This window comes from Coleofasciculus sp. F4-SAH-05 (assembly GCF_040222985.1).
Taxonomy (GTDB): Bacteria; Cyanobacteriota; Cyanobacteriia; order Cyanobacteriales; family Coleofasciculaceae; genus Coleofasciculus; species Coleofasciculus chthonoplastes.
Genome location: NZ_JAVKBY010000023.1, coordinates 1 through 48,432, shown reverse-complemented (window position 1 = coordinate 48,432; position 48,432 = coordinate 1). Strand labels below are relative to the sequence as shown.

The 48,432-nt window shown below is 46.3% G+C and carries 35 protein-coding genes, 1 pseudogene and 1 riboswitch; of the genes and pseudogenes, 18 read left to right on the top strand and 18 right to left on the bottom strand.

What is annotated here, in order from left to right; translation table 11 throughout:
- The first annotated feature begins 369 nt into the window (after positions 1-369).
- Positions 370-1,890 carry a C-3',4' desaturase CrtD gene (gene crtD, locus RIG27_RS02705; RefSeq protein ID WP_446342179.1) on the top strand — a complete coding sequence of 507 codons (1,521 nt, stop codon included), beginning with the start codon at positions 370-372 and terminating at the stop codon, positions 1,888-1,890.
- Positions 1,891-2,005: 115 nt separating this feature from the next.
- Entirely contained in the window at positions 2,006-2,950 is a 945-nt protein-coding gene (locus RIG27_RS02700) for an Hpt domain-containing protein (protein WP_446342185.1), read from the top strand.
- 144 nt (positions 2,951-3,094) lie between these two features.
- Here RIG27_RS02700 and RIG27_RS02695 read toward each other — a convergent pair whose 3' ends face one another.
- The gene (locus RIG27_RS02695; protein WP_446342177.1) at positions 3,095-4,531 is read right to left on the bottom strand and encodes an efflux RND transporter periplasmic adaptor subunit; all 1,437 of its coding nucleotides are present in this window, start codon (positions 4,529-4,531) and stop codon (positions 3,095-3,097) included.
- Between the two features lie 52 nt (positions 4,532-4,583).
- Here RIG27_RS02695 and tadA point away from each other — a divergent pair, with 52 nt between their 5' ends.
- Both tadA and RIG27_RS02685 read left to right on the top strand, forming a co-directional pair.
- On the top strand, positions 4,584-5,144 hold the full coding sequence (gene tadA / locus RIG27_RS02690; protein WP_446342175.1) for a tRNA adenosine(34) deaminase TadA: 561 nt from the start codon (positions 4,584-4,586) through the stop codon (positions 5,142-5,144).
- A 46-nt stretch (positions 5,145-5,190) separates the two neighbouring features.
- Positions 5,191-5,952: a lysophospholipid acyltransferase family protein gene (locus RIG27_RS02685; protein ID WP_446342183.1), complete on the top strand. Its 762-nt coding sequence runs from the start codon at positions 5,191-5,193 to the stop codon at positions 5,950-5,952.
- 179 nt (positions 5,953-6,131) lie between these two features.
- Here the strand turns inward: RIG27_RS02685 and RIG27_RS02680 are convergent, their stop codons facing one another.
- Complete coding sequence (locus RIG27_RS02680; RefSeq protein ID WP_446342173.1) at positions 6,132-6,386, bottom strand: CHASE2 domain-containing protein; 255 nt, start codon at positions 6,384-6,386, stop codon at positions 6,132-6,134.
- Between the two features lie 239 nt (positions 6,387-6,625).
- Here RIG27_RS02680 and RIG27_RS02675 point away from each other — a divergent pair, with 239 nt between their 5' ends.
- Complete coding sequence (locus tag RIG27_RS02675; RefSeq protein ID WP_446342171.1) at positions 6,626-8,086, top strand: RecQ family ATP-dependent DNA helicase; 1,461 nt, start codon at positions 6,626-6,628, stop codon at positions 8,084-8,086.
- 289 nt (positions 8,087-8,375) lie between these two features.
- Positions 8,376-10,070, top strand: coding sequence for a tetratricopeptide repeat protein (locus RIG27_RS02670; protein WP_446342169.1), 1,695 nt, complete (start codon positions 8,376-8,378; stop codon positions 10,068-10,070).
- 285 nt (positions 10,071-10,355) lie between these two features.
- Here the strand turns inward: RIG27_RS02670 and RIG27_RS02665 are convergent, their stop codons facing one another.
- Positions 10,356-11,501, bottom strand: a complete 1,146-nt coding sequence (locus RIG27_RS02665; protein ID WP_446342167.1) for a sodium-dependent bicarbonate transport family permease — start codon at positions 11,499-11,501, stop codon at positions 10,356-10,358.
- Between the two features lie 1,246 nt (positions 11,502-12,747).
- Here RIG27_RS02665 and RIG27_RS02660 point away from each other — a divergent pair.
- The 3 genes from RIG27_RS02660 (at position 12,748) to RIG27_RS02650 (ending at position 14,078) form a co-directional block, all read left to right on the top strand.
- Positions 12,748-13,065 carry a P-II family nitrogen regulator gene (locus RIG27_RS02660; protein WP_446342165.1) on the top strand — a complete coding sequence of 106 codons (318 nt, stop codon included), beginning with the start codon at positions 12,748-12,750 and terminating at the stop codon, positions 13,063-13,065.
- A 305-nt stretch (positions 13,066-13,370) separates the two neighbouring features.
- The gene (clpS, locus tag RIG27_RS02655) at positions 13,371-13,697 is read left to right on the top strand and encodes an ATP-dependent Clp protease adapter ClpS (RefSeq protein ID WP_446342164.1); all 327 of its coding nucleotides are present in this window, start codon (positions 13,371-13,373) and stop codon (positions 13,695-13,697) included.
- Between the two features lie 81 nt (positions 13,698-13,778).
- Positions 13,779-14,078 carry a DUF2103 domain-containing protein gene (locus tag RIG27_RS02650; protein ID WP_446342162.1) on the top strand — a complete coding sequence of 100 codons (300 nt, stop codon included), beginning with the start codon at positions 13,779-13,781 and terminating at the stop codon, positions 14,076-14,078.
- Positions 14,079-14,382: 304 nt separating this feature from the next.
- Here the strand turns inward: RIG27_RS02650 and RIG27_RS02645 are convergent, their stop codons facing one another.
- Positions 14,383-20,040 (bottom strand): CHAT domain-containing protein, encoded by a 5,658-nt coding sequence (locus RIG27_RS02645; RefSeq protein WP_446342160.1) that lies wholly within the window; start codon positions 20,038-20,040, stop codon positions 14,383-14,385.
- Between the two features lie 260 nt (positions 20,041-20,300).
- The gene (locus RIG27_RS02640; protein ID WP_446342158.1) at positions 20,301-20,636 is read right to left on the bottom strand and encodes a hypothetical protein; all 336 of its coding nucleotides are present in this window, start codon (positions 20,634-20,636) and stop codon (positions 20,301-20,303) included.
- A gap of 49 nt (positions 20,637-20,685) precedes the next feature.
- Here RIG27_RS02640 and RIG27_RS02635 point away from each other — a divergent pair, with 49 nt between their 5' ends.
- On the top strand, positions 20,686-22,902 hold the full coding sequence (locus RIG27_RS02635; protein ID WP_446342156.1) for a hypothetical protein: 2,217 nt from the start codon (positions 20,686-20,688) through the stop codon (positions 22,900-22,902).
- 85 nt (positions 22,903-22,987) lie between these two features.
- Complete coding sequence (locus RIG27_RS02630) at positions 22,988-23,161, top strand: hypothetical protein (protein WP_446342154.1); 174 nt, start codon at positions 22,988-22,990, stop codon at positions 23,159-23,161.
- Between the two features lie 311 nt (positions 23,162-23,472).
- Here RIG27_RS02630 and dndD read toward each other — a convergent pair whose 3' ends face one another.
- The 3 genes from dndD to dndC all read right to left on the bottom strand — a co-directional run bounded on the left by dndD (position 23,473) and on the right by dndC (position 27,700).
- Positions 23,473-25,458 carry a DNA sulfur modification protein DndD gene (gene dndD / locus RIG27_RS02625; RefSeq protein WP_446342152.1) on the bottom strand — a complete coding sequence of 662 codons (1,986 nt, stop codon included), beginning with the start codon at positions 25,456-25,458 and terminating at the stop codon, positions 23,473-23,475.
- Positions 25,459-25,547: 89 nt separating this feature from the next.
- Positions 25,548-26,057: a restriction endonuclease subunit R gene (locus RIG27_RS02620; protein ID WP_446342150.1), complete on the bottom strand. Its 510-nt coding sequence runs from the start codon at positions 26,055-26,057 to the stop codon at positions 25,548-25,550.
- Between the two features lie 23 nt (positions 26,058-26,080).
- Positions 26,081-27,700: a DNA phosphorothioation system sulfurtransferase DndC gene (gene dndC, locus RIG27_RS02615; protein ID WP_446342148.1), complete on the bottom strand. Its 1,620-nt coding sequence runs from the start codon at positions 27,698-27,700 to the stop codon at positions 26,081-26,083.
- An 89-nt stretch (positions 27,701-27,789) separates the two neighbouring features.
- Here dndC and RIG27_RS02610 point away from each other — a divergent pair, with 89 nt between their 5' ends.
- Positions 27,790-28,965, top strand: a complete 1,176-nt coding sequence (locus RIG27_RS02610) for a DNA sulfur modification protein DndB (protein WP_446342146.1) — start codon at positions 27,790-27,792, stop codon at positions 28,963-28,965.
- Positions 28,966-28,975: 10 nt separating this feature from the next.
- On the opposite strand, the gene RIG27_RS02605 is transcribed toward RIG27_RS02610, so the two are convergent.
- From RIG27_RS02605 to RIG27_RS02595, 3 genes are all read right to left on the bottom strand, one after another.
- Positions 28,976-29,230, bottom strand: coding sequence for a DNA sulfur modification protein DndB (locus RIG27_RS02605; protein ID WP_446342144.1), 255 nt, complete (start codon positions 29,228-29,230; stop codon positions 28,976-28,978).
- Positions 29,223-30,065, bottom strand: coding sequence for a DNA sulfur modification protein DndB (gene dndB, locus RIG27_RS02600; protein WP_446342142.1), 843 nt, complete (start codon positions 30,063-30,065; stop codon positions 29,223-29,225). The genes RIG27_RS02605 and dndB overlap by 8 nt, the downstream gene beginning before the upstream one ends.
- Before the next feature lie 78 nt (positions 30,066-30,143).
- The gene (locus RIG27_RS02595) at positions 30,144-30,335 is read right to left on the bottom strand and encodes a hypothetical protein (RefSeq protein WP_446342140.1); all 192 of its coding nucleotides are present in this window, start codon (positions 30,333-30,335) and stop codon (positions 30,144-30,146) included.
- 316 nt (positions 30,336-30,651) lie between these two features.
- Between RIG27_RS02595 and RIG27_RS02590 the strand changes: the two genes are divergently transcribed.
- The 4 genes from RIG27_RS02590 to RIG27_RS02575 all read left to right on the top strand — a co-directional run bounded on the left by RIG27_RS02590 (position 30,652) and on the right by RIG27_RS02575 (position 37,902).
- On the top strand, positions 30,652-32,250 hold the full coding sequence (locus RIG27_RS02590) for a DGQHR domain-containing protein (RefSeq protein WP_446342138.1): 1,599 nt from the start codon (positions 30,652-30,654) through the stop codon (positions 32,248-32,250).
- A gap of 255 nt (positions 32,251-32,505) precedes the next feature.
- Positions 32,506-34,338, top strand: coding sequence for a DUF7453 family protein (locus RIG27_RS02585; protein WP_446342136.1), 1,833 nt, complete (start codon positions 32,506-32,508; stop codon positions 34,336-34,338).
- A 568-nt stretch (positions 34,339-34,906) separates the two neighbouring features.
- Entirely contained in the window at positions 34,907-36,694 is a 1,788-nt protein-coding gene (locus tag RIG27_RS02580; RefSeq protein ID WP_446342134.1) for a DUF7453 family protein, read from the top strand.
- 614 nt (positions 36,695-37,308) lie between these two features.
- Positions 37,309-37,902 (top strand): Uma2 family endonuclease, encoded by a 594-nt coding sequence (locus tag RIG27_RS02575; protein ID WP_446342181.1) that lies wholly within the window; start codon positions 37,309-37,311, stop codon positions 37,900-37,902.
- Between the two features lie 115 nt (positions 37,903-38,017).
- Here RIG27_RS02575 and RIG27_RS02570 read toward each other — a convergent pair whose 3' ends face one another.
- The 5 genes from RIG27_RS02570 to RIG27_RS02550 form a co-directional block, all read right to left on the bottom strand.
- The gene (locus RIG27_RS02570) at positions 38,018-38,485 is read right to left on the bottom strand and encodes a DNA phosphorothioation-associated protein 4 (protein WP_446342132.1); all 468 of its coding nucleotides are present in this window, start codon (positions 38,483-38,485) and stop codon (positions 38,018-38,020) included.
- 97 nt (positions 38,486-38,582) lie between these two features.
- Positions 38,583-38,741, bottom strand: a complete 159-nt coding sequence (locus tag RIG27_RS02565) for a hypothetical protein (RefSeq protein WP_446342130.1) — start codon at positions 38,739-38,741, stop codon at positions 38,583-38,585.
- Between the two features lie 33 nt (positions 38,742-38,774).
- Entirely contained in the window at positions 38,775-40,616 is a 1,842-nt protein-coding gene (locus RIG27_RS02560; RefSeq protein ID WP_446342128.1) for an N-acetylmuramoyl-L-alanine amidase, read from the bottom strand.
- A 24-nt stretch (positions 40,617-40,640) separates the two neighbouring features.
- Positions 40,641-41,675: a cobalamin biosynthesis protein CobW gene (gene cobW, locus RIG27_RS02555; protein WP_446342126.1), complete on the bottom strand. Its 1,035-nt coding sequence runs from the start codon at positions 41,673-41,675 to the stop codon at positions 40,641-40,643.
- Positions 41,676-41,687: 12 nt separating this feature from the next.
- Positions 41,688-42,080, bottom strand: coding sequence for a DUF1636 domain-containing protein (locus RIG27_RS02550; RefSeq protein WP_446342124.1), 393 nt, complete (start codon positions 42,078-42,080; stop codon positions 41,688-41,690).
- A gap of 354 nt (positions 42,081-42,434) precedes the next feature.
- A riboswitch (cobalamin riboswitch) is annotated at positions 42,435-42,581 on the bottom strand.
- A 166-nt stretch (positions 42,582-42,747) separates the two neighbouring features.
- Here RIG27_RS02550 and RIG27_RS02545 point away from each other — a divergent pair.
- Positions 42,748-43,221 carry a TspO/MBR family protein gene (locus RIG27_RS02545; protein ID WP_446342122.1) on the top strand — a complete coding sequence of 158 codons (474 nt, stop codon included), beginning with the start codon at positions 42,748-42,750 and terminating at the stop codon, positions 43,219-43,221.
- 864 nt (positions 43,222-44,085) lie between these two features.
- Positions 44,086-47,361: an efflux RND transporter permease subunit gene (locus tag RIG27_RS02540; protein ID WP_446342120.1), complete on the top strand. Its 3,276-nt coding sequence runs from the start codon at positions 44,086-44,088 to the stop codon at positions 47,359-47,361.
- 114 nt (positions 47,362-47,475) lie between these two features.
- Here RIG27_RS02540 and RIG27_RS02535 read toward each other — a convergent pair whose 3' ends face one another.
- Both RIG27_RS02535 and RIG27_RS02530 read right to left on the bottom strand, forming a co-directional pair.
- On the bottom strand, positions 47,476-48,117 hold the full coding sequence (locus RIG27_RS02535; RefSeq protein WP_446342118.1) for a hypothetical protein: 642 nt from the start codon (positions 48,115-48,117) through the stop codon (positions 47,476-47,478).
- Positions 48,117-48,290 (bottom strand): annotated as a pseudogene (locus tag RIG27_RS02530) (ParA family protein); the annotation flags it as partial. The pseudogene RIG27_RS02530 and the gene RIG27_RS02535, both read right to left, overlap by 1 nt.
- Positions 48,291-48,432 lie beyond the last annotated feature (142 nt).

The following is a 48,432-nucleotide window of genomic DNA, read 5'->3' as shown; positions in this document are numbered from 1 at the left end:
TTTTTGGTCATGACACCCAAGAATGAACGCTAGTTTTTGGCACTGTCGGAACTATCAACGAAAGGCGAGACATCGAAGAGAAGCCCTCTGATACTCCATAACAAGCCTGAGAAGCATTGTCGAAGCTAACATTACTTTACTTTGGACTGGTCAAACAAAGAAGTAAAAGAACTTAAAGTAGCTTACTCTAAGCCACCGATTGTGATACTCAACTCGACTTTGCCCATACAGCAACGGTAGAGGTGAGATCTATCCGACAACTGGCAAAAAACGGATTGGCATCAAACTCGAATATGTCGAAAAACCAATTCATCGAAAGGATGGCTACAGCTATGGGTGAAAAGTACCCAAACGGGAAGAAATGTCTAGATGTGTCCAGAAATTAACAAACAGCTTCTAACCCATCGCGTCGTTGTCATTGGTGCAGGAATTGGGGGGCTAACGGCTGGCGCACTTCTTGCCCGTCGAGGTTACTCAGTGTTAGTCCTCGACCAAGCGTTTGTCCCTGGCGGATGTGCCTCCACGTTCAAGCGTCGCGGCTTTACCTTTGATGTGGGTGCAACCCAAGTGGCAGGTTTAGAACTAGGTGGCATTCATCAGCGAATTTTTGAGGAGTTAGAAGTTGACTTACCCGCCGCGACTCCCTGTGATCCCGGTTGTGCCGTATTTCTCCCTGGCGAAACTAAACCGATTAACGTTTGGCGTGACCCAGAAAAATGGGCAAAAGAACGGCAACGGCAATTTCCGGGGAGTGAACCCTTCTGGCAACTGATGACCACTCTATTCAATGCCAGTTGGAGATTTCAATCCCGTGATCCCGTATTACCCCCACGAAATCTCTGGGATTTGTGGCAATTAATCTCAGCGGTGCGTCCAGATACCCTGATTACGCTACCGTTTACATTTATGACGGTGGGAGATGCGTTGCGCGGCTATCGACTCTATGACAATCAGCGTTTGAGGACATTTCTGGATTTACAACTGAAGCTGTATTCCCAAGTCGATGCCGATGAAACCGCTTTACTGTATGCTGCAACTGCCCTCGGCGTTTCCCAAGAACCTCAAGGATTGTTTCACCTGAACGGGAGTATGCAAGTGTTGAGCGATCGCCTAGTCGCCGCCTTGGAGAAATGGGGTGGTAAACTGCTGATGCGTCATACTGTGGAACAGATTCAGGTTTCCGGGGGCAAGGTTACAGGCGTAACGGTGAGAAATCAGAAAACTGGACAGGTTTGGACAGAATCAGCCGATGAAGTGGTGGCAAATGTGACGGCACAAAACCTGGTCAAGTTACTGGGAAATCACGCGCCCAAGGGTTATCAGCGTCGCATCGATAAATTACCGTCTGCATCAGGTGCCTTTGTCATTTATCTGGGTGTTGACCAAGCATCTATTCCAGCAGGTTGTCCGCCTCACCTGCAATTTCTCTACGATTACAACGGTGAGATTGGCGAAAATAACTCTTTATTTGTCTCGGTTAGTAAACCCGGTGATGGTCGCGCCCCAGAGGGAAAAGCCACGATTATTGCCTCCTCGTTTACCGATACCCGAAGGTGGTGGCAAGGTTCTCAGCAGGAGTATGACCAGTTAAAAAAAGATTATACCCAAGACGCGATCGCACGGCTATGTCAATACTTTAACTTAACTCCAGAAACCATTATCCACCAAGAAACAGCAACACCCCGAACCTTTGCCTATTACACCGGACGCCATCAAGGAATCGTCGGCGGAATTGGTCAGCGAGTGCCAACATTCGGTCCCTTTGGCTTTGCTACTCGCACCCCCATTAATCACCTATGGTTGGTGGGAGATTCTACCCATCCTGGTGAAGGGACAGCTGGAGTCAGCTACTCAGCATTTACGGCTGTACGGCAAATTCAGGTAATCTAAAGAAAGAGTTTTGTTGGTAGACTGCAATGGGATTAAACCTGTTGGCAATAGAATAGAGACCATAACCTTTGTCGGTCTTGTGTATACATAGTTGTTTGGATTAGGGAAAACTGCCGTGGATGGGGGGAATCAGCAACGAATCTTAGGTTATTTCATCGAAGAGGCGAAAGAACACCTTGACACTCTCGAACAAGGGTTATTGAATGTGCAGGAAAGTGTTCAAGACCCAGAGATGGTCAATGAGATGTTCCGTGCGGCTCATTCGGTCAAAGGCGGGGCGGCAATGCTAGGCTTTAGCAGTCTACAAAAAGTTGCCCACCGCTTAGAGGATTGTTTGAAGATTCTCAAAGAACATCCCGTTAACCTTGATCGCCATGTCGAGAGTTTATTCTTACAAGGCTACGACACTCTCAAAGACCTGATCGAACAACTTCAAGGACCCTTTGGTCTCCGGGATGATGAAGCCGATAAAATGGTGCAAGCCGCCGAACCGACGTTCAAGGAATTGCAGACGTACCTGGAACGGTTGATTAGTGGTGGGGAACCAGCAACCGCCGCTCCGGCAAAATCAGCAAAGGGTGGAGCTAAAGCGACGGGTCAAGCATCTGAGAACTTTTCTGCTCAGGTGACAGGTATCCTCAAGCAAATGTTGCAATTGTTCAAACAATCAGAAACACCCGCCAATCGTAAAAAGCTGCAAGAGAATTGTCATAAGCTAGCGAAACTCGCCCAAACGGTTGAACCCTGGCAAGTCTTGGTAAAAAATGCCTCTGATGCGATCGCGAATTCCCAAAATTCGTTCCACACTCTAGCACCTGTGATTATTAAAGAACTTAAACAAGCTAGCGATCAAGTCCAACAAGGAAAAGAGAGTACTCTCAAGGCAAGTCCAGCGTTACAGAAGTTGGCAAAAGCTACCCCCAGCCAAGGCGGTGGTAAACAGATTACGATTACCGTGGAACCCAAAGCGGCAGCTAAAGCGATTATCAAAGCGTTTGACAAACGACAACTCACTCAACTGACCAAATTACTGGTTCAAGCCTCTCGCGCTTCTTCGTAGGTGATATCAAATGCTGCTTGCACCCAATTAAGGTTTGAAAGCTATGCACGGGTAAGTAAGTTATCGGCTGTCCGCTTCTTTTGGGTTACTCTCCGAGAAGGCGAGAGCCTACGTTCCAAGGACCCAACCGACAAAGAGCCTTCTCTAGCTTGCAGATAAAATACTCAAACGCACTTTATCCCCATCCTTTAACGGCGCATCACTGCGAACGACAAACCGTTCCCCAGGCTTTAAACCAGATACAATAGCCACTCTACCCTTGGCGCGATCGCTAATTTCTACTTGACGTGTCTTAACTGTAGATTCAGCACCATTTTCAACCACGACAAACACCGTTGATTTCTCTGATGTTTGAGTCGGCTGATTCGTTTTTGCCATCTGAGTATTGCCACGCCCTGACTCTGTGCCAACCTCTAACGCCGTTTGCGGAACCACCACTTGGGCTTGGGTATTTGGGGTGAAGCTAACTCGGGCTAAAAGTCCACTCCCAATTTGACGATTTGGGTTGGGAATCGTCACTTCTACAGGGATTTGTAGGGCTTCACTATCTGCTGCTGGAGAAATTCGGGTCACTTTTCCGGAAAACGATTCATTGGCAAGGGCGTCTAAATGCACCGTTACTGATTGTCCCACCTGAATATTCGCCAATTCTCGATCTGAAACTTGGACTTCTACTTTTACCTGAGAGAAATCCCCTAACTTCAGCAGTTCACTTCCCGGTGTCACCAGATTCCCCGATTCAGTGACTCGTTCTAATACCACACCATTAATCGGGGAGGCGAGTAACGAATAGGATTGACGTTCCTTATTTTGAGCTAAAATAGCTTGCTGCGCCTTAACTCGTTCTTGTGCAGCAGCGACAGCTTGTTGTTCCGTGCGAATTTGCTTGAGGGTGGCTTGCAGGTTTTGTTGGGCGGTGGCGGCGGCGGTTTGGGCTAATTCGGCTTCTTGTCGAGAAATAGCGCCTTCTTGCGCCAGGTTTTGTAACCGTGTCGCATCAACTTTAGCTTGCTGCAATTCTAAGCGGGCTTGTTCTGCCCTGGCTTGGGCATTCCCCACCTGAGTTTGGGCGCGGGCGACTTCTGAATTGAGGGCGGCGAGTTCAGCTTGGGCTTCAGTTACAGCCGTTTGTAATAAGGCGTCGTCAACTTGAGCTAAAATTTGTCCTTGTTTAACCCGATCGCCAATATCAACCGCTAGATTCAACACTCGCCCTTCAATTTGAGATCGTAGCGAGACATCCCGTAGGGGTTGAGTGTTACCTTTATACTCTATGGGTTCGACCACCCATCCCGTTTCTGCGATCGCGACGTTTACGGCTGTACTGGTTTTCTCTTCTGCACCAGGGGGTTTGGGTTGCGCCCCTGCTTCTGTCTTGGGACTATTCCCACATCCCGTGAGAGATGGTACGAGTAAAATAATCCACAGCACCAGAAAAACCCAATAGTTAGGGCTGGCTGAATCAGTATTGTGGTGAGGGGGAGCATGTAGAGACGCGCCATGGCGCGTCTGGGAAGCTAGGGGAGCCGCAGACGCTGAATGACTCAATTGATTCTGAGAGTACACGCTTTTAGTTCCCATTAGAGTAAATTCGTCAAGAGTTGTTTAAAGTTTCTTCATATATCTAGTCTAAATGTTACCGCCTATTAATCACGTTGCCTATCAAAAGCATCGCCACTGGATGAACAGGTCCCTCGCGATCGCACAATCGGCGGGTGAAGCGGGAGAAGTCCCCGTTGGTGCAGTGATTATTGATAATCAGGATAACCTGATCGCCACCGGAGAAAATCGGCGAGAACGCGATCGCGATCCCACCGCCCACGCGGAAATCCTCGCCCTACGTGCAGCCGGTCAAACCTTAAACACCTGGCATTTAAACACCTGCACCCTTTATGTCACCTTAGAACCCTGCGCCATGTGTGCTGGGGCGATTATCTTGGCGCGGCTGGGTTTACTGGTGTATGGTGCAGATGACCCCAAAACCGGCACAATCCGCACCGTTGCCAATAGTCCTGATAGCGCTTACTCCAACCACCGCTTACCCGTCTTAGCTGGGATTCTGGAAACCGAATGTCGAGAATATCTGAAATCCTGGTTTGCCCAACGACGCCAGCGCGATCTACAATCAACGCTTAACCATGACATTACTAGAACTGTCCCTTCAGTAGACGACAGGGGCTGTCAGACCTCATAAGGTAAGAGTGAAGAGTCGAAACACACAAAAAACCGAATCCCTTATGATGCAACTCCAATCCCGTGAACAGAACCAAACTCCCTCAACCTTGGACAAGCCTGATTCAAAGACGGTCAATTCCGCCAAAATAGTTCCCGTTAACTCCAGTGTTTCCCATTGGTTAACATCAATCCTCTATCCGTTGGGGCGTCGTATCCTCATGCCCCTTTATTTTGGGCGGCTGCAAGTGACGGGACAAGACAATATTCCCAAAACAGGTCCAGTTATTTTAGCACCCACCCATCGATCGCGTTGGGATGGGTTAACCATGGCTTATGCGGCTGGGAAACCTGTCACAGGACGGGATTTGCGGTTTATGGTGTCGCAAGATGAAATGAAAGGATTACAAGGCTGGTTTATCCGCCGCCTGGGTGGGTTTCCGGTGAATACGAAACACCCGGGAATCAGCAGTATCCGGCATAGTGTCGAACTCCTGCGTCGTGGCGAAGCCCTGGTGATGTTTCCCGAAGGGAATATTTTTCGTCTTGGTGAGGTTAATCCACTTAAACCTGGTATGGCACGAATTGCCCTGCAAGCGGAATCTAATCAACCAGGTTTGGGATTAAAAATTGTACCCGTTAGCATCCGTTACAGCGAACCTGTTCCTCAGCGAGGTTCTGATATTGACATTCAGATTGGATCGGCTTTAGATGTCGCCAAGTATTGCAACCAGTCGGCTAAAAAAGGCGCTCAACAGCTAACCACTGATTTGGAAATGGCACTGAAACAGATCGATCAAAAGCTGGAAGTAATCAAAGAAGCTGTTTAAGTGCGATCGCAATGATCTTAATCTATCCCTATTTCTCGCTTAATAGCTTCAGACTACTCAAAGAATTCCATGGCTATTCCGACAACGGTGGTGCAGGTGATTACGAATTGGATTGAATCAGGGCGGGTTTTGTTGATAGGTTATTGGTGAGTGGCTAGGTTTAGTGGCTAAACCCGCCCCTACAAGTCCACCAGAAGACGTTCCAACGGAACGTCTCTACGAGTTTCCCCATAATTCACCGGAACATCCCGAAACAAACTTAACCCCACCACTACGGGATTAAGAGCCAGAATCTGACTCAGTACCTGTGCCAAAACGCGATCGCTTATCGGATAATGGTCTAAGTCCTGGATATCCGCCTCGGTTATCCCTACAATCACTATATAATCGCTATAGGCGGCGAGAAACGCTTCCGGACTAACCTTTATTGACATACAAAACAACCATTAACCTTAAAAAATAATTAAGCTTTATTGCTCTTATTTTTAGAAGAGTTTTAACAAAAACTTTAAGCCAACTTGATAAGATTAGCTGGAAACAGGCTTATGCTAAAGTAGTGACTGACTATGGAATCCTCAACTATTGTTCCCTTAGTCAGTAAAAATTAACGTTTAAAGACAAACAAGTATCAGGTTCAGATATCTACACCTGTCCCTAACCTATCTGCATACCCATGAGCATGACCGAAACCACATCCTGGAACGATGTCCGCATCGCCTTTAAAAAAATATGGGGATATGATAATTTCCGTCCGCCTCAAGGTGAGATTATTCGGAGTATTTTGGAGGGGCGAGATGCACTGATTGTCTTACCCACAGGTGGGGGAAAATCGATTTGTTTTCAACTTCCCGCCCTCTTACAAACCGGATTAACCTTGGTGATTTCCCCATTAGTGGCTCTAATGGAAAATCAGGTACAAGAATTACGCGATCGCAACTTACCCGCCGCCCTGTTACATAGTCAATTAACCCCGCAACAACGCCGAAAAACCCTGCAAGCCCTAGAAAACCAGCAACTCCGATTACTCTACCTCTCTCCAGAAACCCTATTAAGTGCGCCCGTTTGGGAACGACTCTCTCAGCCTGATCTAAAAATTAATGGATTAATTCTCGATGAGGCACATTGTCTGGTTCAATGGGGGGATACCTTTCGACCCGCGTATCGACGCCTAGGCGCAGTACGACCCACCCTACTCAAATCTAAACCACCCGGCAGCCAAATCCCGATCGCAGCATTTACGGCGACGGCTGATCCTAGCGCCCAAGACACCATCAGTAAGGTGTTGCAATTAGAACACCCCCAAGCCTTTTTAATCAGTCCCTATCGCCACAATCTTAACCTAGATGTGCAAATCGTCTGGACACCACGGGGACGCCGCCAGAAGATGTTACAGTTCATTCAAGCCAGAAATCGGCAATCGGGGTTAGTTTATGTCCGTTCCCGGCGAGATGGCGAGGAATTAGCCCAATGGTTTGGGGAACGGGGATATGCGACAGCCGCCTATCACGCCGGATTAAGTTCTCAACAACGGCGAGAGATTGAACAGAGTTGGCTGAGTGGCAAAACTCAATTTGTTGTGTGTACTTGCGCCTTTGGGATGGGAATCAATAAGCCCAATGTACGGTGGGTGGTACATTTTCAGCCCCCCCAATTATTATCAGAATATATCCAAGAAGTCGGTCGTGGTGGACGCGATGGTAAACCCGCAGACGCCCTGACGTTGATCAGTGAGCCAACAGGGTGGTTAAATTCAGAGGATAAGCAAAAGCGTCAGTTTTTTGTCGATCAGATGCGATCGCAATACCAACAGGCACAACGCTTAGTCAAAAAGCTACCTGAACAGGGGAATGTCGCCGCCGTCTCCCAGGAATTTCGCCAGGGTGAAGTCGCATTAGCCCTGCTCCACAGTGCGGAACAATTGGAATGGCAAGATCCCTTTCACTATCACAAACACCCATCCCCCGATTCCCGCGCTTTGGCTCAATTAAGTTCTCACCAAGTTCAGGTACAGAAACTGATGACACAATACCTGACAACTCGCCAATGTCGTTGGCAGTTTTTACTCAAGGCGTTTGGGTTTAAAAAGGAGGCGATGGGATTAAAATGTGGACATTGTGATAATTGTCGGAAATAAGGTGATGGGGAAGCGGGGGGAGCTGGGGGAGCTGGGGAAGCGGGGGGAGCAGAGGGAGCGGGGGGAGCTGGGGAAGCTGGGGTTGTAGAGACGTTCCGGTGGAACGTCTGGGAGAAGAGGGAGATGAGGGAGGTGAATGATCAATGACTAGAAAAGAGTTTTATGTGTAGGGGCGGGTTTCACTACTATCATTTTTTTGTTCACCCTAATGTCACTAAACCCGCCCTGTCTAAATGACCAATAACGAATGGCGAATGACAAATGACAAATGACAAATGACAAATGACGAATGACAAATAACAAAATTATTTCTATTTTTCTAAGTACCTTTTTATGGGTAACTGTATCCTCCCCCCAGAGTTTAAACGCTCAAGGTGAAGAGGGATTACAGTTACAAGATTTTAGTTACTGGGCTAACCTCTGTGCAACCCAAAAAGAGGCTAAAAATTATGAAGAAGCCCTAGAAGCCTGTGATCAAGCGATCGCGTTAAATCCTAATGAACCTCAAGCCTGGATTGATCGAGGTGATATTCAACGGGCATTAAATAATTATGCCGAAGCCGCCGCCTCTTATGGGCAGGTGATTCGCCTAGAACCGAGACATTCTGAAGCCTGGGCAAAGCGATGCGCGGCAAATATCCAGTTGACAAACTATGAAGCCGCGATAACTGACTGTGAAACGGCGTTGCAAATTGATGAAACTTGGAATCAGGTGACACGGGCTTATGCGTTGTATCATCAAGGGTTAGCCCTTTGGGGACAAGCGAGACGAGAAAAGGCGCTATTTTCCTTTGATTTAGCGGTTCAAAGTAATCCAGATTATTCCCTGGCTTGGGCGCAACGCTGTCTGTTATTATCCCAATTTGATCAGACGTATGATGCTCTTAATTCCTGTGAACGGGCGTTACAGGTGAATGGGGATTGGGGAAATCGGACTCCCGCGATCGCGTGGACGAATCGTGGTAAAATTCTGGCTCAGTTGAGACGGTATGACGCCGCTCTAGAGTCTTATGATCAAGCCCTGGCGATTGACCCCAAGGATGCAACCGCTTGGACGGAACAAGGTAAAGTTTTACTCATTATTGGTCAACCGGGTGAAGCCTTAACCTCTCAGGAATGGGCGCTGAAAATTCGTCCCGATTATGCTTTAGCCTTAGCCAATCAATGTGCCACTTTGAATCAACTGAGTCAATATGAAGATGCTTTAGCCGCCTGTGATCAAGCGATTCAAGAGGGAGATGGGCGCTGGGGAGAAGAAGGGGCGGCGTATGCGTGGAGTCATCGGGCGGATGCGCTGACGGGTAATGGTCGATTTCAAGAGGCGTTAGCATCGGCGAATCGGGCGGTAGCACTGAATCCTGACTATGCTGATCCCTGGAGTAGTCGGGGGGCGACGCTGTGGTTTATGGGGCGGTTTGAAGAGGCGCTAGGGGCAACAGGACAAGCGATTACGATTAACCCCAATTCCTCGAAGGCTTGGTTTAACTATGCCCGAATTCTCACCACATTGGGACAGTATAATGAAGCCCATGCTGCTTATCAACGGGCGCTGTTAGGGGATGCGAATGTGGGCAATATTCTGACTCTGGCAGAGATTTGGGTGAATCTGAGTGGCTTAGATTTCCGTCTGCAACGCTATCAAGAGGCGATCACCGCAGCCGAACGAGCAATTGGCATTAATCCGGATTCGGCAGCAGCCTGGTATAATAGGGGGTTATCATTAATGGCATTAAATCAATACCGTAATGCAGTGGAGACTTATGATCGTGCGATCGCGATCGATGCCGAGAATGCTGATTTTTGGGCAGGGAAAGGCATTGCGCTGCGATTTTTAGAGCAATATCCTCAAGCCTTGGAAGCCTTGCAAACCGCATTAGAATTGAATCCATCTCATCCGCAAGCATTAGTCAATCAAGAGTTTGTCATGCAAAAGTTACAAACTCCCAATGGGATGGAGGCTTTACCAAATTCAGGGGTTAGGTAATAGGGAACAGGGAAAGTGACAGCAATTCTCATTTTGGCGAAAAACTCGCCCAAACATATCTTTCCTGTGGCTGATCAAACCAAAAAAGCCGGGGCATGACCCCGGCTTGTTGGTGGCCGTGTTTCTTTTCTGCGGGACGTTGACGCCGGCGAAGAAGTTATTGGTCCAGACCAGACCGATGGGCCGCGCGACTGTTGAATGGAGACGACGCAGACCTTGCTTGACATAGCCGCCGCGTTGGTCGCCGGGCTAGGGAGGCACCTACAGACCGCGACCCGTCTGGAATCAGCCGCCCATCAGCGCCTGGGCGAGTCCGATGTAGAGCGGTATTCCTATGGCAAGCGCAACCGGCGTGCCGACGGCTGTGGACGAGCCGATGTAGGCGGAGGGATTGGCTGACGGGATACCGGCTCGTAAAGTGGGCGGTCCTGAGATGTCTGAACTGGAGGCGGCGATGACGGCCAGGAGCACAACGCCGCCAGGGCTGAATCCCGTGGCGACGTGGGCAATCCAGCCGAGACCGAAGGCTATGAACCCATGCAGCAGCGGCGCAACAAAGGCATATAGGGCGTACCACTGACCCACCTTGCGCAGCTCGCCAAGCCTTGCTGTGGCCTCCATACCCATTACCAGCATCAGGATCGAAAGCAGGCCCCGGAAGGGGGGATCGAAGAAGCCATTATAGACACTTTCCGGCTGGGTTAGCAGGCCTAGAGCGATGCCGAGCAGCAGTGCCGATAGGGCAGATCCTTGGAGGCTTTCCTGCACGATGGGCCATATTTTGACTCGATTACTGGTATCGTCCGGCTCGCTGGGATATCCGCTTGCGGTAATGCGCTGCTGGCTGAGATACTCCTGCCTGGTGGTGGGATACTCCTGCTCGCTGGGATACCCGCCTGCGGTAACGCTCTGCTTGCTGAGAGACTCCTGCTTGCTGAGAGACTTTTGCTTGCTAACATAAATACTGGCCAGGACGATCGCAGTCACGAGCGCTGGGATATCCATGAAGGGATAGAGTGCGGCTGCCCAGGGCTCGTATTGGATGCCTTCCGATTCCAGTACCGTTATGCCGGCGGCGAGGGTAGAGCCACTCACAGCACCGAACAAGCCAGCGGTCGCAATGGCATCCACAGTTTTGACTTTCGGCAGCTTGGCTAAGGTATAACGCCCGATGAACACGATAAGAATCCCTATGATCACGGCGAACGATGCGGGCAACAGCATCTCCAGCAGATTGGAATTGCGGATCGCAATGCCGCCGCTCAGACCCACTTTGATGAGCAGCATGAAGACGATGAACTTATAAACCGCATCTGGAACTTGCAGTTGGCTATTGACGGCGGCAACGACCATACCACCAATCAGAAATCCGAGTGTCGGGGACTGCAACTTCGCCAGGAAGAGCGTAAAAAAATCGGTCAAAAAATCCACTTTGTAATTCCTCCTTAATCAGATCTTAAAGATAGAGTCATTCCAATTTATTTCCATAAATCTTTAGAGTCCGTGAAGACGGACTTCGTTGTGTTAGCCCCGGATTTCCAATCAGCGGGCAGTTGTTGCTGTTGGTTTCTACTTGGAACTACAATGGAGCCTGCTGCGGAAGTGCCGACAGTGTACAGAAAGTTCTGACGAGACATGCGAGAGAAATTTGCCATGAATACCTCCTTCCGCCTCCCCTAGCTGGGGGAGTGGTGATTGTGATCAGTGAAATTGGTTAAAAGTTAAAGAAAGCGGGGGTGCAGCGCTACACCCCTACAGCACAGGTATTACGCGAATACCTGTCCCGCAGTACATCCTATAGATTAAGATCTATGTAAGACCCGAATCACTATGTGCTTAAGTTTATCTTAAAATCTGCACCAACTTGCATGGAAATGCCCAATTCAAATCATAAGTTTTCCTTTTAGTCTCAGAAAACCCCGATATCTCTGGTCAATCTTTAGTATGGTACTGTAAACGGCAGAGCCCTCGTCCTGAGGGGGTGACAAGGAACTTGAAGGTACTACCGGGTGTCGGGTGTCGGGTGTCGGGTGTCGGGAAAAATTGAACTTTACTCAGGGAGTCACCAAAAACTCTATTGTTTATTCGTTGGCTCGCCTGGAGAGCGCTCGCTCCTTACCCTATCTCCTCTTATGGGCTTTTGTGTTCCTCTAAGATTTACCCCACACCCCATACCCCACACCCCATACCCCACACCTTGCCTACCTTTGACGCCAGCTTGTCACCCCTTCAGGCCCTCGTCCCTAGAACACCGGTCCAGTAATCCCAGCTATAGCCTTACCAAAGCAGGTTAGGACATTTTTACTGTTGCCTGTTGCCTGTTGCCTGTTGCCTGTTGCCTGTTGGGATAAACTGATGTCCTAACGTGTGTGCGTAGTGCTATATAACGCAAAACGGTCATTCTGGCGCTCATCCTGAACGGAAAATCAGGCTCTTTACTAAACTATTAGTGGTCCGGCGCTCTAGTGCCCCCTGCAATCTGATGTTGAATGGTGGTCATAGCGCCAAAAGGATAAGTGTTTTTTATAAAATGCTTCCGCTAATCTGAGTCAATCTTTCTCAACAGAGGGTATTGGATTCGCCGATCTTTGGCATAATCTTAAAGATATGGTTCAAGGCAAGACTTTATGGTTTTGCCTTGAATTGTCGTAACAGAATGCATCAAGAGGTAAACCACATGACCCAGAAAGCCAGCAAGCTCGTCATCGTCACGGAAAAGGTGCTACTGAAAAAGGTCGGCAAGATCATCGACGAAGCCGGAGCTACCGGTTATACGGTGGTGGACGCTGGCGGTAAAGGCAGTCGCAACGTGCGCTCGTCAGGACAACCCAGCATTGGCGACAACTACTCGAATGTCAAGTTCGAGGTGCTCACCCCCAATCGAGATATGGCCGTGAAGATTTCGGATAAGGTTGCAGCGCAGTTTTTCGACGACTATTCGGGCATCGCCTATGTCTGTGATGTGATGGAGGTACTACACGCGCACACGTTCTGAGTAAAAAGTAAAAACCCCAGCAATTCTCATTTTGGCAAGAAGCTGTTCAAGCACTGGGAATCTCGGTATTGTATTCAACAACCCTGAGTCTCGCGAGGTTCACGATGATATCTGAGAGATCCAAGAGAGCTAAAGCGGTTGCCAGAACGCAGGAACTCGATCTAAAAATCCCGCCCAATAGCAGTTGAATTTCCAAAATGAGAATTTCTGGGAAAGTGATGAATTATGAGTAACTGATGCCAAACTGAGGTAAACTGGGAGAACAACTTTGTGAATTTTTTTAGCATAATTTTGTTACAAGCCCTATGACTGTGGTAATTTCAGCAGCTCGTTCAGCGACATCTGCTGCACCAACTCAAGCTCCTGAAAAATCGCGTCAAGTTACCCGCAAGCCTTATCCTAACTATAAGGTTATTGTTCTCGATGATGATTTCAACACCTTTCAGCACGTCCATGACTGCTTGGTGAAGTATATTCCTGGAATGAGCAGCGATTACGCTTGGAAACTGACGAATCAGGTTCACTTTGAAGGTCAAGCCATTGTTTGGGTTGGTCCTCAGGAACAAGCTGAACTCTATCACCAACAGCTAAGTCGGGCTGGATTAACAATGGCTCCTTTGGAGGAAGCATAAATGTAGAGACGTAGCTACGTCTGGCAGAGGGGGTCATGATTTTGCACAAAATCGATATGCAATTTAGATGTACAACTTATCATGGGTAAGTCCAATGGCGGTAGACTGGTTTGGAATCACTCAACTCACTTGCCCGGGTTGATTCCGGTTCTAGAACGTCTCACTCGCTATACTGGGATTCAAACGATTACGCCAGCTGTCATTGGACGGGCGAGAAGTCATCGTCCTCGCTTAGAGTTAAAAGTGTCTGTACCCATTCGCGGTGGATATAAAATTATTGCTCGCTCTGGTAAAACGTTTCAAGAAGTGTTTATTGTTACTGAGTTGAGTAAGCGAGAATTAGAAGGTGCGATCGCACAAGCCTTGAAAAGAAAAAAGTAAGACGAAAGAACAGGGAAAGGTTTTCATAACTTAAACACCATTACTCTACCTTTATTTTGTAGGGTTTGGCAAGTTTTTCAGTAAGCCCTCAGGAATAAGTATACCCTCGAAGATCGTGAAAAGTCAATTGTAGGGGCGGAAGTATACCCTCGAAGATCGTGAAAAGTCAATTGTAGGGGCGGGTTTAGCCGTTTCATATTGATACCTACCGATAACCTCTCAACAAAACCCGCCCTCCGTCATCGATAATATCATTTCCTTTCACTTTGCAACCTTCCATCTGCCCTCTGCCTTATCCCAATTTTTACCATGGACTCCCCACCAAAGTAAATGCACTCCAATAATAAGGATGGGTCAATTCTATATCCGGTAAATCCGCTAACTGGGGTGGTAAAGGAATAGTCTGATTCGGAGTCACTAATTGACCCTTTTCTATTCGCACCTCACCCCGAATCATCGCTAACTGTGCCTGTCGCAATGCTTCAGCTTTAATCGGAACTTGCTTTAACTGAGAATAAAATGTGGTCATTAACCCCAATGTCCCTTCATCACTGACATACCAGAGACTTCCTAATGCCGATTTTACCCCCGCTTGTACCGCTAACCCAGTAAATCCTAACTCCGCTTCTTCATTACCTAACGCCGTGCGACAGGCGCTTAATACCATCAGTTCCACAGGAGGGTTATGTAATTCCAGTTCTCGGATTTGGTCAAGGGCTAGTTTAGTCTGCCAAAACTGGATATAAGAATTTTCCGGTTTACCCGATTTAAACTCACCATGAGTGGCTAAGTGAAGAATGCCAAAGGGAGTTTCATTCCGAACGCTTTTCAGCTTTTCGGGGGTAAACGTAGAATTAATAAACGATTGTCCCTGCCAAAGTTTATCGGTAATTGTCGATAATTCCACCGGGACAGCCGGTAATGGACTTTGATCCGTAAATTCCGCCGCCCCCATCGCCAACACGCCCAGATTCCTCACATCCACATAGCGAGTATCCGTTAAGGAGATACTTGGCATTAAATTAATATTGTATTTCTCCAATATAAACTCATTGCCATCATGTAAAACTGCCATAGGGAGTGAACGCAAACCACTATCCACGAGAAATGCAATGGTATTAATCTCCTGGGTTTCTAACTCTGATTCAACAGGTGCAACTAACCATTGATAGAGTTGTTGGGCTACAGGTAAGTAAGAGCGAGGAATACGAATATCGGTTACAGCGCGACGCAACTCTTGAGTTGTCTTGAGAACTTTTTCTCGTGTCGCACCAGGTACAGAACGTCGTATCGGTGTGCCTTCAGGGGTAACGATAATCAGTTCTAATTGATCCTGACTTCTGTCACGTTCAGTCTCAGCCTCTCCCGGTTTTTGGTTCTTATTATCTGTTCCTGTACTTGGCGTGAGTGAGGGGGCGTTACTGGGAACAAATACAGCGTACAATAGTGCAGGTTTAGTTCCCGTTGCTTGTTCAATTCGCTGGAGAATGCCCTGAGATTGAGCTTGGGTGATAATTGGAGTCTCTAAAAGCCCAAAATAGTCTTCATACTGACGGGTAAAATAGTCTTCTACTTCTGCCACGATATCCCATTCTAAGTCAGGAATTTGGGCTTGCAGGATTGGCGGTGGGTCTTCAGGCAATTTTAGTAGATTGACGGGATTGATGTCAGGATTAGGGGGTTGATCATCTGGGAATGGGTTATCTGGAAAGGGGTTATCTGGGGGCGGGTTATCTGGACGGTCAACACTAATAATTTGCAGATTCCCTTCGGTATGGGTAAAGAGAAAGGACTCTTCTGGATTAATCGTAAATTCACCACTGGAAATTGCCCCGACTGTTCCATTTGTGGTTGCATCTCCGACAATAAAGGGCATTTCTCCATTCCCACCATGGCGAATTGTAATTGCACCGCCACCATTATCCCCCGCCGTAGAAAGACTGGTTTGAATGTTGTTGCGATTGGTGAAGCGATTGGTAGCGCGGAAAAATTGCCCTGTGGTAATCTCTACAGTACCGCCAATGCCACTATTACCGCCTTCAGCATTCAGGTGTCCAATTTGAATATCCCCACTGGGGTCAAGTGTGACATCACCCCCATCATTAATACTGCCACTGCTGTTAATATTTTCTGTGGTAATCGCGGTGATTGCATTTAAGAAAATCTCACCACCACTGAGTCCAGAACTATTCAAATCACGGGTAGAAATTGCCCCGGTAGTCGCAATTAGGTTAATCCTTCCTCCGGTATCATTCGGGTTACTCGAATCCAAGTTAATTGTGGGCAGATTAATCTCAGTCGCTTCGATTATAATATCGCCGCCACGAGTTTGAATTGACCCAGAACCCAAAGCGGTGATGATTCCCGGACTATTTAAGGTAACATTACCTCCAGTTGTGGATAGGGTGGGATTGGAGAGGGAAACATTCCCACTCATCAGCAGGTTAATCTCACCTCCGCCAAGACTGGTAATCTCTGTTTGACCACCGGGATTGATAATATCGCCTGTACGAATGTCTTGGTTTGCTTGTAAGGTAATTGAGGTATTATCGGGTGTGGCAAGACTAAATCCTTGCGTGTCAATTGAACCTGAACCTGTGGGAGATTGTAATGTGAGTGGGGTATTAAACTGAATATCATCGGCTAAGGTAATCGCACCACTACTATTAGTGCGTCCAATCGTAATAGAGGTAAATCCAGGTTGCAATCCTGCCAACTCGGTTGCGGTTAAATCCAAAATACCGGGATTTCCACTATCAATACCTCCCAGTTGAATGTCTTGGCTGGGAGTGAAGGGTTGCATGATTAAGTTCCCTGTACCGGACACTGTTCCTGCAATATCAATTTCATCGCCAGTCAAAGTAAGATTGCCTGCCTTGCCCTCTACGTTACCACTCAAACTGCCATCATTGTTGAAGACAAAGGAATCGTCTAAGTTACCACCAATTAAGTTAGAAAAGTCGGTAAAATCGATATCATTGACGGTTCCTTGATTCGTATCCGTAATCGTCCAAGTGTTGGCGGTATTTGTGGCGATTAAGCTGCTATCGATGTTGCCATTTCCTGTAACTCCTTCCACATCTTCTGCCCCAAGTGCCGCTAAATCTACGGTTAAGGGAGTGGTTACGGCGGAGTAGTCTAGGGTATCTGTCCCGGCGTTTCCGGTAATCGTACCACTGATACTGGCATCGTCACTAAACACAAAGGTATCATCGGCACTGCCGCCAGTAAGATTACCGATATTTTCAAAGGTTAAGCTATTGATATTGCCTTGGTCAATACCTGTTATTTCCCAAGTTGTGTTTTGGTTAGCACCGACTAAGGTTGACCCGCCGATAATATTAATCGGATAGGATGTTGAATTACTATTTAAGGTAATTGTGCCTGTACTATTAGAATTGCCAAAATCAATCGTTGTGAACGTATCGGAGAGGGTTTGCAGTTCGTTACTGTTGAGAAAAACTGTAATTGGATCTCCCGTTCCGCCAATTTCTAACTCTAGGTTGGGGGTTAATGGCTTTAAATTGAGGTTCCCCGTACCTGTGATCGAATTGCCCGTGTCTAGATGAAGTTTATCGGCAGTTAAAGAAATAGTTCCACTATCAGATTCGATTGTCCCTTGCACCAAGATACCTGCATCATTGGTGCTAGTTCCTTGTAAAGTAATCGTACCATCTTGGGATGCGATCGCGTCTTCAATTGTGATCCCTTGTTGATTTGTACTCATCCCTTCTATGGTAATCGTGCCACCCTGGGATTCAATCTTACTGGCAACATTCACTCCGATATCAGCTATACTTGTTCCATTCAGATTAATCGTGCCACCTTCTGAAAGAATTGGACTCTGAATCCTCAAACCGTTAAACCCTTCACTAACACCTGTCACCCTAATATCTCCACCGCCAGAGTTGAGCATACCGTCAAATTCAACCCCTTCTGATTGATCACCTGTACCAATCAGGGTAATATTACCACCCTGAGAATCAATCTGCCCATTCCCCTCTATATTAATTCCCTCAAAATCTTTTTGATTAATATTTTGAATCGGATTACGACCTGTACCCTGAATGATAATTCCACCACCTTCAGATTGTATAGGTGCTTTAATTTCTACACCTCCACCATTAGTGCTTATCCCATTAAGATTAATAGCTCCACTACCGGAATTTAGTTCAGCCTTGATACTTATAGCGTTGATATTGTTAATATCATTATTATTCGCATTAATATTAATTTCTCCACCCGCTGTGTTAATCAGCGCATTGACTTCTACACTGCCAGAACCATTATTGTCACTATCAGCATTTAACACTAAATTAAGGCTATCTAAGGAAAAATTATTTTCGTCAATAACTGGGTTGTTTTGTGTAATAAAAATATTTTGATGTGCATTAAAAGTCAATGTCTTTCCTGTCCCTATTCCATCAAAGTTCAATGAAGCATTTAGGCGAATATCTCCTGTTTCAGAATTCCCCCCCCCCACTTGGGTTGATATCGTAACATTACCTGACTTGAGAGCCTCCACAATCAGGTCAACGCCAAGTTGAGCATTATCGTCTAAAGTATTAAAGGGAGTTGTATTGTTGATATTGTTATTTGTCTGACCAGTAACAATTTCTATATTATTTGGATCAATTAGCCAAGTTCCGCCCAAACCGGCATCAGCCGAGATATCGGGAAATGTCGTAATGTCGAGAACTCCCTGACTACTTGTTTCCACAAACCCACCATCACCGGAATCTTCGCCACCACGGGCGCTAATACTACCGTAAGCGCGAGTGATTTGATCTGCCCAAACAATAACCCGTCCCCCATTCCCATCAGTTAAAGCATCTGCATTAATGGTTGAATCTGCGCTAACAAACGTGATATCAGCATTGGGAATTGTGCCTTCACCTTGATAATCCCCACCAATTCTCACTGTACCGCCACCATTGATACCAGATGCGTCAAGATTGGCAGAAAGTAAGCCTACCTTTTTGCCAATAACATTGATTTCATTGCCAATTGAGGGTGAGGAGGAGGGCGCAACGGTTTCGTCAATAGTGGAAACATCGATTGTGCCAGAAATAATTGCGACTCCTGTTTCCTTTGGTAGGGTTATCAGAGAGTCAGCTAGTTGTACCTCTCCCGATGGCGTAACATCAACCCCCGTCTCGACTTTTTCTGCTGAACCTGTTAATAACTCTGCGACATCTAATGGACTAATTGGCAATAATATCCCGTCTTGATTCCGAGGCGCAGCAATCTCTAATGACAGTAACTGTCCCGACTGAGAAACCCTCACCCGATTTGACCCTTCAACCGCCGCAATCGTAATCTGTCCCCCAGGTGCAGTCAGTTCCCCGGTGTTAATCACGGTTCCCCCTAATAGGGTTAAACTCTGTCCTGGAGAAACGGCTAAATTTCCTGCATTGACAATTGTTCCCGATTGGGATAAGTCAAAGGCAAATTGATTGGGATTTCCGACTAACTGCTGATAATTATTGTCTCCAAATGCATTGAACCAAAGATTATCGTTAAAGCTAATCCCTGTGGCGGTTGTGGCGGTAAAATCAGCGGGAACATTTAATTGAGCATTGGTGCCAAACACAATTCCCGCTGGATTCATCAAATATAAATTTGGTGTTCCCCCCGTCACCTGAATCAACCCATTAATCAATGAGGGATTTTCGCCAACCACTCGCCCCAAAATATTCCTCAGATGCGGATTCGCCAAAAAATTAGCAATTTGTCCTGCATCTAAGCCAAATTCCTGAAAACTGTGGAAGAGATTCGCCTCATCTGCATCCAGACTCCCCCCGGAAATATCAAACTGATTGCCATTCGGTGTGACAATTGTCCCCGTACCGTCAGAGGCGGCGGTAATTGGTTCAGCGTTCGTAGTCGGCGCTGTCTTCGCCACCAAAATTAAACCCACAACTAGAAACAACCAGCTAAAGCACCATTGAGCAGATTTCATGGGAGTAAGAGTTAAGGAAGGATCTATCTCAATTTTTTCGCTTGTGCAAGTATTTTTTTCCTGGAAGTTATAAAATTATAGAAAACGATAGATAATTTAGACTTAGTTAATTTTAATTTACGTCTAAACGTTCCTTGGATAAGAGTGGTATCAGTTATGAATAGCAGAACTATTGGCGGGCATAAGTAATATCACTGACGTGCTATAGTGTCAAGTAAAATTTAAGGAGAGGGCGACCCAACCATCTGTAGGGGTGGGTTTTACCGAATCTGTGTCAACTTAAGGTGAAACTTTTTTTCCTGTAAGACTTTGAATTTCGTCGCCTTAATCTTAACCCCCCTTAATCCCCCGTGCCAAAAAAGCGAATGCGGAAGCTTTTTTTGCACAGGAGAAACTCGTTTGTGTAGCCTCAGTTTGAGCAGAGGGCGACCCGATCCAATTGAGTGGACGAGAGTTGTTAATTTATGCAAGCGGGTCGCCCCTACAGACGCATTACCAATGACCAATGACCAATGACAAATGACCAATGACGAATGACCAATGACAAATGACAAATGACCAATGACCAATGACGAATGACCAATGACCAATGACAAATGACCAATGACAAATGACCAATGACCAATGACAAATGACGAATGACCAATGACAAATGACAAAATCCTCTATTTTATAGCTGCGTCATTTCTCTTCTGGCTAGGAGGTTCTCATCCTTCCCCAGCAGAAATGATTGATCCAGCTATGTTATCCGGGGATATCCGTTTAAACCTAAAACGTGGGGTATGGAAAACCTGGGAAGGGGAACCCGTTTATCAGGATATTACCCTCGATTTAGTCTGTGATGCGAATAAGTGCGATCGCGAAGTGTGGGGATTTGCGCCAAAGTTCAATCAGGCGGATCATCAGGGAGTTCTCCAGAGGAGTCAACGGGGACGATTATGGAATCTGGATGTGCAGATGCAAATTAGTCCTGATCCTTGGCAATCCCTGGAAGGACAAGCAGAGTATGATATCCAAGTGCGGTTGCATGATCATAATCAACTAATTGGCACCTATTCTGGAACAGTAAATGACCAACCTGTCAAGGGAGAAGTCCAGGGAATTATTCGTCCCCATTGGTCAAAACCTGTGGCAAATCATCGTCCTCTGCGCCCCCAAGAACATCCTCGGTTAATTTTTCGCCAAGATCAACTTCCCCAATTGCGTCAACAGGCTAAAACGCCTAGGGGTGAGGCGATTCTGGCACAGTTGCAACGGAGTCTTGATCAACCTATCTATTATGATGGCTATGTGCCAACCGGGGGCTATCACGCGGCTGGTTACTGCTTCCTCTCCCTAATCCAGCAGGATCAAGCTGCAGCTGCAACCGCTTGGCAGATTACGGTTAATTCCATGAACCAACCTGGACCCCGTTTACTGGAACATTCTACAGTAGTCGCAGGCGTGGCGTTGGCGTATGATTTGTGTCACTCGGCTTGGGATGAGGAACAGGTACAACAGGTAGCCGATTGGTTAGCGACTCAAACCGCCCTGCTGGTGAAGGGAACGGCGGATGATGGCTGGAATCCTAACCCAGCAAGTAACTGGAATGCGAGGGCGCGAGGGGCGGCGGGGTTAGCGGCGTTGGCGCTACTGGAGGAGGGGGATGTAGAGACGTGGCGTTGGCTGAAAGTGGCGGAACGGAATATTAAACGCTATCTTACCATTGGCATTGGCGATCGCGGTTTTGGGTCTGAGGGGGATCATTATAGTACCGAACCTTGGTTTCTCACAGTAATGCCCTTTTTACAAGCCTATCAGACGGTGTTAGGGGAAGATTTGGTCACGCGATCGCACGCGGCTTGGTTTTTACCTCAGTATGTAACCCGAATGGTGGGTGAAGATGGGGAAGTGGCGATTCCCAGCTATGGGCGTCATCGCTTAAGCCCCACGGGTTCTATCTTTGCGGTGGGATTGGGGATAGTCCCGGAACGGCTGCTACCGGGGGTAATGTGGTTTTTTAACCGCCATTGGGGGAGGAATGGAGATAACAGTTTTGGCATTGACTTACCCCATGAAGCCGCGTATATTTTCGCCGGATATCCCCAAGACGTAACCCCCCAGAACCCTGCCAAGGTATGGGGGCGGGTATTGGTAGATGCCCAAAAAGGCTTCTTTACGTTCCGCAATCAATGGCGAGATGAAAATGATTTTGTTACCAGTATTTTTGTCAAGCGAGAGAAACCTAGAGGCGGACATTGGTCATTTCCCGATGCGGGAAGTTTCCGAATTTGGGGCTTAGGAGGGCGCTGGGCGACGGCGGGAATGGCATCTGATGGGAAACAGAGGGATGAAAATGTGATGTTGCTGCAGGAATTACAGGCAGGGAAGACGGCGAAACTGACGGGATTTCATGCAAGTGCCGATGGGTCGGGTATGGTTAGTTTACAACACAATAACTGGTTGCGATCGCTCGCAGTAGATTATAGTGGTGCATCCGGTGTACCGGGGTTGTTTGTCCTCGTGGATCAGGTGGTTGACGCCGCAGAACCCGATCAAACCTGGATCATGCATACCCAGGAAAACGTAACGATTCAGGGTCAACAGTTTACCCTGAAGTCAGAATCCGGGGCGACGATGCAAGGAACCTTTATTACACCCTCTGACGTGAACCTGGAATTTATCCCCAGTGAGACAGGGGGAAAGATTCAAGCCACAGGGCGCGATCGCTTTATTGTTGTCATGACGGTTCAATCCGTTACAGCGCCTGAGGTTGAGGTTTTAAGAACTGGATTAAATCCCCAAATTCAGGTGGAAAACCAGACTATTGAAATAATAGAGGATAAAATCGAATTGAAATCGCTAAAAGAGGGTGCTACCTAGCTGATTTTTTATCCGGATAGAGTTTATTCTATCTTGAATAAATTCAGCAGACTTGTTCCAGGAGTGTCTTTTAGGATTTACTGTTATGATGTCTGGCTTTTTAATGATTGCAATGTATGCACTGTTTTGGATGTGGTTCTTTGGTGGCTTTGCGCCAACGAAAAAACCTCCAGCGAAAAAGAAATCCCCAGAACAAGATTTGGCAGAAGCGCTGGGTAAATATTTGGCAACATTGAAAAAACCCGAAGATGCCAAATAAGGGCGGGTGTAGGGTAAGCTGTTTGGCATTTAAACCTTAATGTCAATAATGACGAAATCCTTGGTGTGCGTTAAGCGAAGCCATGCCGCAGGCTTTACATCTTGCTCGCTACTAATACCCAACCCAATTTAAATGCATGACAGCTTATAGGGTGTAGGGGCGCAAGGCTTGCGCCCAGAAAGGTTGGTGCTGGGGTACTTTTTCCTCCTACCCCTTCTGCCTTCTAGTTAATCCAGCCAAGAAAAGGCGTTGGCGGAGCCTGTTCGACAGAACGTATCGCGAAACCACCCCAACCCATTCTCCCCCAATTCTTACCAAAAATAACCGGGTTCGACAACGGTTTGCCGTTCTTTGGGGTCATAATTCAGGCAATACTCTTGGGCAATAGCGTCTAATTCCCGTAGGCGTTTTACCTCGGTTTCCCTAATTTCCGTATCCGTGGATAACAGGATAACTTGATGAGACGCCGTAGGAAAATACCGTTCCACTAAATTACTCCGGTGAGAGGAATCTAACCGTCCCAATGGTGTATCAATCGCCACCGGAAGATGACGCCCCGAAACACGGGCAAGTCCCCAAAGAAAGGAAATCGCTAACAGTTGTTTTTCCCCCGCCGATAGACGATGTTTGGGAATTGGTTGTCCTTCTGGATCATAGAGAGACAGGCTAAAGCTTTGGGTGTCAATGGCGACACGGTGAACTAAGTCGGATTTATGCAGCAGATAACGAAAGCATTCGGTAACTTCGATTTCCAGTTTATTCAGTTTTTTCAGAGTTAATTTCTCTCGAAAGAGTTCCAATGTGGCTTGAACCTTGGCAATGGAATTAATAATATGCTGATTATTTTTCAGTTTAATCGTTTCATCCGCATAAGTTTCTAACTCCTTTTTCGTTTCCCTAATTTGACGATCTATTTCATCACAGCGGCGAGAAGCATTTTCGTAAGCCGCTTTCACCTTGATCACTTTATTTTGGGCATCAGTAAATGCCTGTTTCAGGGCGTTGTAGGCTTCAGGAGATGCGGCGGTGGCAATTTGTCTTTCTAAAGCATCAATTTCAGTTTCTAGGGTTTGCAGGCGTTCTCGTTGGCTTTGGGCGTTGGTTTGGGCGGTTGAGAGTTCATAATTCAGCAGGGTTTCTAGGCGAGTGATAGCCGGTTCATCTGCTAATAACCACGGTTCCTCTTGGGCGGAAATTTCTTGATCCAGTTCTTGGTTGTCACTCTCTAGAAAGGATTGAATCTGATTTACTCGCTTGGGGGTTAAGGAGATTTTTTTGATATACTGAATTAAACGTGTATCCCGTTCTTTTAATACATCCCGGGTCAATTTAATTTGGTGTTGTTTTTTTTCCTGTTCGGCTTGGGCTTTCGCTTGTTCCAGAAACGGAGAAATTAGAGACAAGGGAAGCACACCCGCCGCCAAGTCTCGCATCTCTTGACGCACCTGATTAGCTTGTTCAATCAGCGTTTTCGATTGGACTTCCAGTTGACTGCGTTCGCTGGCAAGTTTACCGCCTTCGGAGATAAATTTATCCGAGGCTAGCTGTTGTTCTTTTGTGGCATAGTCCAGTTTAGATTTTAGGGCACTTTTGTCTTGTTTAGCTACCTCCAGTTTTTCTTTTTGTTGAATGAGTTTAGCTTCAATATTATCTAAGGTTTGCAGTTCTTTCTGATTGGCAATATCCCGGCGCTTACGACTAGCGAGAATATCTAAATCTGTGGATAGGCGTTCAGCAAGTTCTAACCCAAGCAGGGATTGAATCGCACTTACCACTAGCGGAGGTGGAGTTTCCAATTCAGCCAATTCTTTGACTTGTTCCCCATCAAAGAGAAAGAGATTAGAAATACCCAGAGGGAGAAGATTTTCGATATAGTCATCCCAGGTATTTGCCAGGGCTTTATCGGGCCACTCTTCATCGACTAAAATACCTAGCGTATCTTTCCCATCTTTGAGTTCTTTTGTCCAATAGCGGACAATTCTCAGAGTTCTAGGTTTATCCTCTTCTACGACTTCAAAGGCTAATTCGATACGAGTTTTGTCTGTGGGCGGAGTGTTCCGGTTAACGCATTGAGTGAGAAAGTCATTATAGCTTAAATTTCCCCTAGTGGAACATTGGGCGCGGGAACCGTAAAGGCTGAGGCGAATGGCGTCCATTAGAGTGGTTTTGCCACCCCCATTCATCCCGCCCAAGAGAATAATCGGATGGGTAGAATTGTTGGTTTCGGGACGGAGGTTAATCACCTGTCGCCCTTGATAGGGACCAAAGTTTTGCAGGGCGAGTTCCAGAAATATCATAGTTATTCGTCATTTGTCATTGGTCATTGGTCATTGGTCATTAGTCATACTCGCTTGTCGAGAAGCAACCTACATCATTTTTTATTACCCTAGATTCGCGTGTCTGCTGTGGGATTAGCTAGCATATAGGCTAGGATTTGTGGCATACCTACCTCTAGTGAGAATGCGGCTTGTTTAGATTCAATCACTGCAATCCACACCTGTTCCCCTAAAGCTAAGACATCAATTTCTCCCCTAACTTTAATGTCACCGTCATCAGCCGCAATTTCGACCGATTTTTCGGATTTTATATGGAATGGTGGCAAATAAAATCCCGCCAAATCTAGAAGAGGAGACAGGATGACCATTTTGACAGTGTTTTCTAGCAGAGGTGGATATTTGAGTAAATGAATATAGCTAGCTTTTACTCGGTCAAGGCGTTGCTTGTCTGAGTCGGTAATATCCGGTAAATCATCTTGCCATTCCCGGAAAAACTGATCATCTTCAATGAATGTAAGACCAAATTTAGTTTCCAGGTCATGTAAAGTAATCGTTCTTGCTAGAATTGTTTGCACCATAACCCACAATAGAATGTGAACACCGATTGTAGAGACGTTCATGCAACGCCTCTACAATGTTTTGGCTATCCGTCTGCTTCTTCAGTATCCTCGGAATCGGGTTCAGGGAATTTCAAACTCGCCCAAGATAACTGTTTAGGTTTCTCTTCCTTCGGCTTATCCCAAGCCTGTCTCAATTCATGAACTTCTGATAAATCATGTTTGATATCTTGAACCGTATTTTTCAGATGTCGCTGATAGTAGGCGTTGTCAATCGCGTCTTCTCTAGAACGGGAACTACTATTAAAGCATTTTTCTAGGGCTTCATAGATACCGCGTCGGGATTTAGTATGATATTGGCGTTCGGTGTCGAGGAGTTTTGCCATAAGTTCCAGGTGCATTTCATCCGCATCACAGATTTCTTCTAAGACTGTCCATTCATCACTCCCCAAAAGTTTGCGTTCGGCGCTAGGGCGGGAATCTTGGAATGGTTCGCCTGTGACTTCTTCATAGATGCGAGGTAAACTATCGTCAAATTCATGCTTTTCTTCTAACCAGATACGGCGAATTTCGCTAAGTTCTTCTGGAGTAATTAGAGTGATGTCGCGCATCTCTGGGGGCGCAGTATTCCGGACATGGGTTTGGGCTTCTAATACTCGTCTTAACCAATGTTCCCGCCAGTATTTTGTATAGGGACCATGAATCGGTTTAACGGAGATTTCACCATCAACATTGCGTTCAAAGAGTTCAACTCTACCGTAGATGCGGCGGAAGTCTCTCTTATCGTGATCGTCTTTAATATCCAAATCATTGCGAATATCCAGCAGAGGCTGCATCCACTCTTTCTCCTCATCATTTTGAATCATCGCCTCCATGGACTTATCTTTATTAACCATGGTGCAAACCCAACAGCCAAACCGAGAATCCCCACAACTAGGCGTTGAGGTATCAACAACTAAAGGGCATTCATTATCGGCTGTTGCGCCCTGATACATCGAGAATAAGTCTTTGTTAGTATTACCCCAAGGATTTTGCCACTGCATCAAATAAAGCCAAACTTCATCGTTGCGCCAATCTTCAATCGGAGAGTAAATTAGAGAGTTGGGTAAACTACCATTAGGGCTGAGGCGATCGCGAAGTCTACCCGCTTGATACTTTTCCATTGTGGCAGCACGTTTAGCACTTTCTGCTTTACGAGTACCCAACACCAGAATTGTTTCACCATTCATGCGAACAACTTCACGGATAAAATGGTTAGCCGGATGAATTTTCAGACGTTCGGTGCACCAACGAAATTGGTTGCGTGGTGCTGGATATCCTTTGCCAATTAAATTTACCCAAAATGTTTGTTCAGTTTTCGGATAGAGCAAATGGGGTTCTATCGGCATTTCTTGCTCTTTTGCTGCCTGCTTCATTCTTTCCAAGGATTTACGAACCCAGGTAGAGACAATCGGATTTTCTACCCGTGTGTCTGTTGTGATAACGTAAACCGTTTTTGTCCGTTTTTCCGCTGGCAACGCTGCGATCGCATTCCAGATTAACTGTAATACGGCTGTGCTATCTTTTCCGCCACTCCAGCCAATAACGAAGGGTATTTCATCTTGACAGTATAAATCTTGAATTTCTGCTGTTAGTTTCTGTATATCTTCCACTAACTCAGCCACCGTGCGTGGTGGGAAGAGAGACGTCTGATGGGCTTGTGTCATAGTTCAAAGTGCGTATTTTACCAGTTTCCTTTTCTAGCGAGTCATAATTATAATAGATTCATAATGTTTTACTGATTTTATTGGTTTATATGTCTGATTACAACCTCCCCCAGGAAGAATCCAATCAGCCGTTTGATCAAGTGCTTGAGCCGTACTTTGCCAAGTATCACCGTCAAAAGTGCTATCCTGGGTTGATTTTCCGGCAGGGCAAGCGTCAAATGATCCAGATTAACGTTCCTGCCGATGATTTGCCTACTCTGCTTCAAGCTAAGCCCTCCACCGATAACAATCCTGATTCGGGTAAAAATCGTCCAGAGGTAAAAGGACATACGGATGAAATCAAACACTATATTCTCAATCGTATTGGTAAAAACAAACCCTGGATTGTCGGCACCCTAACTGCCAATGTTGATCCAGAGAAGATTGAGGTAATCGAATTAGGAAGGGGAATTTGTCTAGTCATTATTCCTCGTGGTGTTAAGTTAGATGTTACGGATGGACAGCATCGTAAGCGTGCGATTCACGAACTCATAGAAAGTCCCGATGGCGAGTCAGTGGCTGATAATGATTTTCCCATAACGCTGGTTTTAGAGGGGAATTTTAGCCAGTGTCAAACTGATTTTAGAGATATGGCTCAAACTAAAGCATTGGATAAATCTCTACTTTTGTCCTTTGGTGAATTTGAAGGTACAGTTGGGATTACTAAAAATTTAATTGAGCAAGTTTCCATGTTTGAAGATAAGACAGAACGCATTAAAAATTCTCCATCTACAAAAAAGAAATTGATTTACACAACGAATTATATAGCTAAATTAGTAAGTTGTGCTTTTGTCAATGATCCAAATCATGCTCTAAAAGAACATGACGTTGAACAAGCCTCTGACGCCTTAGCGAGTTATCTAAATCAGTTTTTTTCAGAATGCAGTAAAACGCAATACATTTGTGAAAATAATGTTGATGACTTGACTGTTGAAGACATTGCTACATTCAAAGAAGACTGTATTTTAGGTAGGAGTGTTGGACTAGAAATTCTTGGACGCTTGCTCTACTTAGCATTAAACCGACGTATTTATACATTTGAAACAGAAAAAGTATTACAACTTGCCCAACTGGATTGGTCAACAGCCGGTGAACTTTGGCAGGGAAATATTATCAAAAAAGACCCCAATCCCAAAAATCCATCTAAACCTTACAAAATCTCAGCCAGTGCCAGCCCGATCAGAATAGCGGTTAATGTAGCTAAGGCAAAATTAGCTTGGATATAAATAGTGGCGATCATTTTGTTAACGGTAAACCCAAATACCCTTTCAAATAAGCCACCATCCGCCCTATACTGGTGCGCGATCGCGAAATCTGACCCTTGACCATAATTCGCCCCTCCCAATCGGGATTAGAACGCGACCAGTCAACCCGGCGCAATTCCTGCAACCGTTTCTCCCAACTCTGGGGATAAACCGATAGTAACACTGACCCTACCGCCCCCAATCCCAAAAGTGCGAGTCGCTGACGCGATAGCTTCGCTTCACGCATCACTATGAACATAATCCTGGCGCATCTCCCTGGCGCTTACACTTCGTTGTCTCACCGCCTCCCAATCTGGAACACAATAACTCACAGCTTGCCAATACCGGATTGCCAAATCAATCTGCTGTTCCAATTCAGCCGTTTGCCAATCCGCCAACAGCATAGACGTAGCATTATAGAGGGTATGCAGCGTAAATAGCTTCCCCGATCGCACGGGTAATGTCCGATGTTCCTTATCGATTAGGGTTCGGAACACATTAACATTTCTAATCACCGCTTTGACCACAGTTGCTTGGGGATGGCGATGATCATAGAGAATCGCCAGCGAAGCATCCGGATGAACCCCATAACGGTTGAGATCCAAAAACATCTGCTGGGAATAGCGCAACCCGATATCCAACACTAAAATAACCGCCACTGTTTCATACCCCAGCGCCGGATTTTGCTTCAGCGCCCACTCAAACGCCGCGCAGCGATGTTGTCCATCAGTAATCTGAAACCGCGCATCCATGGGAACTCGTAAGCGCCCCATTTTTCGCCCTTCTTTCTCGATACCAATCGGTTCAAAATTAATATCAGCATCAATCGCGGCGGTAATCGCGGAAACGGTATAATTATCAGGATTATTCAAGATATAGTTAGCAATATCTGGGACTCGTTTAGAATTTAGCGATCGCGCGACTCTCTGATCCGGCGGATTCTCTTCATCCTCCCTCCCAAACAGCTTAGGAATAAATCGTACTGGACACATCGACACATAATATTCCCGTCCCGCTTGAATCCCTCGAATGGCGGGTAAAACATACTCGAAGGAAGGAATTAGTCCTTGGTCATTTGTCATTTGTCATTTGTCATTTGTCCTTTGTCCTTTGTCATAGGTTTAGTAATAAAGTTGGGTTGATTTACATTGATTTACCGATTAGGAATTTTGATTTTGTAACTCATCGTGTTCCAGCCGTGCTAATGTTGTTGCTGCATCCGCTAACATTAAGGCAATATTCACACGCGCAACCTGATTTTTTGCAGCTTTCAACTCACCTGCGAGAAGTTGCACTCGTGTCCGATACGCCTCGATAGAATTCGGATCTAATACTTTTACTGGGTCACTCATTTTAATCACTCCAATTTTGGGTCAGTTATCGGTGACAAGTAAGAGGGGTGTCCGCCGTGATGGTTCCCCTTCTCCCTTGATGGGAGATGGGGTTAGGGGATGAGGGTGAAACAGTTTCCGGAGTGGGGGTACACTTCCCCTATGTTTACCAGTAGGGGTTTTCACCTTAAGTGACACGGATGCAGTTAAACCCACCCCGACAAGCCCTCACAGGTGACATCCCTATTATGGCACAATTTTAGTTTTTAAAAACCCATTTGACATAAAAATATTAAAACAGTTATTTTTAAAAACAGACTCAAATATTATAAAACCGATGAGTAGCCCCGACAAGCCCAAAGCAGACATCGCCAGCCAAATCCTGGAACAAGACAGCCAGGATCGACAGGCGCTAGCCCTGCTATTGGATCGCCATTTAGCCAGAAACGATCGCCTCCTGGTTCAGAAAACCCAGATGGGGAGTACCGAAGCCTTTATCGGGTCTGTCACCCTCGAATGGTTAGATAGCCGCGTCCGTTTCGCCTCCCAACTCCCCCTCTTCCGGCAAAAATTCGACCCCCAAACAGACAACGTCATCCGGGATGAAGAAACCGTCGATGAAATCCTGCAACGACCCCTCGACTGGTCACGTCAAGCCCCCCTGACCCAATACCTCGCCGCCCGCCAAGCCCATAAATTCCCCGCCGTTCTCGTCGTTCACAGCCCCACCTGGGTAGACAATCCCAAAGCCAAGGAATGGGATAAACAAGGACGCGCCCGCCAATCCGCCGCCGATTTCATTCCCCTCGACCAAAGCAAAACCGTGGGACTCTTAGATATCTCCCCTTCCGTGTCCATCTTCGCCCTGGATGGTCAACACCGACTCATGGGTGTTCAGGGACTAATGACTTTACTCAAAACCGGAAGACTGCAACGTTACAACAAAAACAAAAAACCCGTAGGCAGTGTAATTACCATAGACGACCTAATCGACGAATACCAACTTGACCCCGCCAACCTACAACGTCTCGCCCAGGAAAAAATCGGCATTGAATTCATCCCCGCCGTCGCCAAAGGCGAAACCAGAGAAGCCGCAAGGCGGCGCGTCCGGTCTATTTTCGTCCACGTCAACTTAATGGCATTACGCTTAAGTAAAGGACAACTGGCGCTATTAAATGAAAATGACGGCTTTTCCATCGTCGCCCGCAAAATCGCCGTCAACCATCCCTTATTAAAAGAAGTCCCCGGACGCAATCCCCGTGTTAATTGGGATAGCGCCACCGTCGCCGCAAAATCCACCGTATTAACCACCCTCCAGGCATTAAATGAAATGTCTCAACGGTATCTAGACCATCAATTCCCCCACTGGAAACCGCCGGAGAAAAAAGGGTTAATCCCGATGCGTCCCGATGATGAGGAATTAGCAGCCGGAATTGACAGCTTTAATCAATTTTTTGACCACCTAGCCAGCTTACCCAGTTATCAACGGTTAGAACAAGGGGAAGAAACCCCCCAGTTACGCCGCTTCAGCTTTGAGAAAAATGGCGGTGAAGGGAATATTCTCTTCCGTCCCGTTGGACAAATTGCCTTTACCCAAGCCTTAGGAATTGTGGTATTTCAGAAAAAGTTATCGTTAAAAACGGTATTTAAGAAACTCAGTAAATACGACGCCGCAGGGGGATTTAGCCAGATGGAGACGCCTCAATCGCTGTGGTATGGGGTGTTATTTGACCCAAATAAGAAGCGGATCATGGTATCGGGACGAGATTTAGCCGCCCGATTACTGATTTATATTATTGCGGGGACAGAGGATGGCATGGAAAAGGCAGAACTGCGGCGAGAATTAGCCGAAGCCAGAACGATTGAGGGGAAAGCCGTTGGGTTTAATGGTAAGTTTGTCAAGCCCAGAGACGTGGGACTTCCACCTGTGTTGTGAATGCTGATTTAAAGTTCGTAGTAAGCGCTTTAGCGCCCTTGGTACTTTTTCCTTCTACCCCATCTGCCATCTGCCTTGTCCCTACCAAAACGGGGGCAGTTAACCCGGATTTAGTATGACTTGCTCTCCGAACCCCATCTTCACAAAAGCTTCATCCAATTGCCAAGTCTTCATCAAATCTTCACAGCCGTTCACTCTGGGCGAGAGAATAATAAATAGTAAGTCTATTATTTTAACGTTTTTGGTTAGCCAAAGATGAAACACCCAACCATTTATCGCTTATCCATGGCAACAGTTGGTATGACTCTCAGCTTATTAGCGATGGGAGACGCTGACGCCTATACCTTTAGCCGCATCTTCGATGATAGTGGTCCCTATAACTTTGATTCTTATCCGTCTCCGTCTCCCGCCATTAACAATCAGGGGACTGTAGCATTTAAGGCTACATTGGACTTAGACCAATATCCTTTCCCTTCACAGCCTCGCGATTCGCTGTTTCGGGATGTCATCTTTACAGGAGACGGTCAATCACTTAAACGCATCACCCAGGGTATGGGGACTTTTGAGTTCAAGGATATAAACGACAGCAATACTGTAGCTTTCTCGACACAAACAAGTTCTCCTCGTGCCCCTGTATATGTTCTGTCAACTACCAACGGTGGCGTGTTGACTACCATTAGCGTAGATAACAGTACTGTTGGTCTCGGCGCAGACACTTTTGGTGATGTTGCTGTTAATAACGCGGGCAATGTTGTTTTCAGAGATATAAATGTTGTTTTCAGAGATATATTTTTTGACATAGTTACCAGTGATGGTGTAAACCGCACAACCATCGCTGACGACAGTGGTCTCTTTAGAAATTTTGGAGAGGGTCTTGCGATCAATAATCAAGGAACTGTTGCCTTTAAAGCGTTCTTATATGCTGGGGTCAGTGGTATCTTTACCGTTAATGGGGATTTGACTACCCCAATAGCTGACACTCATTTTGATCCATTTAGTAATTTCGGCACTCTTTCACTTAACGATGCGGATACTCTCGCTTTTGCGGCTTCCCTAGATAATGGAACTGAAGGTATTTTCACCAGCAACGGTGGTTCCTTCACCACCATCGCTGATACTAGCGGAGGATTTAGTTCCTTTTCTGGATTAGTGAATGCTGCCACTATCAACAATAATGGCACTGTAGCGTTTGGAGCTCAACTTGACACTGGAGAGTACGGAATTTTTACCGGATCTGACCCAGTTTCTGATAAAGTAATTACCATCGGTGATCCACTTTTTGGCTCTACCGTGACTAGCTTAGGATTCTCCAATCAAGGATTTAACGATGCAGGTCAAGTTGCATTTTTGGCGCAACTGGCTGATGGTTCTAGTGGTATTTTTCTGGCTGATCCAGATCCTAATGCTGTTGTCCTTGATTGGGGAGGAACCCTCACCCAGCCAATTCCGGCAACTCTAAAACCTATCGAAATCGATGATTTTTCCGGACAAGAAACCTTAATTGAGTACGATTCTGGTTGTAGTGATTCTAGTGGCTTTATGCCGCCACCGATTTGTATATCCGAAGGTGTTATTCATATCGGCTTTCTCGACGAGGCTATCTTGAATCCGGATATTCAAACAAATAACATCACCTCACCTGACATCAGATTGAATGGCTTGACTGGTTTCTCCGATGGTAAACTATCACTGATATTCCCAGAACCACAAAATCGCCTAGGATTTGGCTTTGCCCTAAATCCATATCCTGATTTTTGGGCTGGTACAACTACAACATTGGTGAAAAATGCTGTGAGTGTAAAGCTATTTGATGCTAGCGAGAACCTTCTAGGAACACTTTCGGGTGATGCCAAAGTCGATCCATTATTTCTGTTTCCAGATGAATTCTTTGGTATCGAAAGTACTGTGCCTTTTCTACGTGCTGAGATCAACTTTGAGCAAGGTTCAGATGTTGTTTTTGACAATCTGAGGTACGAATTTGTTACTCTTCCTGAACCAGCAACAGTTCCAGAACCAGCTACAGGACTAGGACTACTTGTGATTAGTACCATTGGTGCCGGTTCACTTCTAAGACATAAACAGAAGTAGACTCTAGCCAAGGATAAAATACCTTTAGTAATTTTGTGTAATGTGGAAATTTTGCCCGCTTGTACACCATAGACAGAGTATCGGTTTGCCGGGTGCGATCGCGCGATGAATTGTGATACAAGGCAGATCTATCGTTTCCCTACGGTGTGCGAGACTGTTAAATACCTACATATCCAATGTCAGGTCTGTCGGGGCAAGTCCTTGGACTCCCGTGAATGGGACAACCTATTACTTTTGTTGACCGCTCTGGTATCTCCATCTTCACAAAAGCTTCATCCAATTGCCAAATCTTCATCAAAACTTCACAGCCTTTTAACTCGGCTGGGAGAATAATAAAGAATAGGTAACTAGAACTCATCTAAATATTTCCAGCCTGTGTCAAACAGGCAACTTAACCGCAGGTATTGCCCCATCGCCTCCCCTAGCTAGACATGATCAATCTGTTGCTGCACCTAGGATAGGAAATCCTAAAAGCCGGGAAATACCCAGAAAATACAGAAGGTTTATCAGATACGAACTTTGTACTTTTCCAACTTCTACAGTTAATGTTTTGCTTTGAGGTATTCCGATGAAACACCCAACAATTTATCACTTATCCATGGCAACAGCAATGGGTATGACCCTCAGTTTATTAGCGACGGGAAACGCTAACGCCTATACCTTTAGTCGCATCTTTGATGATAGCGGTCCCTATAAGTGGATAGGAAATTCCGCAATAAATAATCAGGGAACTGTAGCATTTGAGGCTACATTGGACTTAGACCAATTGCCTCTGGCTCCACGGATTGACACTTACGTTGACCGGGATGTCATATTTACAGGCGATGGTCACTCCCTGACAATCACCGAGAGTATGGGGCGTTTTGATGTCAAAGATATAAACGATAGCAATACTGTCGCTTTTGTGGAACAAGTAAGTTCTCCTCGTGCTCCTGTATGGGTTCTCTCAACTAGCAATGGTAGCACCTCTACTCATATCGCCACCGATCCAACTTCCTATGGTTTATTCGATGACCTATTCGGAGGCGTCGCTATTAACAACGATGGCCGTGTCGCATTCAAAGAATTAACATTTAGTCATGGTGGAAATTTTAGCTTAGTAACCAGCGATGGTGGGAACCGTACAACTATTGCTGACGAAAATGTCTACTTTAAGTTTCTGTTTGATACATTTGACCTGAATAACCAGGGAACTGTAGCCTTTGGAGCGTCATTATTAGATGGTGGGGGCAGCGGTATCTTCACGAGTAATTCAATTACGCCCATAGCCGACACGAATGGTTCATTCAAATCCTTTGGCGCCCTTTCACTTAACGATGCCGATACTCTGGCTTTCTCGGCTTTCCTAGATGATGAAAGTTCAGGTATTTTCACCAGTAGTAACGGTTCCTTCACTACCATTGCCGATACTAGCGGAGCATTTAGTTCCTTTTCCAGTCCTGCTATTAACAATAATGGCGCTGTAGCGTTTAGATCTCGACTTGATACCGGAGAGGACGGGATTTTTACCGGCTCTGACCCCATTGCTGATAAGGTAATTGCTATTGGTGATCCACTCTTTGGCTCTACCATTACCAGTTTAGGTTTCTCCAATAAAGGATTTAATGATGCCGGTCAAATCGCATTCTCGGCACAACTGGCGGATGGTTCTACTGGTGTTTTCCGCGCTGATCCCGGAGACGATGGCGTTGTTCTTGACTGGGGAGGAACCGTTACTCAGCCGATTCCAGGAACGTTTAACCTGATCGGAATCGATGATTTTTCCGGACAGGAAACCTTGGTTGATTATCCTGATAGTATTCAGCCTTTTGGCGAGTACTATACCCTGATCCCTCATTTTATCATCGACGATGTTTTGCATCTCGGTCATCTCTACGACGGCGAGGCTGTTCTCAATACCAATAACGTTACCTCACCGAACATTACATTTGGGCTTGATGGTAAACAACTGTCGCTGATATTTCCCGAACTGCAAAATCGTTTGGGATTTGGCTTTGCTTTAAGTCAATACGAAGGTTTTCCTCTGGATATTCCTATTGATGAAGACTTTTTGGCAAATGCTGTTACCGTTAAATTATTTGATGATGCCTATAACCTTCTGGGAACGTTTTCCGGTGATGCTCAACCCGATCCTAAATTTTTGGGTGGTTTCTTTGGTATCGAAAGTACCACACCTTTTCTGCGTGCTGAGATAACCTTTAACGAGGGATACGAAGAATTTGCCTTTGATAATCTCAGATACGAATTGGTTACTCTTGAAGAACCTGCCACAGTTCCCGAACCGGCAACAGGATTAGGGCTACTGGTGATTAGTACCATTGGTGCAGGTTCAGTCCTAAAACACAAGCAGAAGTAGAATTTAGGCAAGGATAACGTGTGGAAATCTGGCTTGCTGGTATAGCATGGACAGGGTATCGGTTGGCGGGGTGCGATCGCGAGACTGGGGTATATTTCACATAAATACATATCCAATATAAGCCAATATAAGGTCTGTAGGGGCGAGTCGCTGCACTCTCGTTAATCGGAAACCGATTACTTTTATTGACTCGCCCTCCCTAATGCAAAAGGATGAAGGGCGGGTTTTGTTGATAGGTTATTGGTCTATACCAAAATTAAACGGCTAAACCCGCCCCTACATTTTACTCATCATTCATTACTTTTTAAGCAGCTTTGTTAATTTACCTAGTTTACCCATTCGACACCCAAAGAATTTAGCGATCGCGAAGTCTTTACTCACACTTTACAAAAGCCTTTCATATAGTCGTTTGATGCATTTTGTTAACCGATAAAGTCTCTTTCTGTCATCAGCAAATTCACGTAAAGCGATCGCGTAGTATAACTGAGACGATTATCCACCGTAAGCTGACTGTTCAAACCAACGAATCTTCTGGGTTTAGCCTCAAACGCGGAAAGAGTACTTTACCCTAAACATCGCTGATAATAATATTAATTCAGTTGGCTAGCACAAAAATGGACACTCTAACCCTGAACGTACCCCCCACCGTCGGCTTAACCGACGAGCAATTTTATCAACTTTGTGTGGCGAATGAACAATGGCGATTGGAACTCACCGCTGATGGAAAATTAATAATTATGCCCCCAACAGGTGGAGAAAGTGGCATTAGTAATGCAGGTTTGACGGCTAAAGTTTACAATTGGAACGAGCAAACCCGACTGGGAAAAGTTTTTGACTCTTCCACTGAATTTCGATTACCCAATAATGCCAAACGTTGTCCCGATGTATCCTGGGTAATTCTGGAACGATGGGAAGCATTATCCCCCGAACAACGGCGACGTTTTCCGCCCTTATGTCCAGATTTTGTGATTGAACTTCGTTCTGAAAGCGATTCGCTTAAAGGTTTGCGTGCAAAAATGTTAGAGTACCGGGAGAATGGCGCCCGTTTAGGTTGGCTGATTGATCCCCAAACTCCCCTAGTGGAAATTTATCGACCATTCGTTGATGTAGAACAAATCAATTTCTCTATTGATGCACCACCCACACTTTCAGGCGAAGATGTGTTACCGGGATTTGTCCTTGATTTAACGGTTATACTGAATCCTTAAATTTTTGATTCAATCCACTTTATAGCGTTTCTCATTTTTTATTTAGGCGCAAGGATGGTGCCCCTACAGCACCCTTTGTATGGGTTTACCTCACGCACTTAGCACTTAAAAACTGCTAGAGAAATCGGCTCAAATCAAACTCATCTTCAGTCACCTCTTGTTTAAACCGTTGTGCATTCAAAACTAACACTAATCGCTCTGAATAATCCACTGCCCCCCGTAACTCGTCTCGTAATATCTCCAACCCCCCATGGGCATATTCTTCAAAAATATGAATCCTTTCCTCCTCTGCTTTGGTGTCAAAGGTGGAGAGAATTTTGGCATCTTTGGTTTCGACAAGCGCCAAAAGTTTAATCAGGGCGTCATATCCCCTCGATACAAATATCTCTAACCCAATCGGTGCGGGTTCTTTCTTCGCAATCGTTCCCAGAGGCGATCGCTTCTTGCGCTTGACTCCCAACGCTGCCGCAAATGCGATAACGTCGGCATAAGTTTGAAAGGGTCCGGTTGTCTCGGCTGATGCAGTTAAGGCTTTGACTAAATCGGCTTGATCCTTGGCAATCCGGATGCGATTGACGCCCATTCCTGTGACATTCTCCTATTTTCGTCTTATGTCATTTGTCTTATGTCATTTGTCATTTGTCATTTGTCATTTGGTCGGGGCGGGTTTTGCAGCCAAGCTAGGGATAACAATCAATATTAGTCCCTAAACCCGCCCCTACAGACGATCCATGGCTCGTCTGGAACATGGCTCCCCCTGCTCCCCCTGCTCCCCCTGCTCCCCCTGCTCCCCCTGCTCCCCCTGCTCCCCCTGCTCCCCCTGCGAAAAGACGTAGCATGCTACGTCTCTACACGGCTCCCCACCCGACACCCTATCGAGTTTGCTGAATGTAGAGTAAAATACCCTGTGCGATCGCCTGGGCGATTTGGCGGCGAAATTCAGGTGTGGCAAGTCTTGGCGCATCCTCAGCCCCGGTGACAAACCCCACTTCCACTAATGCAGAAGGCATAGAGGTGCGTCGGATGACAAAAAATCTGCCTCGTTTCACGCCGCGATTCCGCATTCCGGTACTCTGTAAGAGACTATTTTGAATCGCTTCAGCTAATCCTCGTCCATTGCTGTAATAATAGGTTTCCACGCCATTTACATCGGGACGACTCAGGCTAATCGCATTGGCGTGGATACTGACAAATAGGTCAACATTGGTTTGTTCGGCGAGTTGAACTCGTCCTCTCAGGCTAATAAATCGGTCATCCGATCGCGTTAATATCGTTTGCACACCCTGCTGTTCTAAAATGGCTGCAACTTGGAGAGAAATGGGCAAAATTACGTTCTTCTCCTGCAAGCCACCAATCCCCACAGCGCCGGGATCTTTGCCCCCATGTCCCGGATCAAGCATCACCACGACACGAGTATTCCGAACGCCAGGAAAGACAGTTGGAGGCGGTGAACTCTCTGGCGGTAATCGTTCCGGTGGCGGTACGGGAAGCGAACCTGTTGGCGGTAACGAGACTCTCCTCTGTCGCAGGGATAGGGCTAACAATTGTTCACTGGGTTGATTGAGTTCGCCAATCTGAGTATTTCGATCCGGTTGCACCACAATCACTACAGTACGCGAATCAGGCTGGCGTAGTCTTACCTGAGATAACGGACTATTTACGCCTAACTGAGGTCCTTGAATTTGGTCAGCCAGTTGAGCATCTGGGATGGTAATTTGGAACTGATTGGCGTTAGCATTCCAGTTTCCCCGCGCCCGAATCCGTCGATCTGCCCGAATTAATAATTGCGTGCCATTTTGGACAATTTCCACCGATTCAATCGTGGCGAGACTTGTAGTCGCCGTGGGTTCTCTATCGGATCGTCGCGGCGATAACCCCTCAAGCTGGGACGCCGAAATTCCCCTGGGTAATAATACCAAACCACCAACAGAACTATAATTCATCTGCCAGTCGGGACTCTCGCGATTCACGTTTAAGGTGATGCGAGTTGGGGATGAGGAACCCGACGGTTGGGACAATTGAATTTGGTTGACCCCATAGCGATTCACCGACACCGTTTGATTCCGTAAATCTGGGGGTAGTGTAATTCCTTCTACATCAAACTCAATGGTTTCGCGATCGCGACTCCGTTGCACCTGAATCTCTTTGGCTTCCCCTTCATTGGTGCGAATGAAAAACCCATCCCGTGTCACCTGAATCGGATCAGCTTGCACAGTTGACTCCCTTGTCTCAGGAGAGGATTCCGGTGGCGTGGGACGAGGTGGGGTTTGGGGGGGAGGAGTTATTGGCGGTAGGGGACGAGGTGCAGGTGTGGTGATCCGCTGGGGAGTCGGAATTTGCACAAACCACTGTCTCGGTGACGCCCCACGAAACTGAATCTGTTGCGGGTCTATAGTATAACCCGGTGCAATTTCTACCACAATCCGCGTCGTCTGGCGGTCAAACTGTCCCACCCTAATTTCGCGAATTCCTCCCCCTACCGACTGGCTGACGCTGGGGCGTCCCAACGTCGTACCGGGTAAATCGATAACCAGGCGCAGGGGATTGGGAATCAGTTGGGCTTTGGGTTGAACACTACCGTCTGTGGTAAATTCCAGTTGATTTTGACTCGCATCAAATCGCCACTGCAGAAGTCTGGCGGCTTCTGCGGGTAATGAAACCAGAAACGTACTCCAGAAGCTAAGAAGTAGCAGTAGCCACTGAATTTTCCTCATTCCCCTACCCTCACGATTAATCGTTTAACTGCCAATTGCTTGCTCAATTTCAGCTTGGTCTAGTTTACGTCCAATTAACACTAACCGAGTTTGGCGAGATTCGCCGTTGTGCCACAGTCGATCATAGAATGAATCGAAGCGATTGCCGACTCCCTGCAAGACTAGCCGCATGGGTTTATTGGGTACAGACACAAACCCTTTGATCCGGTAAATCTCCTGCTGTTGCACCAGTTGTTGCAGTTTGGCGATTAGGGGTTTGGGTTCAAAGGCTTGATCGGATATAAATTGGACGGAATTAATCTCGTCATCATGGTCGTGGTCGTCTTCGGTATCATGATGGCTGGGACGATTGTCTAAGTTATCCTCAACGGCGGCGTTGAACCCCAGTAAGAGTTCAGGCTGAATCTGTCCCTGATCACAAGGGATAACCTTAACTCCCGTGGGTAATTGATCCTGTAACCAGTCTTTGATCCTCCTCAGTGTCGCCTCATCAACTAAATCTACCTTGGTGAGTAAGACTAAATCCGCACAAGCCAATTGATCTTCAAAGAGTTCCTCAATTGGGGTTTCATGGTCTAAATTCGGGTCAGCTTGACGTTGGGATTCTAGGGCGTTAAGGTCACTCACCAAGGTTCCTGCGGCTAACGCTTGACAATCTACCACTGTAATTACTCCATCCACAGTAGCACCGTTGCGAATGGGAGTCCAACGGAAGGCTTGAACTAAGGGTTTGGGTAACGCTAATCCAGAGGTTTCAATTAGCATACAATCGATGCGATCGCGCCGTTGCAAGAGTTGCTGCATGGTGGGGTAGAATTCTTCCTGAACGGTGCAGCACAAGCAACCATTGGTCAGTTCGACAATATTATCATTAGGATTGTCTTCCTCATCGCAAATTTGACAGGAACGCAATAACTCGCCATCAATACCCACTTCGCCAAACTCATTCACCAGAACGGCTATTTTACGTCCTTGGTTGTTTTGCAGTAAATGGCGCATCAATGTGGTTTTGCCAGAACCGAGAAAGCCAGTAATTACAGTTACGGGAATTTTATGCATGATTATTTAACCTCAGGATAGGGGTGGAATTCGTGCCAAAATGCCTTTTTTTAATGGTTCAGGTCGTTTTGACCAAGGCAATAAACCATCGGGTTTGCTATGGTACAGACTGGCACAGTCTAAGATAGCTGCTGCTGTTGCGGGTAATGTCTCTACATCTACGGGTAAATCCCCAAACAGATAAGTATGTTTAGAGGGTGCAGCTAAAGAAACCGCACAAGGGCGACTACAAGCACTCATACACTCAACAGGTTGAAGTTTAAATTCATCCCGGAGTGACCAGTTTTGGTGGAGTTCCTGCAATGGTTCTAGCAGTTTTTCGCCACCACTTTTACCAATACGCTTGCCATCTTGCCAAGTGCTGGCGCAGGTTGTACAAACAAATAGGGTATGTTGATGAGTCATTGTGTTTAATTACAGAATTGTTCTGGGGTGATGAAGCGCTAAAACCGTATCAGTTCTAGGGATTGTAGGATGGTTGTGTTGCTTGCCAGCCGTTTCTAAAGACAGTTTACTATCTGCTATTTCAACTCAATAGCAGCATTCTGAAATTAGAGAGAATGGCTAGTACCGCTAGGCAGAATTCAATAGTCAAACGTTATCAGGGGTTTGGCTAGTTTGAATAGTCAGTGAACCTGTGCCTGTATGGATTAGTGATTTTTACCTAGACGAATATCGTAATTTCTCTAGGATTTTCTTTAATCGTCTGAATTTTGGCAATAATGTTTGAACTCCCATCCGTACCTCGCAGATGAATCATCGAAAAGTTATCTGTCGGTGGGCATTCTGACTTAGAAACAAGGACTTGTTTCGTCACAGTTGCGGGACAGCGCCGGATTTACACCGAACTTTCCCCGTTACCTCCAATGGCTGCTCCCCATTAGAACCGACCGAGATTAATACTTTACCATGTCGGTTCGGCAAGGACTACCTTTTTTCACCCAAGGGCGTCATTTCCTGCTGACCCCAAAACCTGTGCCAAAACGATAAGCTGGTTTTATAGGGATGATTAGCTCAATCTATCAAACTAGGTATAATCACCCAATGTCGTGGGATTTTCACAGGGGAGAACATGATTAAATCCTGGATGGTAATTGGGACTGTAACCTTGCTAGTAGCGTTTGCGGGTAACTGGTTAACGTCCGATGATGTCCGATGGTTCAACCGCCTGCGCCGTCCCCGATGGTTAACGTTTGAGGCGGCGATTCCTTTTATCTGGACGGTGATTTTTATTTGTGGGGGATGGTCAGCTTATGTGGTATGGGAACGTAATCCTGGGAGTTCTCAAACGTGGCAGATTTTGGGGTTATATTTGCTATTGGAAATAGTAACAATTGCCTATACGCCAGTCATGTGCCGACTTCGCAGTCTCAAGGTGGGTACGATGATTGGGGGGACGGGGGCTATATTGAGTATTATTTTGGCACTTTTAGTTTATTCTATCTCAGTTTGGGCAGCGGTTTTGCTGTTGCCTTATATTATTTGGAGTCCGATTGGAACCTACACGACTTGGGCGATGATTCGACTGAATCCGGAAGCGGAATAGGTATGATCACTCCCAGATTTGAGTGTATTAGCCCAACCGATAAAACATCAATCAGAGGACGCCGTTTGTCGATTGAATAAAGGGCGACCCGACCTAATTGAGTGGATTAGTGTTATTAATTAGATGAAGCGGGTCGCCCATACAGAAAGTCGGAATTTTCATTACTTGTTAAAGGTTGAATACGTTGTTCGACATTTAAACCTTAATGTCAACAACGGCAAAATCGTTGTAATGTGAGCATCTTGCTCGCTAGCCATTCCCAATTTAAATGCGCTCTTGGTCAGCCATGCAGGTAATACCTAAAACCTAACATCTATCGCCACAACAGGACTTATGAATAAAGGGCGACCCGACCGAATTGAGTGGATTAGTGTTATTAATTAGATGAAGCGGGTCGCCCCTACAGAAAGTCGGAATCTTCATTACTTGTTAAAGGTTGAATACGTTGTTCGACATTTAAACCTTAATGTCAACAAGGTCAAAATCGTTGTAATGCGAGCATCTTGCTCGCTAGCCATTCCCAATTTAAATGCGTGACAGATTAGAGTGCGATCGCGTGCCGTGGCAAAGTCTGCTAACGTCTGAATAATAGGGGTCAGTCGTCGGTACTCAGGCTGAGATAGCTGAACCGTCACCGTTGCTGCTCCTATAATGGTGTAAGTGCCGAGAGAATTTCTTGATTACGTTTAGTGTGTACCCCAGGCATTAGCTGACTGGGCAAAACCTCTTCTGCTACGTTAACATTTTACAAAACTTTACTTATTTTGTTAAAATCTGTATACCTTAATACATCGCTCAACCTCAATTCCTGAACGGGTGTTCTAGTCCTAAGCCAATGAATTATTAATTAATTGCCAATAATCAATGAAAAATAACCCATTAAGTATTAGTGCGATCGCGATTCGCCGCCATATCGGTACCCTAGTCTTAACCCTAGCCGTTATTGTACTAGGTATATTTTTCATTCTCCAGATTCAGGTCGATTTATTACCCTCGATTACCTATCCCCGGATTGGCTTACGTTTAGGAGCGCCCGGTATCTCGCCAGAAGTGGCGGTTGAGGAAATTACTAAACCCTTGGAACAAGGATTAAGCGCGACGGAGGGCGTTGTCCAAGTCTTCTCCCAAACTCGTGAGGGACGAATTAGTTTAGACTTGTTTTTTCGACCGGGCGGTGATATTGATCAGGCGCTAAATGATGCAACAGCAGCGTATAATCGCGCTCAATCCAATTTACCCGATATTATCGAAGAACCGCGTTTATTTAAGTTCGATCCCTCTCAATTACCTGTTTATGAATTAGCATTGGAATCTTCATCCCTAAAGGATGTGGATTTGCGCGTATTTGCCGATGAAGAACTTAGCCGTGAACTGAGTGTTGTTCCTGGCGTCGCCTCGGTGGATGTCTCCGGTGGGGTAACGGAAGAGGTTCGGGTGTTGATTGATCCCACTCGTTTGCAGCGATTAGGATTAGGCTTAACCGATGTCCTAGATGCCCTAGATGAACGGAATCAAGATGTAGCCGGGGGACGACTACGGGGGGAAGAATCAGAACCCTTGACCCGAACGATGGGACGGTTTCAGGATGCGGAAGAATTGCGGGATTTGTCCTTCGAGATAAACGAGGCAGACGCCACAAATCCTTCGCGTCGAGTCTATTTGCGCGATTTTGCTGAGGTAATTGATGGGACAGAAGATAGACGGGTATTTGTCTTTCTGAATGGAGAACCAGCGGTTAAAGTTAGTATTCAGAAGCAACCGGATGCGAATACGATTGAAGTTGTCGATGGAGTTAAAAAACGCATTGAACAGCTAAAGCAATCCGGTTTAATTACAAACGACATTGAATTAGTGGCGACATTGGATGAATCTATTTTCATCCAAGATTCTATTGCCAATGTGACCAGTGCTGGGTTAGTCGGAGCAACATTAGCCGCGTTTGCGGTGCTGTTATTTTTAGGTTCATTGCGACAAACCTTAATTATTGTCATCGCCATTCCCCTCGCTACTCTAGCCGCTGTGATTTTAATGCAGTTATTTGGCTTATCCCTGAATGTGTTTAGTTTAGGTGGATTAGCGTTAGGCGTGGGGATTGTTGTGGATAATGCGATCGTGATGCTAGAAACCATCGCGGCGGGTGTGTCTGATAATCCAAGTGCAGGAACGGATTTAACTGATAAGGTTGCGGACAAAACCGATAACTTCACTCAACCCACCTCGGCTCAATCCATCATTTCCCAAGCCGAACAATGTTCCCAAGAGGTAGAATCAGCGCTGATAGCCTCCACCAGTACAAACTTAGTCGCTGTCCTCCCTTTTTTACTCATTGGTGGCTTTTTCTCCCTTCTGTTTAGTGAATTAATTTTAACCATTAGCTTTGCTGTCGCCGCCTCGTTAGTGGTGGCGTTGACAGTTGTACCCATGCTTTCCTCTCGCCTATTGGCAATCCCTTGGTCAAGTGGCGTAAACCGATTTTGGCTATTGCAAGCTTTTAATCGTCGCTTTGAAGCCGCAACCTTGGGTTATCAACGTTTCCTAGGGCGGGTGCTGCGGTATCGGCTTTTAGTTATCGCCCTGGCTGTGTTAATTCTCGGCGGTGGAAGTTTAGCCTTAGCTAGTCAAATTCCCCAAGAAATTCTACCCCGAATTGATACCGGACAAGCCCGGATGTTTGCCCAATTTCCACCAGGAACTACTCTAGAACAAAATCGCCAAGTGATGATGGCGGTGGATGATATTCTCTTGGCGCAGCCGGAAACTGAGTATGCGTTTACCACATCCGGCGGGTTTTTGTTTGGGGGAAATACCTCAGAAAACTTGTTACGAGGGACAAGTACAATTGCGCTGAAATCGGATAGTAATGTCGAGACATTTATTGGACAAGTTAATCAGGAATTGCAGACGTTAAATTTAGTCCAAACTCGTCTACGTTTGAGTCCCGGTGAAGTACGAGGAATTATTTTAAGTAATTCACCCGTTCGGGGGGCGGATTTAGATATTGGCTTACAAGGAACAAATACACAGCAGTTAGAAGCCGCAGGGCGTCAAGTGTTAAAAGCGTTAGATGAACGCGCAACCTTAGCCCAATTTCGCCCGGATGCAGATGATCGCCAACCCGAAATTCAGATTCGTCCCGACTGGGAACGAGTCGCCCAATTGGGGTTAACGGCACAGGAAATTGGGGATACGATTCAAACCGCGATCGCGGGTTCGGTATCGACTCAGTTACAACGGGGTGATCGCTTGGTGGATGTGCGGGTACAGCTTGCTGAAGCGGCGATTCAGCGCGTGTCTCAGATTAAAGACTTACCCCTATTTACCAATAATAATCGCCAAATAAAATTGGGTGATGTCGCCGCAATTGATCAAGGACAAGCGCCGGGTGAAATTCAGCGGATTAATCAGCGCCAAGTGTTCTTAATAGCGGGGACATTAAATGAGGGTGCAACCTTGAGTGAGGCGTTAGCGGAAACCAATGCGGTGTTAGCTGAATTAGATTTACCGGAGGGGGTTTCTATTTTACCCAGTTCCGCCAGTGAAACCAATCAGCAACTCCAAAATTCTCTGAAGATACTGGGAGGATTAGCCGCGTTTATGGTGTTTGTGGTGATGGCGGTCCAGTATAATTCCCTAATTGACCCCTTGGTGATTATGCTCACCGTACCCCTCGCCTTAGCCGGAGGAATTTTGGGACTGTATATCACCCAAACCGCCATGGGTGCAACGGTTCTGGTGGGGGCGGTACTGCTGGTAGGGATTGTGGTGAATAACGCGATTGTGATGGTGGAGTTTGCCAATCAAATTTATTACCGGGAAAAGGTTGACCGCAAAACCGCGATTTTGCAAGCCGCACCCCAACGTTTACGACCGATTTTGATGACCACAATTACCACGGTTTTAGGCTTGTTTCCTTTAGCCTTGGGAATTGGCAAAGGGTCAGAGTTTTTACAACCCTTAGGTGTAGTTGTGTTTTCCGGATTATCTCTAGCAACGGGATTGACCCTATTTATTATTCCCTGTTTTTATACGTTGCTCCATGATAGTTTTGGTGATAAGAATAGGAAAAAGGGAACCAGGCTAAGAACAGGGAAAAAGACAAAGGAAACAGAAAACCGGGATAAGACTAGAGCATCAGTTTAGTATAGCAACCGCCATAGCTGTTAGGACACATCATTTATGTAGAGACGTTGCATGCAACGTCTGGAACAATGGTGACGAAAGTCCTAATCGATGTGTCTACTGCTATAATACGCATTAAAGTAACCACGTTTTATTGGCAAAATCAGCCGGCTTTTCGCTATCCTTTTGAATCGGTCGTCCTAGAGGGCGGGCAGGAGATCTGGCGGGAGGGCGTTTGGTTTCTACTGGTTGCGTGGTTTCTATGGGTCGCTTTTGAGTGGCTTTAAGCGATTCATTCTCTTGTTTAAGCGTCTCCATTTCCTGCATCAATTTATCATTGGCTTGGGCGAGTTGAACAGCGGCTTTTTTGGCGTCCTCAAATTCACTCTTTAAATGGTCAAGTTTCTTCAACTCACTTTGTAATTGTTCGACGGTTCCTTGCTGCTGCTGCAATTGGGTTTCTAAATCGGTAATTTGCTCATTTAACCCTTGTTCTCGTTGCTCAGCTTGGGCTAAACTATCTTGGAAATTAACCACAGTGGTTTCTTGTTGTTGGGCTTCTTCGAGTGCCTGTCTCAATTCCGCAACCGTGGCTTCAAGGTCAGCTTTGGTGGGAGTTGAAGATTTACTTGTACTGGTTGTCCGGCGGGTTGCCATGGTTGATTCGTCCTCGGTTTCTGTATTCGGTTCGTTAGTATCTTCAATAGGTTGCTGATTGGAAGATGGCGATTTTTCCACCTCTTCCCGCAGCAAATCAGTTAACTTTTTTTTTGTCATTAGCACCCCCAATGATGGTGTAGTTCATCCGCCACCCGGCGATAATCAGCTTGGGCTTCACGGGCATTTTCTCCGCGCAATTGAGTAATCGGTATCCCCTGCAATGCGGCGCGTTCGTGGGCTTTGTATGTCCGAATAAAGGTTCGGAATGCGGGAACACCGAGTTCCCGGAGTATAAACTACCCAGACCTGCTAAGAGCTGAGGTCTGGGTTTTTAGTAGCCCGCTCAGTCATCGAACAAGCTAAGACTTCGGCGTGAGCGCTCAGTCGAACGCTGAACATACTTAATAGTTCGGCTTAGCTTGCACGATAACC

Bases quoted from the DNA above. Each gene is read 5' to 3' on its own strand.
- crtD (WP_446342179.1), top strand. From the start codon at position 370: ATGTGTCCAGAAATTAACAAACAGCTTCTAACCCATCGCGTCGTTGTC.
- RIG27_RS02695 (WP_446342177.1), bottom strand. From the start codon at position 4,531: ATGGGAACTAAAAGCGTGTACTCTCAGAATCAATTGAGTCATTCAGCG.
- tadA (WP_446342175.1), top strand. From the start codon at position 4,584: ATGTTACCGCCTATTAATCACGTTGCCTATCAAAAGCATCGCCACTGG.
- RIG27_RS02685 (WP_446342183.1), top strand. From the start codon at position 5,191: ATGCAACTCCAATCCCGTGAACAGAACCAAACTCCCTCAACCTTGGAC.
- RIG27_RS02680 (WP_446342173.1), bottom strand. From the start codon at position 6,386: ATGTCAATAAAGGTTAGTCCGGAAGCGTTTCTCGCCGCCTATAGCGAT.
- RIG27_RS02675 (WP_446342171.1), top strand. From the start codon at position 6,626: ATGAGCATGACCGAAACCACATCCTGGAACGATGTCCGCATCGCCTTT.
- RIG27_RS02670 (WP_446342169.1), top strand. From the start codon at position 8,376: ATGACAAATAACAAAATTATTTCTATTTTTCTAAGTACCTTTTTATGG.
- RIG27_RS02660 (WP_446342165.1), top strand. From the start codon at position 12,748: ATGACCCAGAAAGCCAGCAAGCTCGTCATCGTCACGGAAAAGGTGCTA.
- clpS (WP_446342164.1), top strand. From the start codon at position 13,371: ATGACTGTGGTAATTTCAGCAGCTCGTTCAGCGACATCTGCTGCACCA.
- RIG27_RS02650 (WP_446342162.1), top strand. From the start codon at position 13,779: ATGGGTAAGTCCAATGGCGGTAGACTGGTTTGGAATCACTCAACTCAC.
- RIG27_RS02645 (WP_446342160.1), bottom strand. From the start codon at position 20,040: ATGAAATCTGCTCAATGGTGCTTTAGCTGGTTGTTTCTAGTTGTGGGT.
- RIG27_RS02635 (WP_446342156.1), top strand. From the start codon at position 20,686: ATGACAAATGACAAAATCCTCTATTTTATAGCTGCGTCATTTCTCTTC.
- RIG27_RS02630 (WP_446342154.1), top strand. From the start codon at position 22,988: ATGATGTCTGGCTTTTTAATGATTGCAATGTATGCACTGTTTTGGATG.
- dndD (WP_446342152.1), bottom strand. From the start codon at position 25,458: ATGATATTTCTGGAACTCGCCCTGCAAAACTTTGGTCCCTATCAAGGG.
- RIG27_RS02620 (WP_446342150.1), bottom strand. From the start codon at position 26,057: ATGAACGTCTCTACAATCGGTGTTCACATTCTATTGTGGGTTATGGTG.
- dndC (WP_446342148.1), bottom strand. From the start codon at position 27,700: ATGACACAAGCCCATCAGACGTCTCTCTTCCCACCACGCACGGTGGCT.
- RIG27_RS02610 (WP_446342146.1), top strand. From the start codon at position 27,790: ATGTCTGATTACAACCTCCCCCAGGAAGAATCCAATCAGCCGTTTGAT.
- RIG27_RS02605 (WP_446342144.1), bottom strand. From the start codon at position 29,230: ATGCGTGAAGCGAAGCTATCGCGTCAGCGACTCGCACTTTTGGGATTG.
- dndB (WP_446342142.1), bottom strand. From the start codon at position 30,065: ATGACAAATGACCAAGGACTAATTCCTTCCTTCGAGTATGTTTTACCC.
- RIG27_RS02595 (WP_446342140.1), bottom strand. From the start codon at position 30,335: ATGAGTGACCCAGTAAAAGTATTAGATCCGAATTCTATCGAGGCGTAT.
- RIG27_RS02590 (WP_446342138.1), top strand. From the start codon at position 30,652: ATGAGTAGCCCCGACAAGCCCAAAGCAGACATCGCCAGCCAAATCCTG.
- RIG27_RS02585 (WP_446342136.1), top strand. From the start codon at position 32,506: ATGAAACACCCAACCATTTATCGCTTATCCATGGCAACAGTTGGTATG.
- RIG27_RS02580 (WP_446342134.1), top strand. From the start codon at position 34,907: ATGAAACACCCAACAATTTATCACTTATCCATGGCAACAGCAATGGGT.
- RIG27_RS02575 (WP_446342181.1), top strand. From the start codon at position 37,309: ATGGACACTCTAACCCTGAACGTACCCCCCACCGTCGGCTTAACCGAC.
- RIG27_RS02570 (WP_446342132.1), bottom strand. From the start codon at position 38,485: ATGGGCGTCAATCGCATCCGGATTGCCAAGGATCAAGCCGATTTAGTC.
- RIG27_RS02565 (WP_446342130.1), bottom strand. From the start codon at position 38,741: ATGCTACGTCTTTTCGCAGGGGGAGCAGGGGGAGCAGGGGGAGCAGGG.
- RIG27_RS02560 (WP_446342128.1), bottom strand. From the start codon at position 40,616: ATGAGGAAAATTCAGTGGCTACTGCTACTTCTTAGCTTCTGGAGTACG.
- cobW (WP_446342126.1), bottom strand. From the start codon at position 41,675: ATGCATAAAATTCCCGTAACTGTAATTACTGGCTTTCTCGGTTCTGGC.
- RIG27_RS02550 (WP_446342124.1), bottom strand. From the start codon at position 42,080: ATGACTCATCAACATACCCTATTTGTTTGTACAACCTGCGCCAGCACT.
- RIG27_RS02545 (WP_446342122.1), top strand. From the start codon at position 42,748: ATGATTAAATCCTGGATGGTAATTGGGACTGTAACCTTGCTAGTAGCG.
- RIG27_RS02540 (WP_446342120.1), top strand. From the start codon at position 44,086: ATGAAAAATAACCCATTAAGTATTAGTGCGATCGCGATTCGCCGCCAT.
- RIG27_RS02535 (WP_446342118.1), bottom strand. From the start codon at position 48,117: ATGACAAAAAAAAAGTTAACTGATTTGCTGCGGGAAGAGGTGGAAAAA.